The sequence below is a fragment of the Paraburkholderia sp. GAS199 genome, from assembly GCF_050436585.1.
Taxonomy (GTDB): domain Bacteria; phylum Pseudomonadota; class Gammaproteobacteria; order Burkholderiales; family Burkholderiaceae; genus Paraburkholderia.
Genome location: NZ_JBNDMM010000008.1, coordinates 286,129 through 343,799, shown reverse-complemented (window position 1 = coordinate 343,799; position 57,671 = coordinate 286,129). Strand labels below are relative to the sequence as shown.

Sequence of the window (57,671 nt, the reverse complement as noted above, 5' to 3'; positions counted from 1 at the left end):
ACCGCGCTCGAAGGCATCGAAAACACGGCCTTCTACCCAGCGTGGGGCAAGCAGCGCCTGTTCAGCATGATCGCGAATCGCCCGGACTGGACGCTTTCGCGTCAGCGCCAATGGGGCGTGCCGATGGCGTTCTTCGTGCACAAGGAAACCGGCGAACTGCATCCGCGTACGCTCGAGTTGCTCGAAGAAGTGGCGCAGCGCGTCGAGAAGGCCGGCATCGAGGCATGGCAATCGCTCGATCCGCGCGAACTGCTCGGCGACGACGCCAACATGTACGAAAAGAACCGCGACACGCTCGACGTGTGGTTCGATTCGGGCACCACGCACTGGCACGTGCTGCGCGGTTCGCACAAAGACGAACTGCAATTCCCGGCCGATCTGTATCTGGAAGGCTCGGACCAGCATCGCGGCTGGTTCCATTCGTCGCTGCTGACCGCCTCGATGATCGACGGCCGTCCGCCGTACAACGCGCTGCTCACGCACGGCTTCACCGTCGACGGCGAAGGCCGCAAGATGAGCAAGTCGCTCGGCAACGGCATCGACCCGCACGAAGTGGCGAACCGTCTCGGCGCGGAAATCATCCGTCTGTGGATCGCTTCGACCGACTACTCGGGCGAGCTGGCCATCTCCGAAGAAATTCTCAAGCGCGTCACGGAAGGCTATCGCCGTATCCGCAACACGCTGCGCTTCCTGCTCGCCAACCTGTCGGACTTCGACTTCGAGAAGCACGCACGGCCGGTCGAAGACTGGCTCGAAATCGATCGTTACGCGGTCGCGCTGTCGGCGAATCTGCAGAACGATATCCTCGCGCACTACGAGAAGTACGAGTTCCACCCGGTCGTCGCGAAGCTGCAAACGTACTGCTCGGAAGACCTCGGCGGCTTCTATCTCGACGTGCTGAAAGACCGTCTGTACACCACGGCGGCCGATTCGGTGGCGCGTCGTTCGGCACAAACCGCGCTGTATCACATCGCGCACGGCTTGCTGCGTCAGATGGCGCCGTTCCTCTCGTTCACCGCCGAAGAAGCGTGGAAAGTCTTCTCGCCGAACAGCGAAACGATTTTCACGGAAACCTATCACGCGTTCCCGCAAGTGCCGGACGCCGGCGCCCTGCTCGACAAATGGACGCTGTTGCGCGCCGCGCGCAGCGACGTGACCAAGGCGCTGGAAGAAGCACGCGTGGCGAACCTGATCGGTTCGTCGCTGCAGGCGGAAGTCGAGATCCGCGCGAGCGGCGCACGTTACGACGCGCTCACGAGCCTCGCCGACGACCTCAAATTCGTGCTGATCACGTCGGCGGCGAACGTCGTCGAAGTGGCAAGCGAAGCGGAGGAAGCGGTCGAAGTCGTCGCCTCGAAGTATCTGAAGTGCGAACGCTGCTGGCACTACCGCGCGGACGTCGGCGCGAACGCCGAACACCCCACGCTGTGCGGCCGCTGCTTCAGCAATCTGTTCGGCAACGGTGAAACGAGGAGCGCGGCATAATGGCGAGAACCATGTCGAAAACCGCATCGAAATCGCCCGTTGTCGGCGGCTCGCTGGCACCCTGGCTCGGCGTCGCACTGATCGTCATCCTGTTCGATCAGCTGACGAAAATCGCGGTCCAGAAAGTGTTCGCCTACGGTATCGCGCACGAGGTCACGTCGTTTTTCAACTTGATCCTCGTGTACAACCGCGGCGCGGCGTTCAGCTTCCTCGCGATGGCGGGCGGCTGGCAGCGTTGGGCGTTCACCGCGCTCGGCGTGGTGGCGGCGCTGGTGATCTGCTATCTGCTCAAGCGTCACGGCGGACAGAAAATGTTCTGCACGGCGCTTTCGCTGATCCTCGGCGGCGCGCTCGGCAATGTGATCGACCGGCTGGCCTATGGCCACGTGATCGACTTTCTCGATTTCCACGTGCGCACGTGGCACTGGCCGGCGTTCAATCTCGCCGACAGCGCGATCACCATCGGCGCGGTTCTGCTGGTGCTCGACGAACTGCGGCGCGTACGCGGCACGCGCTGATTCCATCGCGCACGAGCGCCGGTTCGCCTGACGCGCCGCGCGCGTGCCGATGGGCGGCCCGGTCGCTTTGAAAGTGAGCGGTAGCGCGGTACAGTGCCGCCGCTCACCACCACGCTTTGTCGGAGGCTTTCGTTGGCTACCGCAGAACTCGCAGGAAAACACCTCGTCCTCGGCATGACAGGCGGGATCGCCTGCTACAAGATCGCCGAACTCACGCGTCTGCTGACCAAAGCGGGCGCAACCGTGCAGGTTGTGATGACCGAAGCGGCCACCCAGTTCATCACTCCCGTCACCATGCAGGCGCTCTCGGGCCGTCCGGTCTACACGAGCCAGTGGGACGGGCGTGTGCCGAACAACATGGCGCACATCGATCTCTCGCGTGAAGCCGACGCGATCGTGATCGCGCCCGCCTCCACCGATTTCCTCGCCAGACTCGCGCACGGCATGGCCGACGACCTGCTCGCCACGCTCTGCGTCGCGCGCGATTGCCCGCTGCTCGTCGTGCCGGCCATGAACCGTCAGATGTGGCAAAACCCGGCCACGCAACGCAACGTCGCGCAATTGCGCGCGGACGGCGTCGAGGTGCTCGGCCCCGACTCGGGCCCGCAAGCGTGTGGCGAAATCGGCGACGGACGCATGCTCGAGGCAGCCGCCACCTACGAAGCCATCGCCTCGTTTTTCTCACCGAAGATTCTCGCCGGTCGGCGCGTGCTGCTGACCGCCGGTCCGACGTTCGAACCGCTGGACCCGGTGCGCGGCATCACCAACCGTTCCAGCGGCAAGATGGGTTTCGCGCTCGCGCGCGCGGCGCAGCAGGCCGGCGCAGACGTGCATCTGGTCGCCGGTCCGGTGTCGCTGGAAACGCCGTGGGGCGTGTTCCGCGAAGACGTGCAAACCGCCCAGCAAATGCATGATGCAGTGATGCGCTCGGTCACCGACGCCGACATCTTCATCGGCGTCGCGGCGGTGGCGGACTGGCGCGTCGATCACGTGAGCGAGCACAAGATCAAGAAGACCGCCGACCGCGCAATGCCGACGTTCAGCTTCGTCGAGAATCCGGACATTCTGGCCTCGGTGGCGAAGCTGCCGCATCCGCCGTTCGCGGTGGGCTTTGCGGCCGAGAGCGGCGACCTCGAAGTGCATGGCGAGGAAAAGCGCATCCGCAAGAACGTGCCTTTGCTGATCGGCAATCTCGGCCCGCTGACTTTCGGCATGGACGACAACGAAGTCATCCTGTTCGAAGCAAACGGGGCGACAAAGCTGCCGCGCGCCGACAAGCAGACGCTCGCGCGCGCGTTGATTGCCGAGATCGCGAAGCGTCTGCCCGACACAAGCCTGATCCGCTGACGCCGTACGCGCGTCCTCCGGTCCGCGCCACGAAGCCGGATCGCCGGACGCCCGCACGAGCGGATCTTCTGGAGCCGTACTGACATGACGCTACTTTCCGTGCTCGATCAAACGCCCGTGATCGACGGGCACTCGGTGGCGGACGCAATCGCCGCCACCGTCGAACTGGCGCAACTCGCCGACGACCTCGGCTACACGCGCTACTGGTGCGCCGAACATCACGGCCTGCGCGGCGTGTCGAATCCCTGCCCGGAAGTGATGCTGGCGCGACTCGGCAGCGTGACGAAACGCATCCGCCTCGGCTCCGGCGGCGTCATGCTGCCGTACTACAGCCCGTTCAAGGTAGCCGAGCAGTTCATGATGCTCGAGGCGCTCTTCCCGAACCGCATCGATCTCGGCGTAGGCCGCGCGCCCGGCGGCGACATGCATACCGCGCAAGCGGTGGCGGGCGGCGCCTACAATCGCGGCGACATTTTTCCGCAGCAAGTGGCCGATCTGATCGGATTGATGCACGGCACCTTGCCCGCCGACCATCTCGCGCACGGCGTGCTTCTGCAGCCGCAAGTCGCGACGCGGCCGCAATTGTGGATGCTGGGTTCGAGTGAATTCGGTGGTTTGCTCGCGGCGCAACTCGGCATCCGCTTCGCGTTCGCGCATTTCATCAACGCGCATTTCGGCCATCAGGTCGCACTCGCCTATCGCGACCGTTTCAAAGCCGACAACGAAGCCCAGCAACCGTATCTGGCCGCCGCGGTCTTCGTGATCTGCGCCGATACCGAACAGGAAGCCGCCGATCTCGCCAAAGCCGTCGACCTGCGCCGCGTGCAGATGGCCTACGGTCTGAACGAGCCGATTCCGACGATTGCGCAAGGCATCGCGCAGGAATACGGCGAGCGCGAGCGGCTGGTGATCGACCGCGAGCGGCCGCGCAGCATCATCGGCACGCCGGAAGTCGTCACCGAACGGTTGCATGCGCTGCAGGAACAGTTTCAGGCCGACGAACTGATCGTGCTCACCGTGTCGGGCAGCTACCGCGCGCGCCTACGCTCTTACGAACTTCTCGCCGACGCGTTCGAACTCGCACGCCCGGCGTCCCATCCCTGATTCAACCTTCTTTCAACTTTGCGACCTGCATGAAACTCGACCTGAAGATTCTCGATGCGCGGATGCGCGACCAGCTCCCGGCCTACGCAACCACCGGCAGCGCGGGACTCGACCTGCGCGCCTGCCTCGACGAACCGCTGACGCTCAAACCCGGCGAAACCGCGCTGGTGCCGACAGGCCTCGCGATTCACGTAGGCGATCCGGGTTACGCGGCGCTGATCCTGCCGCGTTCGGGTCTGGGCCACAAGCACGGCATCGTGCTGGGCAATCTGGTGGGACTGATCGACTCGGATTACCAGGGGCAACTGATGATCTCGACGTGGAACCGTGGCGAAACCACGTTCGTGCTGAATCCGATGGAGCGCCTCGCGCAACTGGTGATCGTGCCGGTGGTGCAGGCCGAATTCAATATCGTCGACGATTTCGCGCAGAGCGAGCGCGGCGCGGGCGGCTTCGGCAGCACCGGCAAGCACTAAACGCTTCGCCAAAAAGAAAAACGGCGCGGGTTCGAAACCCGCGCCGTTTTTTTGTGAGCCGAAAACCGAGGTTTTACTCGACTTCCACCGCTTCCGGATTCGGATTGCGCGGTGCCGGATGCTCGTCGAAGGTCAACTGCACCTTGTCTTCGGCATCCACGTCGACCGTCACGCGGCCGCCGTTCATCAGCTTGCCGAACAGCAACTCGTCGGCCAGCGCACGACGGATCGTGTCCTGGATCAGACGTTGCATCGGCCGCGCGCCCATCAGCGGATCGAAACCGTGCTTGGCGAGGTGCTTGCGCAGCGCGTCGGTGAAGAGCGCATCGACCTTCTTCTCGTGCAGCTGATCTTCCAGTTGCATGAGGAACTTGTCGACCACGCGCATGATGATTTCTTCATCCAGCGCACGGAAGCTGATCGTTGCATCCAGACGGTTACGGAACTCAGGCGTGAACATGCGCTTGATGTCGACCATTTCGTCGCCGGTTTCCCGACGATTCGTGAAGCCGATCACCGACTTGCCCATTGCCTCGGCGCCCGCATTCGTCGTCATGATGATGATGACGTTACGGAAATCCGCCTTGCGTCCGTTGTTGTCCGTCAGCGTGCCGTGGTCCATGACCTGCAGCAGCACGTTGTAGATGTCCGGATGCGCCTTCTCGATTTCGTCCAGCAGCAGCACGCAGTGCGGCTTCTTCGTGACGGCTTCGGTCAGCAGACCACCCTGATCGAACCCGACATAGCCCGGCGGCGCGCCGATCAGACGGCTGACCGCGTGACGTTCCATGTATTCCGACATGTCGAAGCGGATCAGCTCGATGCCCAGCGTGAACGCCAGCTGCTTCGCCACTTCCGTCTTGCCGACGCCCGTGGGGCCGGAGAACAGGAACGCGCCGATCGGCTTGTCCAGCTTGCCGAGGCCCGCACGCGCCATCTTGATCGCAGCCGAAAGGGCGTCGATAGCCGGGTCTTGCCCGAACACCACGCTCTTCAGATCGCGATCCAGCGTTTGCAGCTTGCTGCGGTCGTCTTGCGACACGCTTTGCGGCGGGACACGAGCGATCTTCGAGATGATTTCTTCGATCTCGTTCTTGCCGATGGTCTTCTTCTGCTTCGACTTCGGCAGGATGCGTTGCGCCGCGCCAGCCTCGTCGATCACGTCGATCGCCTTGTCCGGCAGATGACGATCCGTGATGAAGCGTGCCGACAGTTCAGCCGCAGCCGACAGCGCGCCCGACGAATATTTCACGCCGTGGTGCTCTTCGAAACGCGACTTCAGGCCACGCAGGATCGCCACCGTCTGCTCGACGGTCGGCTCGGTCACGTCGACCTTCTGGAAACGACGCGACAAGGCCGCGTCTTTTTCGAAGATGCCGCGATATTCCGTGAACGTGGTCGCGCCGATGCACTTGAGCGTGCCCGACGACAACGCCGGCTTCAGCAGATTCGATGCGTCCAGCGTACCGCCCGATGCGGCGCCCGCGCCGATCAGCGTGTGAATTTCGTCGATGAACAGGATGGCGTGCGGACGTTCCTTCAATTCCTTGAGGACCGTCTTCAGGCGTTGTTCGAAATCGCCGCGATACTTCGTGCCGGCCAGCAGCGCGCCCATGTCGAGCGAATACACCTGCGCGTCCGCCAGAATGTCCGGCACTTCGCCGCGCGTAATTCGCCACGCGAGGCCTTCGGCGATCGCGGTCTTACCCACACCGGCCTCACCGACCAGTAGCGGATTGTTCTTGCGGCGGCGGCACAGCACCTGCACGACGCGCTCGACTTCCGACTCGCGCCCGATCAGCGGATCGATGCGGCCGTCTTTCGCCATCTGGTTCAGGTTCTGCGTGAACTGGGCGAGCGGCGTTTCCTTCTGCGCGGCGGCTTCGTCGGACTCGGCATTCGCGTCGCTCGCTTTCGCGGCGTCCGTGCTGCTCGTCTTCGCGATGCCGTGCGAGATGAAGTTGACCACGTCCAGACGCGTCACGCCCTGCTGTTGCAGGTAGTACACCGCGTGCGAATCCTTCTCGCCGAAGATGGCGACCAGCACGTTCGCGCCGGTCACTTCCTTCTTGCCATTCGAGGTGGACTGAACATGCATGATGGCACGCTGGATCACGCGCTGGAAACCCAGCGTGGGCTGCGTGTCCACGTCGTCCGTGCCAGGCACGGTCGGCGTGTTGTCATGAATGAAGTTGCGCAGGTTCTGGCGCAGATCCTCGATATTGGCCGCGCATGCACGCAACACCTCCGCGGCCGTTGGATTGTCCAACAGTGCCAGCAAAAGATGTTCGACCGTTATGAACTCGTGCCGCGCCTGGCGTGCTTCCATGAACGCCATGTGCAGGCTGACTTCCAGTTCCTGGGCAATCATGCTTCCTCCATCACACACTGCAGCGGATGCCCGGCCTGCCGTGCGTGGGTAACGACTTGCTCGACTTTGGTCGACGCGATGTCCCGCGTATAGACCCCACAAACTCCCCTGCCCTCGCGATGCACCTTCAACATTACCTGTGTTGCGGTTTCACGATCTTTATTGAAGTATTCCTGCACGATCATCACGACGAATTCCATCGGCGTGAAGTCGTCATTCAACAGCACCACCTTGTACATGGCCGGCGGCTTGAGCTTCTTCTCCTGCCGCTCCAGTACGGTGCCGTCCTGCTTGTCCGGAATAATTGCCATACACCCATTCTAAACATCTAGGACAGGCCCGCAATCCTGTCAAAACCCGGCCATCCGGCCGGTTAGCCCGTTCGCAGCCGTTCCATGGGTAATTACCCCGAAACATTGCGTCATTCGACGAGCCGATTGCGGAGCCGGCCCCCTATCCTGTGATGCCTCGCGGCCGTGTTGCGCCGCAGTCGGATCGAGTATCGCACAACCTGCCGGGACTGGCTGGCAGGCGTTCGGCGCGCTGGCTGCCCGCCGTGCGACCCGCAGAACAGCATGTGAGTCGATTATGCGACTTTTCAAGACGGCCCGCTTGCGCAACCGCACATAACTGACAAAAGCCGTAAAAACCCTGGAACGCCCTGTTTGCAACGCGACAACGGCGTCTCAAAATTTTCTTGACACTCGAATTAAGAGCCTCAACAATCAAGCTGGCACTTTTTTCACTGAGCCATAATTCGAAAAAATGCCGATGGTGAGCTTGTGAGGAGGGAGCGGCTGCATCGCGCGGTCGTCGAGCTTTTCGAGGGCTCGTGGTAGTGACATGAGTTACAGGGGAAGTTGGAATGGCAACTGGTACGGTCAAATGGTTCAATGACGCAAAGGGTTTCGGATTCATCACGCCTGACGAAGGCGGCGAGGATCTGTTTGCACACTTCTCGGCCATCCAGATGAATGGGTTCAAGACCCTCAAGGAAGGTCAGAAGGTCACTTTCGAGGTCGTGCAAGGCCCGAAAGGCAAGCAGGCATCGAACATCCAGGCACCTGCCTGATACGGTTCGTTACCCGATCCTTGAAAACCCGGCTTCGCGCCGGGTTTTTTTTCGGGCGTTCCCTCTAATTTCTTCGGGTTCCGGAACGCGGATCCGTCTTGCGGACGGAATTGCGCGAAAAAAAACCCGGCCGTCTCGCGACGCCGGGTTTTTCACTGCGAGCTACTGCGAGCCACTACTAGCCGCGAAATCGCAAATCAGGCTTCCTGCATATTTTCGATCAGCACCTGACCGAAGCCCGAGCAGGAGACTTGCGTCGCGCCTTCCATCAGGCGCGCGAAGTCGTACGTGACGCGCTTCTGCAGAATCGAGGTTTCCATGGCCTTGATGATCAGATCGGCCGCCTCGGTCCAGCCGAGATGGCGCAGCATCATTTCCGCCGACAGAATTTCGGACCCCGGATTCACGTAGTCTTTGCCCGCATATTTCGGCGCGGTGCCGTGCGTCGCTTCGAACATCGCGACCGAATCCGACAGATTCGCGCCCGGTGCAATGCCGATTCCGCCAACCTGCGCCGCCAGCGCGTCCGACACGTAGTCGCCGTTCAGATTCAGCGTGGCGATCACGTCGTATTCGGCCGGACGCAGCAGGATCTGCTGAAGGAACGCGTCGGCAATCACGTCCTTCAGGACGATGTCGCCACCGGTTTTAGGATTCTTGATCTTCATCCACGGGCCGCCGTCGATCAGTTCCGCGGCGAACTCCTTCTGCGCAAGACCATAACCGTAATCACGGAACGCACCTTCCGTGAACTTCATGATGTTGCCCTTGTGCACCAGCGTGACCGAGCGGCGGTCGTTGTCGATCGCGTACTGGATCGCCTTGCGCACGAGCCGCTCGGTGCCTTCACGCGAGACCGGCTTGATGCCGATGCCCGACGTGTCAGGAAAGCGGATCTTCTTTACGCCCATCTCTTCCTGCAGGAACCGGATGACTTTCTTCGCCTGCTCGGATTCAGCGGGCCATTCGATGCCCGCATAGATGTCTTCGGAGTTCTCGCGGAAGATCACCATATTGGTTTTTTCCGGCTCGCGCACCGGTGACGGCACGCCCTTGAAATACTGTACCGGCCGCAGACACACATAAAGGTCGAGTTCCTGGCGCAGCGCGACGTTCAGCGAACGGATGCCGCCGCCCACCGGCGTGGTGAGCGGTCCTTTGATGGACACCACGAATTCCTTGAGCACCTGCAGCGTTTCTTCCGGCAGCCAGACGTCCGGGCCGTACACCTTGGTCGACTTCTCGCCCGCGTAGATTTCCATCCAGTGAATCTTCTTCTTGCCCGCGTACGCTTTTTCGACCGCCGCATCCACCACCTTCAACATCACCGGCGTGATGTCGACGCCCGTGCCGTCGCCTTCGATATACGGAATGATGGGCTGGTCGGAGACGTTGAGTGTGAAATCCGGATTGACGGTGATCTTGTCACCGCCGGTCGGAACCTTGATGTGCTGATACGGCATGGTCGGACTCCAGTGAAGGCTGTGCTGAAAGCTGATGGGAGACTGCGAAAACTGACGCTCCTCGCTACGCGCAATGCCGGACGTCTGCGAGCGGCTGGTCGCCCATTCTAGCCCACGCAGATGCAGCCACGAGGCACCGGCGGCTCGGGGTTTTCCAACATTGCAAAAAAGCTTATCTAAAGTCCAACTCTTATGTCTTATATAAGACAAAGAACGGTCAGCGTCGCGTTATGCATTATCATCGCGCCACTCTTCATTCGCTGGCGCAGCGCGCGCCGCGCGGCTGTCACCACGCTTTTCACCGATTCTCGCCATGCGTCTTCTCGCCCTGAACAAACCGTTCGGCACCATCTGCCAGTTTTCTCCGCACGAGACACGCGCCTCGCTGGCCGACTGGGTCAAGGTGCCGGGCGTCTATCCGGCGGGCCGGCTCGACTCCGATAGCGAAGGTCTGCTGCTGCTCACCGACGACGGCGCGCTCCAGGCACGCATTGCCGAGCCGCGTCACAAACTCGTCAAACGATATTGGGCGCAAGTGGAAGGCGCGGTCGACGAAGCCACGTTGAAGAAGCTCGCGCGCGGCGTCGATCTCGGCGATTACGTCACGCGTCCCTGCCGCGCCGACTTCGTCGAGCCCGGCGATGCCTTGTGGACGCGCACGCCACCGATCCGTCATCGCGCCGCGATTCCGACCAGCTGGATCGAACTCTCGATCACCGAGGGAAAAAATCGTCAGGTGCGTCGCATGACGGCGGCAGTCGGTTTTCCGACGCTGCGTCTGGTGCGTGTTGGCGTCGGTGCACTCGATATTTTTTCGCTCGGTCTTCTGCCCGGCGAGAGTCGCGATCTGCCTTCGAATGCTCCGTGGGACGGCATCGTATAACGCGTGCAATGCGCGTCTGGAAATGCCCGAATAAATCGCTAAGCCGTTGTATCCGCAAATGAATTGCGACGTGAAACACGAGTTAAAAATTCGTGAAACACAAGGCATGAGATAAGCCTCGCGATATCGTCAACACATCGTCGTAACGACGAATAAATTTTCCACGAAATTCGCGTCAACCGCTCTGCAAGCTCACGCGTTATTCGACGCAGATGCCGCCCAAAGCTGTCCGGCATTCAGCCTTAAGAGCCTTTGCACGAGCCGTTCTTGCGGTAGACGCAGGCAGTCTGAGCGCTAAGCAGACGCGTCGAAAAATTTGTTCGATGCGGCTGTCAACCGAAAGGTGGATGGCACGTTTACCGACATGACTCTACATATAACCGGGTCATTTGGTTAATTAACTAAAGCTGAGGATTCACAAAATGAACAAACTGATCGCCGCTCTGGTCGCTGGCCTCTTCGCAACGGCAGCATTCGCACAAGCTTCGGCACCGGTGGCAGCTTCGGCAGCTCCGGCAGCAGCTGCTTCGTCGGCAAAGAAGACCACGAAGAAGGCTCACAAGAAGTCGCACAAGAAGGCAGCAGCTGCTGCAGCTGCATCGGCAGCTTCGGAGTAAGTTTGTTGTAAAAACGCAGTCAAGAACTAGCTTCATTGCCGTTCTTACGGCGTTGAAAGGCAGATCACCGAAAGGCGATCTGCCTTTTTGTTTTTGACGTGCTCGCGTAACATTCGCGGGTTAATTTCCAGCAAGGAGTCATGCCGTGCGATTTCCCATGCGCTCGTTGATTGCGCGTTTCGCTGTTGCCGTTGCACTGCCGCTCGCCGCTCTGTCGTTCGTCGCCACGACCGCTGCTCCCGCTCACGCGCAGCAGATGCCGGCCGGCGCGAAACAGCCCAGCGAATTTCCGCGCGCGAAGCTCACCGCGGGCATGTTCGTGATCGACGCCGCCGTCGCCGCGAACGATGCGGATCGCGAGCAAGGTTTGATGTATCGCACGAATCTCGCGCCGAACGAAGGCATGCTGTTCGTCTTCAACGAGAACGCCGTGCATTGCTTCTGGATGAAGAACACGTTGATACCGCTGTCGATCGCATTCATGCGCGCCGACGGCACGGTCACGGACATCGACGAAATGCAGGCCGAGACCACCAACAATCATTGCCCGCGAAACAACGGCGTGTATGCGCTGGAAATGAGCAAAGGCTGGTTCACGTCGAAGGGCATCAAGCCGGGCATGAAGATTCAGGGCCTGCCGGCCGCGCAATAAGCCGGCCGCCTCGACATTCAGATATCACCTGATATCGCCGTTTCCCGGTAAGCCGGCGCCTTTTCGCAGGGCGCCGGCTTTTTTATTGGACGCGCGCCCCCATATCGGAGCCACGCGCGCAGCCGTCGTCAGCCGCCGCCTTGCCTGCCGGCCGTCGCGGACGTTCAGCGCTCAGGGCGGTGGCGAGATTCCTGCAAAAGACGGGCCGACGCGCTATCCTAGTATTCGTAGCACCGCAGCACCCAGGCTCCCCGGGCAGCACAGACTGCCGCCCGGCAAGCGTTTCAGGCGCGCCATTCCAAGGAGGTTCACGTGCCCCGCAAGACTCCCATCGAGCGCTACCGGAATATCGGCATCAGCGCTCACATCGACGCCGGCAAAACCACCACCACCGAACGCATCCTGTTCTACACAGGCGTGACCCACAAGATCGGCGAGGTTCACGACGGTGCGGCAACGATGGACTGGATGGAACAGGAGCAGGAGCGCGGCATCACCATCACGTCGGCGGCCACCACCGCCTTCTGGAAGGGCATGGCCGGCAACTATCCCGAACATCGCATTAACATCATCGACACACCGGGACACGTCGACTTCACGATCGAAGTGGAGCGTTCGATGCGCGTGCTCGACGGCGCGTGCATGGTGTACGACTCGGTCGGCGGCGTGCAGCCGCAATCGGAAACCGTGTGGCGTCAGGCGAACAAGTACAAGGTGCCGCGCATTGCGTTCGTCAACAAGATGGACCGCGTGGGCGCGGACTTTTTCCGCGTGCAGCGTCAGATCGGCGACCGCCTGAAGGGCAATGCCGTGCCGATCCAGATTCCGATCGGCGCCGAAGATCATTTCCAGGGCGTGGTCGATCTGGTCAAGATGAAGGCGATCTACTGGGACGAGGAGAACCAGGGCATCAAGTTCGAATACCGCGACATCCCGGCCGAACTCGCGGATACCGCGAAGGAATGGCACGACAAGATGGTCGAGGCGGCCGCTGAAGCCAACGAAGAACTGCTCGACAAATACCTCGGCGGCGACACGCTGAGCGAAGAGGAAATCAAGTACGGCATTCGCACGCGTTGCATCGCCAACGAGATCGTGCCGATGCTGTGCGGCAGCGCGTTCAAGAACAAGGGCGTGCAGGCCATGCTCGACGCCGTGATCGACTATCTGCCCTCGCCGATCGACGTGCCGGCCATTACCGGTCACGACGAGCACGACAAGGAAATCGAGCGTCATCCGAGCGACACCGATCCGTTCTCGGCACTCGCCTTCAAGATCATGACCGACCCGTTCGTCGGCCAGCTGATTTTCTTCCGCGTCTATTCGGGCGTGGTGAATTCCGGCGACACCGTCTACAACGCGGTGAAAGAGAAGAAAGAGCGTCTCGGCCGGATCCTGCAGATGCACGCCAACGAGCGCAAGGAAATCAAGGAAGTCTACGCAGGCGACATCGCCGCGGCAGTCGGCCTGAAAGAAGCGACCACGGGCGATACATTGTGCGATCCGAACAACGTCATCATCCTGGAGCGCATGATTTTCCCGGAACCGGTGATCTCGCAGGCCGTCGAGCCGAAGACCAAGGTCGACCAGGAAAAGATGGGCATCGCGCTCAATCGCCTCGCGCAGGAAGACCCGTCGTTCCGCGTGCAGACCGATGAAGAATCCGGCCAGACCATCATCTCCGGGATGGGCGAGCTGCACCTGGAAATTCTGGTCGACCGCATGAAGCGCGAATTCGGCGTGGAAGCCACGGTCGGCAAGCCGCAGGTGGCATATCGCGAAACCGTGCGCAACAAGGTCGAGGACGTCGAAGGCAAGTTCGTCAAGCAGTCGGGCGGCCGCGGCCAGTACGGTCACGCGGTGGTCACGCTCGAACCGGCAGCGCAAGGCAAGGGTTATGAATTCGTCGACGCCATCAAGGGCGGCGTGATTCCACGCGAATACATCCCGGCGGTCGACAAAGGCATTCAGGAAACGCTCAAGGCCGGTGTGCTGGCCGGCTATCCGGTGGTCGACGTGAAGGTGACGCTCACCTTCGGTTCGTACCACGATGTCGACTCGAACGAAAACGCGTTCCGCATGGCCGGTTCGATGGCCTTCAAGGAAGCGATGCGCAAGGCGAAGCCGGTCCTGCTCGAACCGATGATGGCCGTGGAAGTGGAAACGCCTGAAGACTTCATGGGCAACGTAATGGGCGATCTCTCCAGCCGCCGTGGGATGGTGCAAGGCATGGAAGACATCGCCGGCGGTGGCGGCAAGCTGGTGCGCGCCGAAGTGCCGCTCGCGGAAATGTTCGGCTACTCGACGTCGCTGCGCTCGGCCACGCAAGGCCGCGCAACCTACACGATGGAGTTCAAGCACTACGCCGAAACGCCGAACAACGTGGCGGAAGCCGTGATCAACGCGAAGCAGAAGTAAGCGTCCCGTTCATCGCAGGCGCAGCATCGAAGCCCGTCCTCTGGACGGGCTTTTTTTATGCCCTCGCCGCTTGCGCATCGCGGGACGACCGCTCGCCACACGCCGCTGCGCGAACGTGCAAGAATGCATAACAGCCACACAGTCCGGCGCCAGCGAGGAGACAGGTCATGAGCCACGATCACGAACATCCGCATTACAGGGACGAACAGCGGGACGAACACCGCGACGACAAGGCCGCCGCGCCGGTCGACTGGCGCGAGAACGGCGTCAAGGTCATCAAGGGCGATCAGCTGGACAGCAACACGGCCCAGACGCCGGGCATGAATCGCGCGGCGGCGATCAACGCGGCGCGCGTCGGCGCCCAGAAAATCTGGGCCGGCACCGTGACGATTCATCCGAATGCGAAGACCGGCGCGCATCATCATGGCGCGCTCGAAAGCGTGATCTACGTGGTGCGCGGACAGGCGCGCATGCGCTGGGGCGAGCATCTGGAATTCACGGCCGAGGCCGGTCCCGGCGACTTCATTTTCGTGCCGCCCTACGTGCCGCACCAGGAGATCAACGCGAGCACCGACGACCCGCTCGAATGCGTGCTGGTACGCAGCGACAACGAAGCCGTCGTGGTGAACCTGAACATCGACGCGGTCGAGCAACCCGAAACCGTGTTCTGGGTCGATCCGATCCACAAGCATCCGCACGATCACTGAAGGCGCGCCGCCCGGCCGGCGACGCGGTAAATGCAACGAGTCTCCGGTGCAGCGTCGGTAAAGATGTCATTGCGGCGCACAGACAGCCGGCAGGCGGCCGGCAAATGCGCGCTACGCCTGCGCCGGCGTTGTCACGACGACACACGCCGGCCGCTTTATCCGCCAAACGTGAAGCCGGCGTTGCGCGAGGCGCGCCGAATGAGCGAGCATCGCTTAAACTGAAGCCGCTTCAGGCAAGCCGCATCAGATCAGCCGCATTGCCCCGAAAAGAAACAGATCGCCTCGTCGCGCGAATCCGGCGCGGCCCTTCAGAACCCGACAGCAGAACGGACTGGACATTCCATCGATGAAGACTCCCGCGGACCGCATCTCCGACCTCGCACTCGACACGGCTCGCCTCACTGCCGACACCTACGGCAATCACGCCATCGACGAATTCTTCGCCGGCCGTATCTCGCGCCGCGAACTGCTGCGCTACGCAAGCGTGATCGGTCTGTCGCTGGTGGGCGGCGGGGTGCTGAACGCGCCCAGGGCGAATGCACAGGCAGCGGCAGCGGGCGCCGGACAAACCATCCGCGTCGCGCATCTGACACCCGCGGGCGCTGTCGATCCGCTCACCGTGACCGACGCGGCGAGTCTCGCGCTGCTCAACCAGACCGGCGAATTCCTGATCGACGACGACGGCGACAAGCTCGTGCTGAAACCCGCCCTCGCCTTGTCCTGGAAGCCGAACGACAAAGGCGACGTGTGGACCTTCAAGCTGCGTCCGAACGTCAAGTTCCACGACGGCCAGCTCTTCACCGCCAAAGACGTGGTCGCCACCTTCGACCGTCTCGCCGACCCGGCCAGCGGCTCGGCGGCACTCTCGGTCCTCAAGGGCGTGCTTTCGAAAGGCGGCGCGAAAGTCGTGGACGATCACACGGTGGCGTTCCATCTCGACGCACCGAACGGCAACTTCCCGTACTACGTTTCCTCGGACAATTACAACGGCGTGATCCTGCCCGCGAACTACGCGGGCGGCTATGAAAAGAGCTTCATCGGCACCGGTCCCTTCAAGCTCGAAAAGTATCAGGCGAAGGTCGGCGCGTCGTTCGTGCGCAATCCCGACTACTGGGGCGAGAAAGCGTTACCGCAACGCGTACAGTTTTCGTTCTACGCCGACGAGCAGGCACAACTGCTCGCGCTGCAAGGCCGCCAGGCGGATGTCATGGGCACCTTCACCGTGCAGGGCGGCGCCAGCATCCTGAACAATCCGGACTACAAGGCAGTCGGCGTGAAGTCGAGCGCGCATCGGCAGATTCACATGCGCAACGACAACCCGCTGTTCAAGGACAAACGCGTGCGCCAGGCGCTGGCCTTGTCGCTCGATCGCGACGTGCTGGTGCGCGGCCTGTTCAAAGGCCGTGCGCAACTCGGCAACGACAGCCCGTTCGCGCCGGTGTTTCCGTCCTCCGATGCCGGTGTGGCGCAACGCCGGATCGACGTCGCCAAGGCAAAGCAGTTGCTCGCACAAGCCGGCGTGCCGAACGGTTTCGACGTGACGCTCACCACCGAGAAGTACATGGAGATTCCCGACCTCGCCGTGGTCGTGCAGAACGCGGCGAAGGCGATCGGCGTGCGGATCAATCTGAAAGTGGAAAGCCAGTCGCTCTATTACGGCGCCGGCACGCCGGGTAAATCGGACTGGCTCGATTCGCCGCTCGGCATTACCGACTACGGTCATCGCGGTGTGCCGAACGTGTTCCTGAATGCGCCGCTCACCAGCAGCGGCACGTGGAACGCCGCGCACTTCAAGAACCCGCAATACGATCAACTGGTGGCGCAATTCGTGGCCGCCGTCGATCTCGGCACACAGAAGAAAATCTCCGGACAGATCCAGACGCTGTTGCTCGACGAAACGCCGGTCATCATTCCGTTCTTCTACGATCAGCTGATCGCCATGCGCAAGGGTGTGAACGGCGTGCGCTTCACGGCGCTCGCGCAGCTCTATTTCGATCGCGCGGTTCTGAGTGCCTGACACGCAGCGCATGAGCGCACGGCGCTTCTTTGGGAGGAGCTTGCCATGTCCACCACGGTAACCCCATCGACACCCACCGTGCCGCGCGGCAACGCGGGACGCGTCGTGCGTTTTCTGGCAACGCGCGTCGGCCTCTCGCTGGTCACGTTATGGCTGCTTTCGGTCATCGTGTTCGCGGGCGGCCAGTTGCTGCCGGGCGATATCGGCCGCGCCGTGCTCGGGCCGCTAGCCGACGCGCGTGCGGTGGCGGCGCTCAATCATCAACTCGGCGCGGACCGTCCGCTGATGACGCAATACGTCGACTGGATCACGCACTTCGTACGCGGCGACATGGGGCTCTCGTATGCCTACCGCGAACCGGTCGGGCCGTTCATTGCCGACGCGCTCGCGCATTCCGCGAAACTCGGTCTGCTGGCGTTCATCGTGGTCGTGCCGCTCGGCATCGCGGGCGGCGTGTGGTCGGCCATGCATGCGGGACGCTGGCTCGATCGCACCATCAGCATTGCCGGTTTGTCGGCGACCGTGGTGCCCGAATTCGTTTCGTCGATCGTGCTGATTCTGGTGTTCGGCGTGTGGCTGCGCTGGCTGCCGATCGAAGCGTCGTATCCGCCCGACGCGGGCGTGCTCGAACAGTTGCAGCATCTGGTTCTGCCCGTGCTGCCGCTCGTGCTGGTGTTCTTCGGCTACATCGCGCGAATGGCGCGGGCCGGCACGGTCGAAGCGCTCGACGCCGACTACACGCGCACCGCCATTCTCAAGGGCTTGCCGCGCCGCGTCGTGATCTTCCGTCACGTGCTGCGCAACGCCTTGCTGCCGACCATCACGGTCGCGGCCACCCAGCTCGGCTACATGATCGGCGGCCTCGTGGTCGTCGAGACGCTGTTCCACTATCAGGGCATCGGCTCGCTGATTTACAACGCGGCCAAAGCCAAAGACTTTCCCATGCTCGAAGCCGGTGTGCTGACCATCGGCGTGGTCTACACGGCGGCCAATCTCGTCGCCGACGCGCTGCACGTTCTGCTCAATCCGCGTCTGCGAGTCAGGAGCGCCGAATGAGCAGCATCGTTCCACCGACCTCGCCCGCTTCTTCGTCGCCTTCCGCGTCGCCGCCTTCCTCGCCCTCGCCCGCCGAACCGCGGTTCGAGCAGCTGCGCGTGCTGCTGCGCTCGCCCACTTTCGTAGTAGGCGCGCTGATCGTGCTGTGGTGGATCGTCTGCGCCATTGCCGGACCCTGGTTCGTGCGACTCGATCCCTACGCGTCCGACCCGCTCAATTCGCTGACGCCGCCGGACGCGACCCACTGGTTCGGCACCGACCAACTCGGACGCGACGTGTTTTCGCGCGTGATCGTCGGCGCGCGCGATATTCTCACCATTGCACCGCTTGCCACCCTGCTCGGCACCGTGGCGGGCACGGCGCTCGGTCTGATCGTCGGTTATTTCGAGGGCTGGGTGGACAACGTGGTCGGCCGCGCGATCGACGCCGTGCTGGCGCTGCCGCTCGTGATCGTCGCACTGCTCGCGCTGGCCGCCGTCGGCGCATCGAACCTCACGGTGATTCTCGTGATCGGTATCACCTTTACGCCGATTACCGCCCGCACCGTACGCGCCGCGGTTTTCGCCGAGCGCCATCTCGACTACGTGGCCGCTGCGCAACTGCGCGGCGAACGCGCGCCGTACATCATGTTCGCGGAAATCCTGCCGAACGTGCTGCCGCCGATCATCGTCGAGGCGACCGTGCGCCTCGGCTACGCGATCTTCGCGGTCGCCACGTTGTCCTTCCTCGGCTTCGGTATCCAGCCGCCGTCGGCCGACTGGGGACTCGCGCTCTCCGAGTCGTACACGTTGATGGCAGGCGGCGCATGGTGGACCGTCGTGTTCGCGGCAGGCGCGATTGCGTCGCTCGTGGTCGGCGTGAATCTGATTGCCGACAGCGTTCAGGGCGCGCTCGACCGATGACCGGCGCACCGCTCTCCTCGTTCCCCGCCTTCGACGTCTCGAAGAGCGACCGCACGGACGCGCTCACGCTCGTCGGCCTCACGGTCACGTACCGGATACGCGGACGCGACCGCGAAGTGCTGCAGGACGTGTCGCTGCGCATCCGGCGCGGCGAGGCGTATGGACTCGTCGGCGAATCGGGTTGCGGCAAATCGACGGTCGCGATGGCTGCACTGCGCTATCTGCCGCGCAACGGCAAGGTCAAGGCGGGCAAGATTCTGATTGCCGGCGAAGACGTGCAGAAGCTCGACGCCGATGCCTTGCGCGAGATGCGGGCCAACACCATCTCGATGGTTTATCAGGACCCTGGCCGCGCGCTGAATCCGTCGCTGACGATCGCGCGGCAAGTGAGCGAGGCATTCGAAGCCGCCGGTGCGTCGCACGACGAAGCGTTGCGACGCACACGCGAGATGCTGGAACGCGTGCGAATCGCCGCGCCCGAGCGCGTGATGGACAGCTACCCGCACCAGCTCTCGGGCGGCATGCAGCAGCGCGTCGTGATCGCCATGGCGCTCGCGTCGAATCCCGCCCTGCTGATTCTCGACGAGCCGACGACCGGGCTCGACGCCACCGTCGAAGCCGAAGTGCTCGATCTGGTCGCGCAGTTGCGCGAAGAACTCGGCACCGCCGTGCTGTTCATCAGCCACAACCTTGCCGTGATCGGACGCATGTGCGAACGGGTCGGCGTGCTGTATGCCGGCAAGCTCGTCGAAGAAGGCGCGACTCAGGACGTGTTCGCGCGGCCGCGTCACCCGTACACCGTGGGACTGCTGCGCTGCCTGCCGACCACCGGACGCAGCAAGGACACCGAACGGCTCGACACGATCGCGGGCAGTCTGCCCTCGCCCGGTTCGGTGACGCAGGGCTGCATCTACGCGGAACGTTGCCGTCTCGCCGACGACCGTTGCCGTCGCGACGCGCCGCCGCCGCATCGTGTGAGCGCCGCGCATGGCGATCAGATGTCGCGCTGTCACTATCACGAACGCGCCATCGAATTGCCGCGTGCGAACCCACACACGCCGCCCGAACTCGCCGCCGACGCACACCACGGCCGCTCCGTGGAACCGGTGCTGCGCGCGTCGAATCTGTCGAAGACTTTCCACGTGTCCGGCGCGCCGCTTCGCGCAGTCGACAACGTCTCGATCGATCTGGCCAGCGGCGAGACGCTCGGGCTGGTCGGCGAATCGGGCAGCGGCAAGACCACGCTCGCGAAGCTGATGCTCGGCCTGCTCACACCCGACGCAGGCAGCGTGCTCGAACTCGACGGCAAACCGCTCGCCGCGCGCGTCACGCGTCGCAACGACGACCAGGTGAAGTCACTGCAGATCGTGTTCCAGAATCCGGATTCGGCGCTCAACCGCGCGCATTCCGTCAAACGGCTGATCGGCCGCGCGCTGTCCCGCCTCACGCCGCTGCGCGGCGCGGCAATCGACCAACGGCTCGCCACGCTGAGCGCTGCCGTGCGTTTGCCGGAGCGTTATCTCGGTTCGCGCACGCGACAGTTGTCGGGCGGCCTCAAGCAACGTGTGGCGATCGCGCGCGCGTTTGCCGGCGAGCCGCGCGTGGTGGTTTGCGACGAGCCCACTTCGGCGCTCGACGTTTCCGTGCAGGCCGCGATCCTCAACCTGCTTGCCGATCTGCAACGTGAACGTGGCGTGAGCTACGTGTTCATCTCGCACGATCTGCATGTGGTGCGCTATCTGTCGGACCGGATCGCGGTGCTGTATCTCGGCAGGCTGCTGGAAACCGGTCCGGCTGCCGCCGTGTTCGAAGGACCGCATCATCCTTATACGGAAGCGTTGCTGTCCTCGGTGCCGACGCTCGATCCGCAGGCATCGCAACACGGCACGGCACGCATCCGCTTGTCCGGCGACCTGCCGAGCGCTGCGTCGCCGCCATCCGGCTGCGTGTTTCATACGCGCTGTCCGCGCAAGCTGGGCGCTATCTGCGAGCAGCAGGACCCGCCCTTCCTCGACGCCGCAAAACCCGAGGACGGTCCTCGCGCGATGCATCGTATCCGCTGCCATATCCCCGTCGACGAATTGCGCGTGCTGCAGGCGGGCACGCGTCGCACCGGCGCGCCTGACGCTTCTTCCCGCGCTTCTTCCAGCAGTGCTCACGGCGGCACCGGCAACGCATCGGCCAACGCCGCACGCGACGAGTAACGGCTAAACGCGCGGTCAATGCGCCGCGCGTTTCACCGCCGAAACGTTTTTGCGCGTTTTTTCGCACTGCGCGTCGCACATGCCGATTGCGTCCCCGTCGCCATAAGGCTTTGCGCCCAGTGGCATGCTTATCGCTAAGTAGTGTTCAGACATTCCGGAGCCATCGGACCGAAGCGCGGCAGACGCGCGACGCTCTCGACGGCGTTGCGCGCGATGCCCGCGCGTCGGAATGGATTCGCTGAGGCGCGAAGTCTGCGCCGGTCAGCGCACCGGCCGGCGAGCCGGAACGACAGCGATAGCGGTGCTTTTGCACACGCATGCGCAAGATAAAACTCGGGGGGCGACGAGGCCCGCGCGCAGACGGGCCCGCCGCCGACGAAACGTCGTGAGAGACGGTAGCGGCGAGGCGCCGGCGTCCCTCCGGGAGAGATGCAATGAGGACCAGAAAATTTGATAAGCACTGCTTCGGGACTTTGCGGTTTGCCGTCATCGTGGCAGGTGTCGCGTTGCTGACGACCGAGCTGGCGTACAGCGCTTCGACCGACGTCATCCCTCGATGGATGGTGCTCGCCGACGCCGCGCTGCCCGCCAGCGCGCCGCACGCTTCGATGCAGCTTGCTCAGGAAGAAGGCTCGGCGGCGGGTGGATCGTCGACGGGCACCGCAGCCGGCGAGACGACCGCCGCCGACGACGCCGCCTCGGTCTTTGCGCCGCATGCGTGCAGCGGTATCGGCGACATTGCATGCGGCCACCGCGGCGGCAGCGGCAGCAACGGTGCAGCGAGTTCGGGCAATAGCGGCGCGGGCAACAGCGGCGGCGGCGCGGGCGCAGCGGGATCGGCGGGATCGGCCGGCGGCAACGGCTCCGGAGCGGGCGCGGGCGCTGGAGGCAAGGGGAATAGCGGCGGTGGTAGCAGCGGAGGAGGCAGCAGTAGCGGTGGTAGCAGTAGCGGCGGTAGCAGCAGCGGTGGTAGCAGCAGCGGCGGTAGCAGCAGTGGCGGTAGCAGCAGCGGCGGTAGCAGCAGTGGCGGTAGCAGCAGTGGTGGCAGCAGCAGCGGTGGTGGCAGCAGCGGTGGTGGCAGCAGCAGTGGTGGTAGCAGCAGTGGTGGCAGCAGCAGCGGCGCAGGCTGCGGATGTGGTGGTTCCAGCGGCGGTCCCGGTGGTGGAAAGGGAGGCGGCCCTGGCGGCGGTAAAGGCGGTGGCTTTGGTGGTGGGTTTGGCGGCGGCTTCGGTGGCGGCTTCGGCGGCGGCTTTGGCGGAGGCTTCGGCGGCGGTCACGGAGGCAAGGGTGGCGGTGGTGGCAACGGTAACGGCGGAGGAAACGGGCACTAGCAGCCGCCCGCTTTTCGGACAGGGGGCCCCCGCGCCCTGCCCGGCTCCGGCCGACCGGGTTTCACTGACGGCCCGTCACCCGCCGGCATCGGCGGTGATGTCTCGATCCCCCGGTCGAGCGTCACCGCCCGAGGCCGGTTCACCTTCGACGCCGCGCGCGCTGTCCCGGCCGGCGCTCCTCGCATCACGCGAAGCTGGAACCAAAACGCCACGTGCGCCTCATATCAATTCAACGTTCGATATGAGGGCCCACAACATGCAACGAAATGTCCCCCGTCAGGCGGCGCGCGCCGCCACCAGCCTGCTGATGGTCGCCGCGCTCTCCCTCGCATCGCTCGCCCAGGCGCAAACGCCTGCTCCGGCTGCCGCGTCGGCCCAGCCTCAAATCATGTCGCAGGCCGCGCCGCCGGTCGATCCCACCTTCTCCGCGTATTCGCTCGCCCAGACCTGCAAGCAGAAGAGCGACAACGTCGCGCAAGGCCAGTGCGTCGGCGCGATTCGCGGCATCATCCACGGTTATCAGTACGGCGTGCTGTTCCTCGGCCAGCGCGCGTCGCTGCCGGCCAACGAAACCCAGCGCGTCTCGCTGTGTCTGCGCAACGTGCAGGTATCGTCGATCGTCGACGAATTCGTGGCCGACGCGGCTCAGGTCAACGAAGTTTCGCTGAAGCACACGCCCGCCGAAGTCGCAGTGCTGGGCTCCGTGCACATGCACCACAGCTGCAGCTAAGCCGGCCGGCGTGCAGTGAGGCGCGCATGGATTGACGTCATGCCAGGCGCCACACCATGCGCGCCACCTTCTTCACGTCACGTCACGTCACCTCGCGGCAAAGCTCGACTCGACGCGCAGTGCGATTCGGCGCCGCCGCGCTCACAGCATTTCGAGCGGCCGCTTGCTGCGCGGCGGCTTGAAATACGCGTCGATCGCGGCCAGTTCATCCGCGTCGAGTTCCAGTTGCGACGCGCGATGGTTGTCGCGCACATGCTCGACGCGGCCCGACTTCGGAATCGCGAACACGCCGGGCTGCCGCAGTACCCATGCGAGTGCGATCTGGAATACGGAGACACCGCGCGCGCTCGCCATATCGTCGAGCGGCGAGCGCTTCGGCAAACGGGCGTGATCGATCGGGCTGTAGGCCATGGTCGGCATGCCGCGCGCCGCCAGCCACGGCAGCAGATCGAATTCAGGACCGCGACGCGCCACGTTGTAGAGGATCTGGTTGGTCGCGCAGGCTTCGCCGCCGGGCGCCGCGACCAGTTCTTCCATATCGTCGGTGTCGAAGTTGCTGACGCCCCAGTGACGGATCTTGCCCGCGTCGCGCAGAGCCTCGAAGGCGCCGACCGTTTCTTCGAGCGGCACCGAACCACGCCAGTGCAGCAGATACAGATCGAGGCGGTCGGTCTTCAGGCGCTTCAGGCTCTGCTCGCAGGCAGCGATCACGCCACGCCGGCTGGCGTTATGCGGATACACCTTGCTGACCAGAAAAACCTGCTCGCGCAAGCCCGCGAGCGCTTCGCCGAGCAAGGTCTCGGTCGCGCCGTCGCCGTACATTTCGGCCGTGTCGATCAGCGTCATGCCGAGTTCCACGCCGCAACGCAACGCGGCAATTTCGGCGGCGCGCCGCGAGGGATGCTCGCCCATTTCCCACGTGCCCTGCCCCAGCTTCGGAATGCGTTCGCCGTTCGGCAAGGACACGGTGGCGATATCGGTCGTCATGCTTTCTCCTCGAAGTGGATGATGGGTCGCCAGCACGATCGATGCCGGTTCATTCACGTCGCATCGAAACGAAATCTGGGGACAAGAAAAGGTCGAATTAAGAACGAGTTTAGCGGCTGCGCGGCCATCGGATCGGCCACCAGGCAAAAGCCCGCTATAACGGAGCGCGCCGATGTCTTAGAATTGCCGCTTGCCCTTCTTGCGTGAGCCCCATGACCTCTGCCTCGGAAGACCGCTGGCGCGATCTGCGCCCGGACCCGGATAACGACACGCCGCTCTACCTGCAACTCGCGCGCAAGCTCGGCAATGCGATTCACGAAAACCGCTGGAACGCGGGCGAGGCGTTGCCCTCCGAACGCGTTCTCTCCGAAGCGCTGGGCGTGTCGCGGATCACATCGCGCAAGGCCATCGCTTTGCTGGTGGAACAGGGCTTGATCCGGCGCACGCAGGGCGCGGGCAGTTTCATCACGCCGCGCTACGAAGATCCGCTTTCGCGCCTGTCGAGCTTCAGCGAAATGCTGCGGCGCCGCGGTTTCACGCCGAGTTCGAAATGGCTGTCGCGTGAAATCTCGCCGGCCAATCGAGACGAAGTCATTCAACTCGGTCTCTCGCCGGCCGCCGCCGTGACCCGCTTGCGACGCTTGCGCCTCGCGGACGGCATCGTGATGGCTGTCGAGAACTCGACGTTTCCCGCGGCGATGATTCCCGATCCGCAGGCAATCGGCGACTCGCTGTACACGTATCTGGAGAATCGCGGCCTGTCGATCGTGCGCGCCTTGCAGCATTTCCGCGCGGTGAACGCGAGCGAGGAAATCGCGCAGCAGATGAGCATCGCGCCCAACGAGGCGCTGCTGCTGATCACGCGCGTGGGCTACACCGCCGACCAGCGCGCGATCGAATTGACCGACACGTATTGCCGCAACGACTACTACGATTTCGTCGCCGAGTTGAGGAAGTAGCGGCGCGCGCGCTGGTTGGGCCCGCTGGTTACTCTCGTTAAACCCAGCGCGCCTCGTGCGCGCCGATTTTCGAAGGCGGCAGCGCAAAGAACGCGGGCGTCTCGGACAGCACCTCGGCAGGCTGCACCGCCGTCACGCGGCCAAATTCGGAATCGACCTCGCTCAGACAGTCCTTGATGTCGTCGATCGACACATCGTCGGCTCGCCAGCCATCCGCCATCGTCCCGAACGACTGCAACCAGCGCCCCGTCTGCGCCAGCGACACCTTCACATGCCAGGAGCCGCCCTCGGTGGCCCGTCGCGCCAGCGCCGCCATCGCGCCGAAAGCCGCAAGGTATCCGGTGGCGTGATCGAGCGCCTGACACGGCAGATGCTTCGGCTCGTCCCATCCGGCGGCCTCGCGCTCGGTATGAGCAATCCCGCTTGCGGACTGCACGAGACTATCGAAACCGCGACGCTGCGCCCACGGTCCCTCATGGCTGTATGCACACACCGAGACATAGACGATCCCCGGCCGCAGTCGCGCCAGTTCGGCCGGTCCGAACCCGTGCGCCGCCAGCGCGCCCGGACGATACGCCTGCAGAAACACATCGGTGTCGCGCGCGAGGCCTTGCAACGTTTCGCGTCCCACGGCATCGCGCAGGTCGACCACGGCGGAGCGTTTGCCGCGGCTGTTATCGATGACGAGCGGCGCGATATTGGGCAGATGCGGCCCGTTGATCATCAGCACGTCGGCGCCGTGCTGCGCGAGCGCCCGTCCGCCTACCGGCCCCGCGATGATGCGCGACAAATCCAGCACGCGCACGCCGCCCAGCGGCCTCGGCGCACCGTCGTCTCGCGCCGCTGACGGCGGCGGCGCTTCCGCCGGTGCGTCGCCGATGCGCTCGATCTCGAACAGCGGCAACGCCGCGATCGCCTTTGCCTGTTCCTGCGCAGCCCACTCTTCGGGCGTACGGATCAGTGCTGCGCATAGACCGGCGTCGGCGAGCGTCTGGTCGAGCGTCGCGCCGTCCCACTGGCGAATGGCGTCGGCCACGGCCGCGCGATCGTTGGCGCAGCCGAGCACGTTCAACACACCCTGGAGATGGTGAGGAAAGTTGGTGTGCAACTGAATCCAGCGCCCGTCGCGTGTGGCGTAAAAGCCCATGACCGGATCGCGCAGCGCGGGCGGCGGCCCGTTGTCGATGCGCAGGTAACGCTCGCTGCGAAACGACGCCAATGCGCGGCGCATCTCCACCTCGACACTCTGCCGACGCCCCGTGCGCAACCGGAAGTATTCGGCCGCTGCGAGTGCGGACGCGGCGATCGTGGCCGACGCCAGCGTGCCGACCGGATAGACCGACGGCAGGCCGGGATCGTGACCGGTCAGCGACACCGATCTGAGCGCGGTCGGGTCGCAACCGGCGAGGGTCCAGATATGTTTCAGGGCGAGTTCGGGAGTCATGGCGTTCACGTCGAAACAGGAAGAAAGTGAACCGAGTCTAGAATCACGCCTTGCATCAATCAATCTTGATTATGATAATCAATATATATTGATTTCTTCTGCTTTTGCCCACTTCCATGCCGACCTCGAAATCCCTCACCGCCAGCGAGGCCGCCGCGACGCTCGGCATCAGCGTGTCCACGTTATATGCGTACGTGAGCCGGGGCATGCTCGGCTCGTCGCCGGATGCGCAAGGCAGGCACCGCGTCTACGACGCCGCCGAAGTGCGCCGGCTCGCCCGGCGCAAGGAAGACGGCAAACGCGCCGGCAAGGTGGCGCAGAAGGTGTTGGACTGGGGCGTGCCGGTGCTGGAATCGTCGATCACGCTAGTTGCCGACGGACGGCTGCTGTATCGCGGACACGACGCCATGGAACTGGCGCGCACGGCGTCGCTGGAAGAGGTGGCCGCATTGCTGTGGGAATGCGACGCAAGGCGTATCGCGGAGGCGCCCGCGCTGCCGCTGGCCGCGGCGCAATGGTCGGCGTGGCTCAAGTTGTGGAGCGACAGCACGCCGCTCGATCGCGCGCTGGTCCTCCTGCCGGCTGCCGCCGCGCAGTTGCCGCGCGTCTGGGCGCTCGGCCGCGACGCGCAACTCGACAACGCCTGTGCGGTGACGCGGCTGCTCGCGGCCGCGCTGATCTCCGCGGCGCCGTCGAACGATCCGTTGCACCGGCAACTCGCTTCCGCATGGCAGGTGCGCAACCGTCAGCAGGCTGCGTTGCTGCGCGCGGCGCTGGTGGCCTGCGCGGATCACGAGCTGAATGCGTCGACGTTCACGGTGCGCTGCATCACGTCGACCGGCACTCATCTGTTCGGCGCGGTAGCGGGCGGTCTGGCCGCGTTGGCGGGACCGCGACACGGCGGCGAAACCGCGCGCATTGCAGCCTTGCTCGACGAAGCCTCACGCGCGCCCGACCTCGATCACTATCTGGCCAACCGCCTTGCGCGGCACGAACACGGGCCCTACGGTCCGGTGCTGTCGGGATTCGGTCATCCGCTCTATCCGGAAGGCGACCCGCGCGCGCGTCTGCTGATGGACATGCTGGCCGACTGTGCGCCGAGCCGCTCGCCGCTCGGCGACGTGCAGGCGCTCGCGCGCGCCGTGCGCGACACCACGGGCGCCGAGCCAACTGTCGACTTCGCGCTGGCGTCGATCGAACGCGTACTGGCTTTGCCGGCCGGCGCCGCCTTCACGCTGTTTGCGGCGGGGCGCGTGGTCGGCTGGATTGCGCACGCCATGGAACAGGCGCGCGACGGCAGACTGATCCGCCCGCGCGCACGCTATATCGGCGACTACGAAGCGGCCGGTAACCACGTTAGTGCGGGCAACGGGCGCGACGCGCCTTGAGACTGCGACGTCGAGCGATGACGTCACACCATTGAGTCATGCCATTAAGCCGCGCCGAGCCAGCGCGGCAGCCAGCTGAACACCGGCAGGCCGCGCGTCGGCCGCGCCACCCGCTGCTCCGAGCCGCTCGCCAGCGCGAAGCGCGCGCCCGACTGACCGGCGCTGACCCAGGCCACGGCACGGCGCGGCAGTTCGATCGACTCGCCGGTTGCGAGCCAATGATCTTCGCTGTCGCCTTCGATGGTCAGCCAGATTTCACCCGAGATCACCTTGAAGATCGACGGACGCGCGACACGCCAGGCCGCGGCAGGCTCGCCATGTTCCAATTCGAAAATACGGACTTCACGCATCGCTGTTCTCCTTCAAAGAACTTTCCCTGTTGATCTCATTATTGGCGTGTGATCATCGAAGTCCCATGCACAGTTCCGAACAGTTCCATCGGAACTGTTCAGTCGAAAAACCGGACAGTTGGCGACCGTCGTATTGGGGCGTGCAAATCTCGCACTGGAGAAACAGCGCTGCAGCAGGTGTCCGGTGAAGGAAAGCACCGTATGAAACTGGAAATGCAACTCGATCGGGACAACGGCGTGCCGCTCACCGAGCAGATCGTGGCCGGCGTGACGGGCTGGATTCGCACGCGTATTGCGCACCCCGGCTCGAAGCTGCCGTCGATCCGTCAGTTCGCCGCCGATTACGGCGTTAGCCGCTTCCCCGTGATCGAAGCCTACGACCGGCTGGTCTCGCTCGGTTACGTGGACTCGCGGCACGGCTCGGGCTTCTACGTGGCCGACCGTCAGCCGACCGGCACGCACTCGAACGGCACGTCCGATCCGCGCCGCGCCGAGGGTGAGTCCGACCATCTGCTCCAGCAGTTCAACCATCCCGGTGAAACGCTCAAGCTCGGCAGCGGCTTCATTCCGGAGCCCTGGCGCGACACCGACAGCATCGCGCAGGCGATCCGCCACGTGTCGCGCACCGATCCCGCGAGCATGGTCGACTACGCCACGCCGCTCGGCAATCTGACCTTGCGTGAGCACTTGCAGGCGCGCATCGGCCAGTTGGGCATTCAGGCCGACCCTTCGCAGATCCTCATCACCAACGGTGCGAGCCAGGCGTTCGATCTGCTCCTGCGCTACATGCTCAAGGCAGGCGACACGATCTTCGTGGAAGATCCCGGCTACTACAACCTGAACGGCCTGCTGAAGCTGCACGGCGTGAATCTGATCGGCATTCCACGCACCCGCACCGGCCCCGACCTCGACGTCATGCAGGCGCAGTTGAAGTTGCATCGGCCGAAGCTACTGTTCATCAATACCGTTTTCCATAACCCGACCGGCACGACGGTCGCGCCGCAGATTGCGTTCCGGCTGCTGCAACTGGCGCGCGAACACAACTTCTCGATCATCGAGGACGACATCTACGCGGACTTTCAGACGGATATCACCGACCGCCTCGCCACGCTCGACCAGCTCGAACACGTGATTTACGTGGGCGGCTTGTCGAAGACGCTGTCCTCGTCGCTGCGGATTGGCTGCGTGGTGGCGAGCCACGCGATCATCAAGGATCTGGTGGACATCAAGATGCTGACGAGCATCGGCGGCTCGCGCTTTGCCGAGGCGGTGGCCGTGTCCTTGCTCGAACGCGGCGCTTACCGCAAGTATCTCGAACGGCTGCGCCGCCGCATGCGCGACGCGCTGGGCTCGACCATTCAGACGCTCGAAGATGCTGGCTGGGAATTGTTCGAGAAATCGGTTGGCGGCAAGTTCGTCTGGGCGCGCGTGCCGCATGTCGACAACGCCGAGAGGCTGGTGGAATGTGGCGCGCCACTCGGCGTCACGGTCGTGCCGGGCAGCTATTTCCGGCCGAACATGGAAGTCAGTCCGTATATCAGGATTCACACGGCGTTCGGCAACGATCCACGCGCGCTAGCCTTTTTCCATGCGGCCGCGGCGCTGCCGGGTTGAGCCCGACCCACTGCGCCGCCGCCTGCTTTTCCATAGAATAGCGACTCCTCATCCCCTCCTCGCGCGCCCTGCCGCCCTTCATGTCCACACCGCCGACCCTGCCCGCTTCAGCCCCCGCGACTCCTTCGGCACGCTCGCTGACCGTGATGCTGTGGATCGTGGCCACCGGTTTCTTCATGCAAACCCTGGACTCGACCATCGTCAACACGGCGCTGCCGGCAATGGCGACGAGCCTCGGCGAACTGCCGTTGCGGATGCAATCAGTGGTCATTGCCTATTCGCTGACCATGGCCGTGGCGATTCCCGTCTCCGGCTGGCTTGCGGACAAGCTCGGCACACGTCGCGTGTTTCTGAGCGCGATTCTCGTGTTTTCCATCGGGTCGCTGCTCTGCGCGAATGCGCACACCTTGAATCAATTGGTGGTCTACCGCATCGTGCAAGGCGTGGGCGGGGCGATGCTGTTGCCGGTCGGACGGCTCGCGGTGTTGCGTACTTTCCCGGCCGAGCGCTATTTGCCGGCACTTTCGTTCGTGGCGATTCCCGGTTTGATCGGACCGCTGATCGGGCCGACGCTCGGCGGCTGGCTCGTCAAGATCGCGTCATGGCATTGGATCTTCCTGATCAACGTGCCGGTGGGCATCATCGGCTGCATTGCGACGTTTATCTTCATGCCGGACAGCCGCAACGAGCACACCGGCAAGTTCGACATCAAAGGTTATCTGCTGCTGATTTTCGGCATGGTGGCCATTTCATTCGCACTGGACGGCCGCACCGAATTCGGCATTCAGCACGCCACCGTGCTCGTGCTGCTGATCCTGAGTCTCGCGTGTTTCGTTGCCTACGCGCTGCACGCCGTACGCGAGCCCTCACCGATTTTTTCCCTCGACCTGTTCAAGATTCACACTTTCAGCGTGGGACTGCTCGGCAACCTGTTCGCACGGATCGGCAGCGGCGCGATGCCTTATCTGATTCCTCTGCTATTGCAGGTGAGTCTCGGCTATAGCGCCTTCGAAGCCGGCATGATGATGTTGCCCGTTGCGGCCGCGGGCATGGCGGCCAAACGGCTCGTCACCAAACTCATCATCAAGTACAGCTACCGCAGCGTGCTGATCGTCAATACCGTGCTGGTTGGACTGACCATGGCAAGCTTCGCGCTGACCAGTGCGAGCCAACCGCTGTGGCTGCGCCTCGTGCAACTGGCATTTTTCGGCGGCGTAAATTCGATGCAGTTCACCGCAATGAACACGCTGACGCTCAAAGACCTCGGCACGGGCGGCGCAAGCAGCGGCAATAGCCTGTTTTCGCTCGTGCAAATGCTTTCGATGAGCCTCGGCGTGACAGTAGCGGGCGCCCTGCTCGCCACCTTCACCGGTTTGCTGCCGCGCGTAACCGCAGCCAACTCGTTGCCTGCGTTTCATGCCACGTTCCTGTGTGTCGGCATCATCACGGCGGGCTCGTCATGGATCTTTGCGCAGTTGTCGCCCGACATTCGCACGCCGGCGAAAAAGACCGATCCGTCGGAGCGGACTTGAGCCTGGTTTTCGACACGGCTTGCCGTGTCGAAACACGCTCGACGCCTTGGGTCGAACTCATACGCCGCACGACTGGCGCACGAGTGCCGCGCGATTTTGCCGACCCGCGACGGGGCGCGAACCGCACCAGCAAAGTGCGAATCTTCACGTGCAATCCCTCGCTGGCGCACAATCGTCTTAACTTCGGTCACAACGATGCCTCGGGCCGAGCTTTTCGCTCGCGCATAGTTCTTGCTCGCCTATCCTGTAAACTGACGTTTTGCGCGTGCGAAATTCTTGCCGCTTACGTTCTTGCCTGACAGGTGTTCAGGCAGGTGGCACTGGCAACGCGCTGACACATTCACACGACTGACATGATGAGCATGATCGAACTCGATCCTCCCGGCTTCCAGCCGCCTCGCCCGATGGCTGGCGACGAAGGCTCACGGCGCACCGTTCTGTACGGCGGGTACACCGTGTTCAGCGTGTTTCAGCCCGTTTTTTCCGTGTCGCACCGGCGCGCGATCGGCTACCACGCCTCGCTGCGCGCGCGCGACGAACACGGCCAGCAAGTGCCTTCGCACGAAGTATTCACGCAAGCAGCACGACGCGGCGATCTTCTCGAACTCGGCCGGCTTGCCGAATCACTGCACCTCGGCAACTTCAACGCATTCGACAGCCACGACGAATGGCTTTTCCTCAGCCTGCACCCCGCCGCGCTGATGGACACCAGTTACGGTGACGCACTGCTCGCCGGCCTCAAAGCCCTCGGCCTGCCGCCGCAACGCGTGGTGCTCGAGGTGTCCGAGCAGGCCGGCGGCGAGACCACCCGTTTTGCCGAGATCATCGACGCGCTGCGTAAATCAGGCTTCCTGATCGCGCTGGACGGCTTCGGCGCCAAGCACTCGAACATCGACCGCGTGTGGAACCTGCGGCCCGACATCGTGACGCTCGACCGCTGCATCCTTGCGCAAGCGAGCGAGCATTCCCACATTGAACGCGTGCTGCCAGGCCTAGTTTCGCTGCTGCACGAATCCGGTCAGCTCGTGCTGATGGGCGGACTCACCACCGAACGCGATGCGCTGATCGCCCTCGAATGCAACGTGGACTTTGTCCAGGGCGCATTCTTCGCAGGCCCGAGCGTCGATCCGGTGAAGCCGCAAGTTGCAGCCAGCCTGATGGACTCGCTCTCCGCCGCGCTGCGTGAACGCGTAGCAACACGTGAGCGCGCACAATCGACCCGCCTCGCACCGTACGTCAAAGCGTTGGAAACCGCAGCGGCACAACTCGTTGCCGGTGAATCGGTTTCGCAGGCAACCGCGCCCTTGCTTACGCTCGGCGAAACCGCTCGTTGCTTCGTGCTCGACGGTTCAGGCCGCCAGATCGGCGACAACGTGCTCCCACCCGGCCGAGCCTCGCAGCGCGCAAAACGCTTCCGCCCGCTGCTGCATTCCGAAGGCGCAAGCTGGGAACGACGGCCCTATTTCATCCAGGCGATGCGCGTGCCGGGCCAGGTCCATCTCACGCCGCCCTATCTCTCGATTAACGAAGCACACCTTTGTGTAACGGCCTCGATCGCCGCTCACACGCCGCACGGCACCCAGGTGCTCTGCGTGGACATCAACTGGGAAGTTGCGGCGCATCGTAGCTGAGGATTCGCGGACGCAGCCTGAGCGTATTGACCACGCGCTTGGCGCTACCGTGCCAGCCGTGTGAATCAGCGCGCTCGACCCGCATGGATCAGACCATGACCGCCAACTGCCCGAGCGCAACAGTGGCAGGTGCGGCAGCTGTAGTAGCGACGCAAGTCATGGCGGCGACGGAACCGGAATTCCGCTGAATTCGCTCCAGCAACTGCGTGACCGCCGCGCGACCGACCGCACGATTGGTTGCACGCAGACTGGCTGCATTGGTGACGGCCCGCAACTGCACGATTCTCGCAGCTTCGTCTGTGGACACGTCGATCACCCCGACCACCGAACCTTCGCAGAGCAAAGCGACGCACTTTGCTCCCTCGACGGACACCACCTCCACATAACTCACCTGCTCCGCAAGCGAGGTGACCGCTTCCACCCAGCCGGCAGACGTGGCCGCCTGCGCCGCTACCGGTGCGTCGCTGACGATTTGCGGCGTGTCGCTGAACAGCCTGAGCAAACCAGCGCGATCCTGCTCCTCCAGCGCCGTGCGAAGTCGTTCTACGATCCGCGCGTGGACAGCGGGGTCCGGGCGCTCCAATGGCGCACCCGCCCGCTGCAGACGCCCTTTGGCCCGATGCACGATCTGCCGGCATGCCGCCGGTGTGCGTTCGAGGATTGCCGCAATTTCCGCGTAATCGCAATCGAAAGCCTCGTGCAGCACGAATGCCGCGCGTTCGTCTGGTTTGAGCCGTTCGAGCAGCAGCATGACGCCGTAAGACATGTCGGCCGCCCGCAACGCCACCTCTTCCGCCGACGGTGCGACCTCGTCCACCCACGGCTCCGGCAGCCAGCCCGAAGCCTGCGACGCGCGTTCGCGCTGAACGTGCCGCAGGCGGTCTATCGCCGTGCGAGTGGTGAGTGTGGTGAGCCACGCCACCGGGGTCTGTACCGCGGCGGTGTCGGCGAAATGCCACTTGAGCCAGACGTCCTGCACCACGTCTTCTGCTTCTGCGCGGCTACCGAGCATGCGGTACGCGAGTGCAAGCAGCCGGGCGCGCACGCCCTCGAAACTGGATGCCTTGTTGTTTCCTTGTTCCCGCATGCGTGGTCCTCCAGTTCTTGCGTGGTGAAAGGCGCAAAGCTTAAAAAAGCTCGTACGCCGGTAAGCTCAGTATGCGCCTGCGCATTCAATTTGCGCGAGCCGGGCATCTTGTTCGTTTGACGCATCAGGGCCCGACGATGTGACAGCTTGCGAAAAAAATATTCGTGTCACGCAACCGCCTTTGCCGACGTCATAAGGGATGAAAACGGCGCAACGGCATGTCGACTCTGAACATGCGCGATGGGCCGGAAATTTCAGCAACCCTTTGGCTCAAAGGAAAAATATGCGCCTCTCCTATCCGTCAGTCACGGCCCTCGGGCTCGTGCCCACCGTGATCGAACAATCCGGCCGCGGCGAGCGCGCCTACGATATTTACTCCCGCTTGCTGCGCGAACGTATCGTGTTTCTGGTCGGCCCGGTCAATGACCAGTCTGCCAGTTTGATCGTTGCGCAATTGCTGTTTCTGGAGTCGGAGAATCCCGACAAAGACATTTCTTTCTATATCAATTCGCCGGGCGGCTCCGTGTACGACGGCCTCGCAATCTACGACACCATGCAGTTCATCAAACCGGAGGTGTCGACCTTGTGCACGGGATTCGCGGCGAGCATGGGCACGTTTCTGCTCACGGCAGGCCAGCGCGGCAAACGCTACGCACTGCCGAACGCGCGCATCATGATCCACCAACCCTCGGGCGGCAGTCAGGGCACGGCCGCGGACGTCGAGATACAGGCAAAAGAGGTCATCTATCTGCGTGGAAGGCTCAATGCCATGATGGCGGAACGCACCGGCCGCACGGTCGAGGAAATCGAGCGCGACACCGACCGTGACAACTTCATGTCCGCCCAGGCCGCGAAAGACTATGGGCTCGTTGACGAAGTGCTGGAAACACGCACGGCGCTCGGAGGGCTCACACGGCACAACGATATGTAGCGGCCCACACCGCAGCAACCTTGGCCGTTTGCCCGATCCGTCGGTCGATCCGTCGGTTGAGCCAGCGCGCCGAAAAATACGCCGAAGGCACAAAAGCTGATCCGCTTCGCAGGAATCGCTATCATGGTCGCGATTCGTCGAGTCCGACGATCGCTTCAATGGAGATAACCATGGCGTCATCCAACGAAACTGTCAGCATGGCGCTATTTTGCGACTTCGAGAACGTTGCGCTCGGTGTGCGCGATGCGAAGTACGACAAGTTCGATATCAAACTCGTCCTCGAAAGATTGCTGCTCAAAGGCAGCATCGTCGTGAAAAAGGCGTATTGCGACTGGGATCGCTACAAGAGTTTCAAAGGCGCGATGCACGAGGCCAATTTCGAATTGATCGAAATTCCGCACGTGCGCCAATCGGGCAAGAATTCGGCCGACATCCGGCTCGTGGTCGACGCGCTCGACCTCTGTTACACGAAATCGCACGTCAACACGTTCGTGATCATCAGCGGCGACTCGGATTTCTCGCCGCTCGTGTCGAAGCTGCGAGAAAACGCCAAGCAGGTGATCGGTGTCGGCGTGCAGCAATCCACGTCCGATCTCCTGATCGCGAATTGCGACGAGTTTTTCTTTTACGACGACCTGGTGCGCGAGAGCCAGCGCACGGTTGCCAAACGCGAAGCTGCGCGTCCGCAGCAGAACGCGCAGCCTGCCGCCAAACGCACGCCGGACGAAGAGAAATCGCGCAACAAGGAAGACCTCGAAAAACGTCGTACCAAGGCGGTAGAGATTGCCGTGCAAACGTTCGACGCCCTCGCCTCCGAGCGCGGCGATAGCGGCAAGATCTGGGCGTCAGTGCTGAAGAACGCCATCAAGCGCCGTAAGCCGGATTTCAACGAGACGTACTACGGCTTCCGCGCTTTCGGCAATCTGCTGGAAGAAGCGCAGGCTCGCGGTCTGCTGGAGTTCGGTCGCGACGAGAAGTCCGGTGCGTACGTGTACCGGAGCACCGGCGCGAACGTAGCGAGCGAAAGCGCGAACGAGCGGATCGACGCGTCCGAATCGGCGGAACAGACCTACGAGGCGCAAGTTGCCGAGACGGTCATCGCGGAATCGGGTGGCAAGCATGAATCGCGTCGCAACCGCGGACGTGGCAATCGCAAACCGGGTCGCGGCCAGCAGGAGCCGGCGGCGGAAGAACGCGCGGCGCCGGAGCAGACTGTTCAAGCCCAGCTTCACGGCAATGAAGAACAAACGTGGACCCACGACGTCCAGGAACACGTTTTTGCGCAACCTGACCCGGACTGGGCCGAACCGGAAACGGTCTTCGCGGAGCCGACGGTCACGCGGGAAGTCGAGCGTACCGTCGAGCCGGCCGTCGTGAACGACGAGCAGCCCAACGAGGCGAACGATAAACCGTCCAAGCGCAGCAAGGCTCGCACACCACGTAAGACGGCCGCGAAAAAAGCCAACAAGGTGAAAAAGTCGACGCCGCGAACGGCTGATGACGCTCCCGACATCGCTGCGCCAGCCGAAGGGTCATCGGCGTCTGTCAGCGAGGAAGGCGCGCCTGCTGCTGCGAAGAAAGCTGCGCGCAAGGCCGCACCGAGAAGCCGTCGTCCGCGCAAGGCAAGCCCAGCGGCCGCCTCGGGTGAGACCGAGTAAGCCTGATGCCTGGTGTTTCCGGATCGGCCAGGTCGGCTCGATCCGGAAACGCAGGACGATGTGTTTACCGCAGTCCGAAGACCGCGACGCCATTGGTCGCGCCAACATAGACCTTGCCGCGCGCGATCATCGGCGTGATGAACTTGTTGCCCGCGCCCCATTGATCGCGCGTGCCAGCCTGGTTGCTGTTGTAAAGCTCGCGGGACAGATTGCTCGCGTCATACGCGTGCAAGGCGCCGACCGTGCCGTTTTCGGCAGCCCAGACAATGCCGTTGCTCGTACCGTTGGCCGAGACGGCCGGCGTCGCGCCCGGATAGACGAAGGTGGTCGGGCTCTTGCTCGCGGCGGTGGTGGCGAACATCGCCGACGTCACCGGTAGCGCCTTCAGGTTGTCGTTGATACCGCCGTAGTAGACCGTGCCGTTGAAGTAAGCCGGCGATCCCCAGATGCCGCCTGCCAGCGTGCCGGTCAGCACCTGCCAGTTGTTGTTGGAAGTCGGGTTGAATTTGCCCATCGAATCGCGATCGACCACGTAGATGAGGTTGTCTTTACCGGCGGCAACGGCCAGATGCTTGACCGTACCGCTCGCCGTTGTCTGATCGGGCAGCAGCATGACGCCGCCCGAGCCGAAGTCGCCGTCCACGTTAGCTTCCTGCACGACGTTGTACATCGCGAAGTAGTCGGTCACCTGGAGGTTGCCGGTCGAAAGCTTCATCAGCGAATTGCCGAAGTCGCCGTCGACAGGAAAACCTTGCGCGTTCAGCGTCGTGCCGAACGTGCCGTTACCGTCGACCACGTAGAGCGACGTGCCGTCCGAGGCCATGCCCGAACCCGCCATCCAGATGGAGCCCTGGCTGCCATTGGGCGTGATATTGAGCACGCTGGTCTGCTTCAGCGTGTCCGCGCTGTAGGCCATCAGCCAGCCCGTGTATGCGCCCGACATGCAATGCGCGGTCCAGCCCATGTAGATGTTGCCGTTGACCAGCGTCAGCGCCGCGCGTTCGGTGTGTAAGGAGGGATTGAAGGTCTGAACGCCGTTCACGCTGCCCGAGCCATTGCCCGGAAAGGTGGCGGCAATCTCGGTCGGTCCGCCGAGCACCTCGGCGCCGGTCGCCAGATCGAGTGCGTGCAGCCGGTGATGGTAGCCGCCGCTGCTGTCCTTCGTCATCGCTACCGCGTACAGCACGCCGTTGGTGCCGCGATTGCGATCGATCACCGGCGTCGACGTAATGCCGATCTCGGGCATGATGTCCTGGCAACTATGCGGATCGCTCGTCGTCTCGCCGCTGCCGTTCAGGGAAACTTGCCACAAGGGCACGAAGGTCGAGGCGTCGTAGGCGTAGACGCTATTGTGTTCCGTGGCCACGTAGACCACGTCGTGAAGCGTGCCGCCTATCGAAAGACTGGTGACGAAGAGAGGCTGCGCGTCGACTTTGCCGTCGGCGGCAAGGAAGGCCAGTTTGCCGAAAGTCGTGGAGTTGACGTTGGCGAGCGTGAGCGACGTTTCGGCAAGCATCTGCCCGGTGCGGCCGAGGTCGTTGTGATGCATCAGAACGTCGGTGGCGAAAGCGATGGCCGGCGTGGTCGTGCTGCCCGAACCTGAGCCGCCGCTGGTCGTGCCCGTGGTCGTGCCACCCGACCCTGAACCGGAACCCGAGCCGGAACCGCTCGCACTGCCGCTGCCGGAGGTCGTCCCCGAAACGGTTCCGGACGCCCCGCCGGAGCCGCCGCCGCAAGACGCAAAACAGAATACGACCAGGCCAATCGCCACCGCTTCGCCCACGCGGGACCACTTGCTCTGCCCGGACGCGCCAGCGCCGCCTTGAGAGATCCGCATATCCGCCTCGCCTTGGTAACGATGCGACGCTCTTCTCAACGCACGTCGTGCGCTTCACGAAGTCACGTCGCGCCGCATGCGAGGAGTTCGCCAACGGCGTCCCCCGGATCGCGACACGCTCGATCCTGTTGCGGCAAACTAAACGTACGCTGTTTGTAACGTTATTTGCCGCCATCGTTTCGCGTCTCGCCGCCATATGTGAATGCTTCGTGACGGCGACGCCGATCCAGCGAATTTATTTCGCGGAACCGGCGAGGAAAACAGGTAAAAGGCTCGCTCAATAATACGGATACGGCGCATACATGACCGGCGGCGGCGCGACATAACGCGGCGGCGGGGCAACATAAACCGGCTGCGGCGCATAGACCGGCTGCGGGGCATAAACGGGCATTTGCGGCTGCGAAATGGTGTTGCCTTTCGATGTCATGCATTGCGCATAAGCAGCGTCGTAACGGCCTTGCAGGCTGTTCGCCGAGTATTGCGCGCCGTTCGCGCCCGCAGCGCCGCCGAGCAGCAAACCGCTGCCCGCGCCGATCGCCGCGCCAGCGCCGGGATTGCCGGCAGCCGCGCCGATCAATGCGCCGACGGCCGCGCCGCCGAGCGTGCCCACGGCCGCGCTGTTCACGCTGTTGTTCGTTGCGGCTTGCGAAGCACCCGCGACATCGCTGGAATGGAACGCGTAGTCGCGACAGGCGTAGTCGTCCTGCTGGAACTGATTGAGCGGTTCGCCGGCGCGCGGCAGTGCGACGATGCTTGGGCCGCTTGGCGGCATGACCGCGCAGCCGCCGAGTAGCGCCAGCGCCACGGCGCCGACAGGTATCGCGATCCGAACGGGGTTGATGCTTGAGATCATGTTGGCGCTGATTCGTTGATATTGGAACCCAACGTTAGGCCAATCCGCGCGACACCTGGTTACGACTTCGTTACCGGATGTTTTTCTCTTAATAATTGCGCCCCACGCACACGGCTTTCCGCGCAACGGCAGTATCCGCCGTTACTAACTGTGACAAACACATGGCACGGCGCTTTCGATCGGACACGATCTTACGGATCACGAACTGTCCTGAGCGTGGATGCAAAAAAGCCCTCCAAGGAGGGCTTTTCGACAAGCTTGCGTGATGCCGAGAATTACGCGAAGTTCTTCGACGCGAATTCCCAGTTGACGATGTTCCAGTACGCTTCGACGAACTTCGGACGCGCATTGCGGTAATCGATGTAGTACGCGTGTTCCCACACGTCGATCGTCAGCAGTGCTTTTGCGTCGGTGGTCAGCGGCGTTGCAGCGTTGCTCGTCGACACGAGGTCGAGCGAACCGTCGGCCTTCTTCACCAGCCATGCCCAACCCGAGCCGAACGTGCCGACTGCGGTCTTGGCGAATTCTTCCTTGAACTTGTCGAAAGAACCCCACTTGGCGTTGATTGCGTCTGCCAGTGCACCGGTCGGTGCACCGCCACCTTGCGGCGACAGGCTATTCCAGAAGAACGTGTGATTCCACACTTGTGCTGCGTTGTTGAAGACGCCGCCCGATGCCTTCTTGACGATTTCTTCGAGCGACAGGTTTTCGAACTCCGTGCCCTTGATCAGATTGTTCAGGTTGGTGACATAGGTCTGGTGGTGCTTGCCATAGTGATACTCGAGCGTCTCTTCCGACATGTTCGGAACGAGAGCGTTTTTCGCGAACGGCAGCGGCGGGAGCGTATGTTCCATGGTGCTTTCCTTCTATCTGTATCTGTTGTGGGGGAGTCTGCGGATAACGCTTTAGAGCACTCGATTGTAGGCGAGTTGGAATAACCCCGCAAACGAGCGGACTTTATGTCCGGCATGGCAAAAGCGCTACGCAGCGCGTGCGAAACAATCGTTCCGCACGCGCCGTGCCTGGTCGGCCGAGGCCGGCAAAGTATGTCGGTGAAGTGTCAGAAACCGTCGGTCAGACGCGCTTGCACGTCGGCCAGCGCGATGTCCGCGGCGCCGTCCGCGAGATGCACCGTCAGACGCTTGCCCGGTTTCAATGCAGACGGCGAACGCACGGCGCGGCCGTTTTGCGCGTCGAGCACGGCGGCATAGCCGCGCTCCAGCGTGCGCTGCGGACTCAACACTTCGAGCCTCGCATGCAGGTTCGCCATTCGTGCGCTCTGGCGCTCGTGCTGACGCAACAGTGCTGCGTCCAGACGTTGCGTCAGATTGTCGAGCTTCGTGCGATGCGCGGCGAGATCCGGATGCCACCGCTGCCAGCGCATCTGCAGCAGCGAAAAACGCGCTCGCGCGTCGCGCACCGGACGCGCACCGGCGGAGGCCAGTCGCACGTGCAACTGCTGCAAGTGCGTGCGTTGCCGCGCCAGGCGCTCGGCTGGCGACACGAGCCGCCGGGCCAGCCAGTCGAGTTGCTGTGCGCGCCGCTCCATCATGCGGTCAAAACCGCGGGCAAGCGTGGCGTGTCGTTGATCGAGTTCGCGCAGCAACAGCACGCGTTGCGGGCTGACGAGTTCGGCGGCACCTGTTGGCGTCGGGGCGCGCACGTCGGCGGCAAAGTCGGCGATCGTGAAATCGGTTTCGTGACCCACCCCGCTGACGACCGGCACAGCGCTCTCCGCGATCGCGCGCGCCAGGACCTCTTCGTTGAACGCCCACAGGTCTTCGATCGACCCGCCGCCGCGGCACACGATCAACACATCCACTTCACGCCGCGCGTTGGCGGCGTCGACCATGGCAGCGAGTTTCGCGCTGACGCCCACGCCCTGCACCGGCGCGGGATAGACGATCACGGGAATATGCGGCGCGCGGCGCGACAAGGTGGTCAGGACATCGCGCAAGGCCGCGGCCTGCAACGAAGTCACGATACCGATTGCGCGCGGATGAGCCGGCAAGGCCCGCTTGCGCTCGGCGGCGAACAGGCCTTCGGCTTCGAGTTGCGCCTTGAGTCGCAGAAAGGCTTCGTAAAGACGGCCCTGCCCGGTTCTGCGCACGGCTTCCACGTTCAGTTGCAGTTCGCCGCGCGGCTCGTACATCGTCACCAGCGCCCGCACTTCGATACGGTCGCCTTCGCGCGGCGTGAATTCGGCGTATTGCGCGCGACCCCGGAACATGACGCAGCGCATCTGCGCTTGCGCGTCCTTGATCGAAAAATACCAGTGACCGCTCGCGGCGCGCGTGAAGTTGGACACTTCCCCGGCCACCCAGACGAGAGGAAACGAGCGCTCGAGCATCGTGCCGATCGCGCGATTGAGCGCGGAAACCGGAACGACGACGTCGCCGCCGGCCGTGGCCGACGAAGCAAATGGACTATCGGGATTCATGCGAGGAATATCTGTGACTGGCCGGACAGACGATAGACCGACTGGCCATCGGCGTCCAGCGCGTCAGAGGAATTGTTAAAAGTGTCCACATGGCGGGACTCGCTAGACGAATACCGCCAGATCGTCCGCCAAACCACGAAAATTCGAAGCATGTCGTTGATTTATATGGAGTTTATATCTTGTTAAAAAGAACGATTGTCGATTGAAAGCGCATCGAACGGCCCTCTCGGGGCGTTGGAAGGCAGGTTCTCCACAAAGTTATCCACAGCTTGTTTTAATCGTCTGATCTGTTCTGGCGGAAGGCTGCCAAAGCCACGCGACTTGCCGGGCGCGACGCGTGCGCGCTAGAGTGGCGGGTTACACGCTGCGCCGGAAGTCACCGCGCGCGCCGTCGTTGCGGCACACTGCTCGACGGCGGCCGCGCCTTGCGCCGCTCGCTTCGCCTCACCTTTTCGATCGCCCGGAGAACCGCGTTGATGCTTGCCCCGCGTTTCGCGTCCCACGTTTTTTACCTCGCCGCTGCTGGCGTGCCACTCGTTGCGGCGGTCGGCGCATGAGTGAACTCAGCGACCGTATCGAAGCCCGCTTTACCCGCGAATGGCAGCAACGCGGCCCGCTTGCCTGGGCGCTCACGCCTTTCGCCTGCGTGTTCGGCGCGATTGCCGCCGCCCGCCGCACGGCGTTCGCGCTCGGCTGGATGAAGTCCGTGCGCGTCGGTGTGCCGGTGGTGGTGGTGGGCAACGTGACCGTCGGCGGCACCGGCAAGACGCCGACCGTCATTGCGCTAGTCGAAGCCTTGCGCGCGGCCGGTTTTACTCCCGGCATCGTGTCGCGCGGCTACGGCGCGCGCGTCAGAACGCCGACGCCGGTCACGCCCGGCTCCGCGGCCAGTGTCGGCGGCGACGAACCGCTGCTGATCGCGCGACGCACCGGCGCGCCGATCTGGGTGTGCCCGGACCGCGTCGCGGCGGCGCAGGCGCTGTGCGCCGCGCATCGTGACGTCGACGTGATCGTCAGCGACGACGGCTTGCAGCATTACCGGCTCGCGCGCGACGCCGAACTGGTGGTGTTCGATCACCGGCTCGGCGGCAATGGCTTCCTGCTGCCCGCCGGACCGCTGCGCGAGCCGCTATCGCGGCGTCGCGACGCAACGCTGATCAACGATCCTTACGCGCGCACCCTGCCCGCCTGGCCGAACACCTTCGCGCTGAAACTCGCGCCCGCCGACGCCTGGCATCTCGACAACCCCGGCCTGCGCCGCCCGCTCGCGCAGTTCAGCGGCGACCGCGTGCTCGCGGCAGCCGGCATCGGCGCGCCCGAACGCTTCTTCGCGACGCTGCGCGCGGCCGGTCTCACGCCCGCTACCCGCGCGTTGCCGGATCACTACGCGTACGAGCGCAATCCATTTACGGATGTCGACGCAGACGCGATCCTGATTACGGAAAAGGATGCGGTAAAATTAGGGTCCTGGCACGATGCGCGCATCTGGGTGGTCCCGGTCGAAGCCGCGCTCGATCATCGCCTCATTGCATTAGTTGTGGAGAAAGTACGTGGACGCTCGCCTGCTTGAAATTCTCGTCTGCCCGATCTGCAAGGGCCCGCTCAGCTACGACCGTTCCGCTCAGGAATTGATCTGCAACGCCGACAAACTCGCGTACCCGATTCGCGACGGCATTCCCGTCATGCTCGTGGACGAAGCGCGTCAAACGGTGGAAGGCACGCCGGTCGATCTGAATCCGGGTTCGGTTGCCTGAGTTCGCCGGGTCGGTGCGGCAGCGGTTGGTTCACTGCGCCTGATCCGCTGAAGATGGCCGGCCGGGTTTTTTCGGTCCCGTTTTCCAGCCGGTCTCCGGTCTTTCAAGCTTTCTGTCCGCGCTCGCATCGGCTTCGCAAGCGCCCTCTCCGGGTTCAGTCGCCGCCCGTTCTTCGCCCGTACTTCCGATGACTCACGCTCAAGCCACTTCTCCCTCGTTCGTCGCCGTCGTGCCGGCCCGGCTCGCTTCGACGCGTCTGCCCAACAAGCCGCTCGCGGACATCGGCGGCAAGCCGATGGTGGTGCGCGTCGCCGAGCGCGCGCGCGAATCGGGCGCGCAGCAGGTTCTCATCGCGTCCGACTCGCAGGCAGTGCTCGACGTGGCGCGCGATCATGGCTTCGAAGCCGTGCTGACTCGCGCCGATCATCCGTCGGGCACGGACCGTCTCGCCGAAGTGGCGGCACAGTTCGGCTGGAGCGACGATACGATCGTGGTCAACGTCCAGGGCGACGAACCGCTGATCGATCCGAAGCTCGTGTGCGGCGTTGCGTCGCACCTGGCGTCGAGCCATGGCTGCGCGATCGCGACCGCGGCGCATCCGATCACCGACCCGGCGGAAATCTTCAATCCGAACGTGGTGAAGGTCGTACTCGATGCGCGCAGCGTCGCGCTGTACTTTTCGCGCGCGCCGATTCCCTGGGCGCGCGACGCCTACCAGCCGCATTGGCCCAACGTCCCTGCAATGCCCGCGCCACCAGCGCCCGCCGTGGTCTACCGGCATATCGGGCTGTACGCGTATCGCGCGAAATTCCTGCGCTCGTATCCGGGTCTTGCCATTTCGCCGATCGAACAGGTCGAGGCGCTCGAACAGTTGCGCGCCATGTGGCATGGCGAGCGCATCGCCGTGCTCGTGACTCACGAGGCGCCGCTGCCGGGCGTCGACACACCCGCCGATCTGGCGCGCGTGCAGGCTTTATTCGGGTCTTGAGCGTAAAAACCCATGGCATAATCGGACGGTTGTGCGCGCCTCCCCTAGCAGGCGGGAGTCAGGGTTTGCACCCGGTCGCGTCGTCATCGTCTTGCAGCGCCGTCGGCATCGACGAGCAGCGCGAGATTCGAAACGACGGTCGATGCGGGTCCCTCGACGAATCGCGGGATGGCAGCAGCGCCACCAAAGAATTCACATAGATCTGGAGATATCACATGCGTTTGATCCTTTTGGGTGCGCCCGGCGCGGGTAAGGGCACTCAGGCAAACTTCATCAAGGAAAAGTTCGGCATTCCGCAAATTTCCACCGGTGACATGCTGCGCGCGGCCGTCAAGGCAGGCACGCCGCTCGGCATCGAAGCCAAGCGCTTCATGGACGCGGGCGAACTGGTCACGGACGAGCTGATCATCAACCTGGTTAAGGAACGTCTTCAACAGGCCGATTGCGCGAACGGTTATCTGTTCGACGGTTTTCCGCGCACCATTCCGCAAGCGGAAGCCATGAAGCAGGCCGGCGTCGCGATCGATTACGTGCTGGAAATCGACGTGCCGTTCGACGAGATCATCGTGCGTATGAGCGGCCGCCGCTCGCACGCAGCGTCGGGTCGCACGTACCACGTCAAGTTCAATCCGCCGAAAGTGGAAGGCGTTGACGACGTGACGGGCGAACCGCTGATCCAGCGCGACGACGACAAGGAAGAGACGGTCAAGAAGCGTCTGGAAGTGTACGAGGCGCAAACCAAGCCGCTGATCGAGTACTACAACACGTGGGCCACCAGCGGCGACGCATCGACTTCGCTGAAGGCGCCGCAATATCGCCGCATTTCGGGACTGGGCAGCGTCGACGAAATTCGCACGCGTGTGTTCGATGCGCTGAAGTAAGCGCGTCGCTTCGGCTCTGCTTCAGAAAACCCGCCCCTTCCGGCGGGTTTTTTATTGCGCGACCGGTATGCACGTCTCCCGGATTTCGCTTCCTTTCCGCATTGCAGCATAGCCGCTACAATCGATCATCGAAAAGATATTCGATCGAGACATTCCTGAATTGAAGTCAAGGAGAAGACATGGAGATTCGTGACAACATATTCCTGATCACCGGCGGTGCATCGGGACTCGGCGCGGCCACGGCGCGCCTGTTCGTGGAGAACGGCGGCAAGGTGGTACTGGCCGACCTGAATCAGGACGCGGGCGAAGCGCTGGCGAAAGAACTCGGCGGTGTGTTCGTCAAATGCGACGTTAGCCGCGAAGACGACGCCACGCAGGCAGTCGAAGCGGCCACGAAGCTCGGCACCTTGCGCGGCCTCGTCAATTGCGCGGGCGTCGCGCCCGCGGTGAAGACGGTCGGCAAAGACGGTCCGCATCCGCTCGACGCGTTCGCGCGCACCATCTCCATCAATCTGATCGGCACGTTCAACATGATCCGGCTGGCGGCTGCGGCGATGTCGAAGAACGAGCCGAACGGCTACGGCGAGCGCGGCGTGATCGTCAACACGGCGTCGGTCGCGGCCTACGACGGCCAGATCGGCCAGGCGGCTTACGCGGCATCGAAAGGCGGTGTGGTCGGCATGACGCTGCCGATCGCGCGCGACCTGTCGCGTAACGCGATTCGCGTGATGACCATTGCGCCCGGCATCTTCGAAACACCGATGTTGCTCGGCATGCCGCAAGAAGTGCAGGACGCGCTCGGCGCGATGGTGCCGTTCCCTCCGCGTCTCGGCAAACCCATCGAATACGCGATGCTGGCCAAGCAGATCTTCGACAATCCGATGCTCAATGGCGAAGTGATCCGTCTCGACGGCGCGATCCGCATGCAGCCGAAGTAACCTGCCGCATCTTTGCCAGCGCTCCGTACGGGCGCGCCAATAAAAAACGCCTGCGTGAAGTTCATCGCAGGCGTTTTCATTTTCAGTTTCAGCGCACTATTTCGTGGGCTCAGTCGTGGTCGTCGTGCTGGGTACGCTGACGCAACTCATGCAATTGCGACTCCACCACCGTTGCGTCTTCGGCATCCGGACGATCGCCGAGATAGCGTTCCAGATCTTCTAATGCGGGCCGCAGATAGTCGAGCCGCGCGTACGCAAAGCCGCGATCGCGCACTTCTTCGATGCTGTCGGGCAGCAAAATGACGAGCCGCTGCTGTACAGCGAGAAGCCGCTGCCAACGTTCTGTCTGAAGATACGTAGACTTTAGATTGCGCAACATGCGCGCGATAATTTCGCGCCGCGTGGCCGGTTGCAGCAGCATACGCAGCGCACGGCTGACGGAATCGCCCGCCGACGCCACGTACGGTTCCAGCATGTCCACCATTTCCGATTCCGACAGCGAATGGCCGCTGGTGGGATCGAGCATCACATCGCCGTCCGGCGTGGTGACGCGCAGCAGGAAGTGTCCGGGAAAGGACACGCCGCGCGCCGGCACGCCGATCTGCTCGGCCATTTCCAGGTACAGAACCGCCAGCGAAATCGGAATGCCGCGACGACGCTTGAGCACCGCGTTCAGGTGGCTGTTGTCGGGGTCGTAATAATCGTTGAGGTTGCTCGCAAAACCCAGTTCGCGGAAGAAGAACCGGTTCAGAATGCCGACCTTCTGCCGAATGTCGGCGTCGTCCGGCATGCGGCGCTGCAGACGCAAGACCAGTTCGTCGATCTCGGCCAGCGTAGCTTGCAGATCGAGGTCGGGGTAAGCGTCCTGCGCGAGCGAGAGCGCTGCTTCGGTGAGCGGCAGGCTGTCGTCTTCGGCGACGAGCGTGCTGAAATAGTCGAGAACTCTCGTCATCGTGATCACTTCACTCGCCTTTTGAAATACGCGTACTTGAAGCCCATCAGCCAAAGCATACCGAAATATAGCGCGGCGAACAGAACGAGGCACGCACCGAGCAATACGATGCGCTGCAAGGGCGCGTCGTGCATGCCGATCCAGTCGAAACTGATCGCCAGCCAGTGCATGACACCCGCCAGCACGAGACACGCGCCGAACAACTGTACGAAAAATTTGATCCAGCCTGCCGACGGCATATAGATGCCCCGCTTGCGCAAGCCGAGGAACAGCAACAGCGCGTTGACGCAAGCGCCGAGCCCGACGCTCAGCGTCAGACCGGCGTGCGCGAAGATCGGCACGAACACATAGTTGCTCAACTGCGTGACGACCAGCACGCCGATGCCGATCTTCACGGGCGTCTTGATGTCCTGTTTCGCGTAGAAACCGGGCGCAAGAATCTTGATGAGGATCAGGCCGATCAGCCCGATGCCGTACGCCGCGAGCGCCCGCCCCACCATCACCACCGAGTGAGCGTCGAACTTGCCGTAGTGGAACAGCGTGGCCGTGAGCGGCTCGGCGAAAAAGAACAGCGCAATCGCGCTCGGCGCGGCCAGCAGGAAAGTGACGCGCAGACCCCAGTCGAGCAGCGACGAATATTCGTGCGGATCGGCGTCGACGTGAGCCTTCGAGAGGCTCGGCAGCAGGATCGTGCCGAGCGCGACGCCGAGCAGCGCGGTCGGGAATTCCATCAGGCGGTCGGCGTAGTTGATCCACGAAACCGCGCCCGGCCCAATGCGCGACGCGATATTCGTGTTGATGATCAGGCTGATCTGCGCGACCGACACGGCGAACATGGCCGGCACCATTTTCGACAGCACGCGCTTCACGCCGCGATGCGCGAGCGCCTTGAGCGGATTCAGACCGATGCGCGGCAGCATGTCGATCTTTTTCAGGCCCGGCAACTGCACGATGAACTGCAGGACGCCACCGGCGATCACCGCCCACGCCAGCGCGTAGACAGGCGTCTGCAGGTGCGGCGCGACGAACACGGCCGCCGCGATGAACGACACGTTCAGCAGAACCGGCGCGAAGGCAGGCAGCGAGAAGTTCTTGTACGTGTTCAACACGCCGGACGCGAGCGACGTCAGCGAGATGAAGATGATGTACGGGAACATGATGCGCGTCATGGTGACCGCGAGCGCGTAGGCTTGTCCTTCGTGCGCCAGCCCCGACGCCACGATGAACACCACGCCGGACGCCCCGATCACGCCGATCACCGACAGGACGGCGAGCGCCCAGGCGAGCACGGTGGACGTGGCGTCGACGAGCGCCTTGGTGGCGTCGTGTCCTTGCTGGTTCTTGAACTCGGCGAGAATCGGCACGAAGGCCTGCGAGAACGCGCCTTCGGCGGAAATCCGGCGCAGCAGGTTGGGAATGCGGAAGGCGACGTAAAACGCGTCAGTGAATTGACTGGCACCGAACGCACGAGCGATCAGCGTTTCGCGGGCCAGTCCGGTCACGCGCGACAGCAGCGTGAAGCCGCTGACCGTCAGCAGGGCTCGGAATAGATTCATGGGGCGCTTATTATACGGGTGCCGCAAGTGCGGACGACGAGCCGGGACGCGAATCGGACCGATTTGCCGCGCAGACGTTCGATCCGATGCGAAGATCGACTGTCTTGCCGGCGCCATTTCCCATTTCTCGTTGCCACGTGCCTGATTTTGTTGCTATAATCGCCGGTTTCGAAGCTCGCTCAACTTTCGGACGGGATTCAGGTGCGGTTCAGGCTGGCGGCAAGCCACCTGCAAACACCCCCGAACAAGCCGGAATTCAGGCCCGCCTTCGCGTAGTTCGATCGATTATTTCGACACTTTTTGCGCTCTTGGGCAATCGCTTCCAAGAGTTCGATCTAAAGCAGCACCTCACCACTTGAAGGTCAGGTACTGGAAACAGGAACAGGATAAGGAACCGTCATGGCTAACTCCGCACAAGCACGTAAGCGCGCCCGCCAGGCCGCCAAGGCAAACTCGCACAACTCGGCACTGCGCTCGAAGTTCCGTACGGCTATCAAGGCTGTCCGCAAGGCGATCGACGCCGGCGACAAGGCTAAGGCCGCAGAAATCTTCCAGGCATCGTCGAAGACCATCGACATCATCGCCGACAAGAACATCGTTCACAAGAACAAGGCAGCTCGCCATAAGAGCCGTCTGGCTGCAGCCATCAAGGGTCTGCAAGCATCCGCAGCGCAGTAATTCCGGCGAGCCCGCTTCGGTGGGCTACCTCCTGTTTCCGCTGCATCAGAAAAGCTCGCTTCGGCGGGCTTTTTTGCTTGGATCAACAGGATCTGGACGCAGTCACAAAAAAACCCGCTTCGAGCGGGTTTTTCTTTGGTGGCCTGAACCGCCCCGACAACTCCGAACTACAAGATGTGACGCTTGGTTTGCAGCGGCGGAGCGTGCTCGAGTTGCAACTCACACGCTTCAGTGACGACGAGGTCGTTGTCTTTCGCGAAGTTGAGGACGAAATCGAAGGCCATCGGCTCGATGTCGCGCAAACGCGAATCGAGAATCACACACTTGAGATCGCCGATCATGGTGGGCCGCACATACAGCGAGTACTGCAGATACGCATTCGGCCCCTTGCCACCCGGACTGGGACCGAAACACGCCATCACGCCCGCGAGCCGCTCCGACCAGTCGCTCGGTCGAAATCTTTTTCCGCTCGACGTAATACCCTGAATGAAAAATTCGGTTGGAGCTGCTTCGGCCATGTAGAAATACCTGTGTGACTGCCCAACGGGGATGACGGCAAAGTCGACGGCAACGGGGCCTTGGGATGCCTGAACACGTGGATCATGCTCCCATGTCAGGCTGCGCCACCGAAACCGCGAGGGTGATGCGAACTGCCCCGGCGCTTACGGCGCTCGCATAACGGCGCACCGTGAAGATGCATTCAAGGTGCGCAAGCCATGTTCCGCAAGCGGAATACCGGCTTGCTGGGCTTTGGGATAACCCGTAGATTATAGCGCAGCGGACTTTTTTCCGCACTGCACACAAGCCTCCGTTGCACGTTGCGCAAGCCTTTCAGGCAGCTTGCCCGGCCTTTTGGCCGACTCGTCAAACGGGGCAAAATCCTTTATGCTGCATTGAGTTACCACAAACGACGGCGGCGCCGTCCGGCAATCCTGCCGGGTGAGACCGCCGTATTTGTTTCATGACCGCCAAGAAAATTCGCCACTATCTGCAGTTCAAGGATTTCTCGCTGGAAGATTACGAGTACGTACTGGAACGCGCGCGCATTCTGAAGCGCAAGTTCAAGAACTACGAGACCTACCATCCGCTGCACGACCGCACGCTCGCGATGATTTTCGAGAAAAACTCGACCCGCACGCGTCTGTCGTTCGAAGCCGGCATTTTCCAGCTGGGCGGCCATGCCGTATTCATGAGCACGCGCGACACGCAGCTCGGCCGCGGCGAACCGATCGAAGACGCAGCGCAAGTCATCTCGCGCATGGTCGACATCATCATGATCCGCACGTTCGGTCAGGACATCATCCAGCGCTTCGCCGAGAACTCGCGCGTGCCGGTGATCAACGGGCTGACCAACGAATATCACCCTTGCCAGGTGCTGGCGGACATTTTCACGTTCTTCGAGCACCGTGGCCCGATTCGCGACAAAACGGTCGCGTGGGTCGGCGACGCCAACAACATGCTCTACACGTGGATCGAAGCCGCGCAGATTCTCGGCTTCAAGCTGCGTCTGTCCACGCCGCCGGGATACAAGCTCGACCGCGCGATGGTCGCGGCCGAGAGCGCGCCCTTCTACGAAGAATTCGACGACCCGAACGAAGCCTGCGCCGGCGCCGACCTCGTCACCACCGACGTCTGGACGAGCATGGGCTTCGAGGCTGAAAACGAAGCGCGCAAGAAGGCCTTCGCCGACTGGTGCGTGGACGCCGACATGATGGCGCGCGCCAATCCGGACGCGCTCTTCATGCACTGCCTGCCGGCCCACCGCGGCGAAGAAGTCAGCGCCGAAGTGATCGACGGGCCGCAAAGCGTCGTGTGGGACGAAGCGGAAAACCGCCTGCACGTGCAGAAAGCGTTGATGGAGTATTTGCTGCTCGGCAAGCTGAATCACTGAGCAAGCCGCTGCGCAAGAGTTTTTGCAGCACTGCGTGAAGCGCGACGGGGCCTTGAATACGAGGCAAGGCATCCACGTTTAGCGCCGCGCAGCCGGCCGCGGTCCATGGTAGCGCCCGCGCTCGAAACGGACCCGGCTGTTCCGCCCGAAAGTCATCGCCCTCATCCCAAAAACGGGGGCGTCCGGCGGTTTAGTGTCAAAATAGTGGTTTTTCCGCGCCCGGAAGTGCCGGTGCGCCCTGTTTTCCCGCTTTTTCCAGCTACGAGTTCACCATGAGCGATATCAAGAAAGTCGTGCTCGCCTATTCGGGCGGCCTCGACACCTCCGTCATCCTGAAGTGGTTGCAGGACAACTACGACGCCGAAGTCGTCACGTTCACGGCCGACATCGGCCAGGGCGAAGAGCTGGAACCGGCGCGCAAGAAAGCCCTGCAACTCGGCATCAAGCAGGAAAACATCTTCATCGAAGACCTGCGTGAAGAATTCGTGCGCGACTACGTGTTCCCGATGTTCCGCGCCAACACGATCTACGAAGGCGAGTACCTGCTGGGCACGTCGATCGCCCGTCCGCTGATCGCCAAGCGTCAGATCGAAATCGCTCGCGCAACCGGCGCGCAAGCGGTCTCGCACGGCGCAACCGGCAAGGGCAACGATCAGGTTCGCTTCGAGCTCGGCTACTACGCACTGGAACCGGGCATCAAGGTGATCGCACCGTGGCGCGAATGGGACCTGCTGTCGCGTGAAAAGCTGCTCGCGTACGCGGAAAAGGCCGGCATTCCTATCGAAATGAAGCACAAGCAAGGCGGCGCGCCGTATTCGATGGACGCGAACCTGCTGCACATCTCGTTCGAAGGCCGTCACCTGGAAGACCCGAAAGCCGAAGCCGAAGCCGATATGTGGCGTTGGACGGTGTCGCCGGAAGCCGCGCCCGACCAGCCCGAATACCTGGACATCGAGTACGAACACGGCGATCCGGTTGCCATCAACGGCAAGCGCCTCTCGCCTGCTGAAATGCTGACCGAACTGAACCGCCTGGGCGGCAAGCACGGCATCGGCCGTCTGGATCTGGTGGAAAACCGCTACGTCGGCATGAAGTCGCGTGGCTGCTATGAAACGCCGGGCGGCACGATCATGCTGAAGGCGCACCGCGGCATCGAGTCGATCACGCTCGACCGTGAAGTGGCTCACCTGAAAGACGACCTGATGGCCCGTTACGCTTCGCTGATTTACAACGGCTACTGGTGGAGCCCGGAGCGTCGCGCAATCCAGGTGCTGATCGACCACACGCAGGAAAAGGTCAACGGCTGGGTGCGCGTGAAGCTCTACAAGGGCAGCGTCTCGGTGGTCGCACGCGATTCGAAGGAAACGCTGTTCGACAAGACCATCGCTACGTTCGACGACGACGGCGGCGCCTACAACCAGGCTGACGCTGGCGGCTTCATCAAGCTGAACGCACTGCGTATGCGGATCGCGGAAAACGCACGTCGCCAACGCGGCTAAGCGTTTTCGTCGATTCAGACGTAAAAAAGGCGCCGGGAGATTACTCCCGGCGCCTTTTTCATTGCGCGAATCAGGAACTCAAACCCGTCTCACAGACAAACGGGCTCCGCTTCCAGTTCTACGCCAAAGCGCGTCAGCACGTCCTGCTGAATGGCTCCGGCGAGCGCCAGAACGTCGCCGCCGCTTGCGCCGCCACGATTCACGAGCACCAGCGCCTGCCGCTCGTGCACCGCCGCCGCGCCGATCGAACGTCCCTTCCAGCCACACCGGTCGATCAGCCAGCCGGCCGCGAGCTTCACCCGTCCATCCTGCTGGACATACGAGACCAGCTCGGGCTCCTTCGCTTTCAGCGCCTCGAACTGGACCGCCTCCACCACCGGATTCTTGAAAAAACTGCCGGCGTTGCCCAACACCGCCGGATCGGGCAGCTTGGCGCGCCGCACCGCCACCACGGCGTCGAAGATGGCCTGCGCGTCCGGCTGCTGCGCGTGCGCTTCGCCGCGCGCGGCCAGCTCGCGCGCCAGGTCCGCGTAACCCGCTCGCGGCGTCCAGGCTTTAGGCAGACGGAAGGTCACGGACGTAATCACGTAACGGTCACGCCCTGCCCGCTTGAAAAAGCTGTCGCGGTAGCCGAACTGACAGGCCTCGGCGTCGAGTTCGACGACGGCGCCCGTCGCCAGCTCCACTGCACGCAGCGAGGCAAAGCGCTCGCACATTTCGAGTCCGTACGCGCCGATGTTCTGGATCGGCGCCGCGCCGACGGTGCCCGGAATGAGCGCAAGGTTCTCGAGACCAGGCAGCCCTTGCGACAAAGTCCACGCGACGAACTCATGCCACGGCTCGCCCGCCGCCGCTTCGACGTACCATGACTCGTCGTCTTCGCGCACGAGCTGGCGGCCGCGCAAGGCGACCAGCAGCACGAGTCCCGGGAAATCTCCGGTGAGTACGACGTTGCTGCCGCCGCCCAGCACGAGACGCGGCAGCGCCGCTGCACGCGGATCGCGCACGGCGGCCATGAGTTGCGCTTCATGCTCGACCCGGCACGCAAACTGCGCGCGAACGTCGAAGCCAAAGGTGTTGTGCGCCTTCAGCGGATAGCCGGCAATCAGGGCGGCAGATTCGGATTGGGACATCGGATTGAGAAAAATGAACAGGGCGAATGGATTCGCGAACGGACCGGCGCGAGGTACTCCGCGCCGGCGCCAGGCGACAATGCGCGGCAGCCTTGGGCAAATGGGAGTGGCGTCGGTAAAATGACGTCCGGTCCGTGATTATAGCGAGTGCCCCGCGAGCGGCCGACCGGCCGCGTCGCGCACCGCAGCACTATTGGGAGAAAGCAATGCCATCGTTCGACGTAGTCTGCGAAGCGAACATGATCGAAGTCAAGAACGCGATCGAGCAGTCCAACAAGGAAATTTCAACCCGCTTCGACTTCAAGGGGTCGGACGCGCGCGTCGAGCACAAGGAGAACGACATCACCGCCTACGCGGACGACGACTTCAAGCTCGGTCAGGTGAAAGACGTGCTGGTGTCCAAGCTGGCCAAGCGCAATGTAGACGTGCGCTTTCTCGACTACGGCAAGGTCGAGAAAATCGGCGGCGATAAGGTCAAGCAGGTCATCAAGATCAAGAAGGGCGTGTCCGGCGACCTGTCGAAGAAAATCGTGCGCCTCGTGAAGGACAGCAAGATCAAGGTCCAGGTCAGCATTCAGGGCGACGCGGTGCGGATCACGGGCGGCAAGCGCGACGATCTGCAGAGCGTGATTGCGATGCTGCGCAAGGACGTGACCGACACGCCGCTCGACTTCAACAACTTCCGCGACTGAACTCGCTGCGGCGCGGCGTCTGACCTGGCGGCACGGCCGCCAACAACGCCGCCGGCGATCAGGATTTGTCGCCGCTCGCCGTACCCGCTGCCGCGGCGGCTTTCTTGCTGTCGCCAATCCGGCTTTCCTGCCCGCGCATCAGCTTGGCGATGTTGGCGCGATGGCGCCAAACAAGCAGCGTACTCATCACCACGATGGCCAGTGCAATGACGTGCGGCCCGAACAGAAAGCCGTCGAAAAGCGGCGCGAACACGGCTGCGGCGAGCGCCGCCAGCGACGAATAGCGCGTAAAGAACGCCACGATCAGCCAGGTGGCCAAAGTAGCCAGGCCGAGAATCGGATTGATCGCGAGCAGCACGCCCGCCGCGGTCGCCACACCCTTGCCGCCCTTGAAGCGGAAGAAGATCGGGTACAGGTGGCCGAGAAACACGGCAACCGCCGCAATGGCCACCGAGGTATCGTCCAGACCGTAGCGTGCGCCGAAGTGCACGACGAACCACACCGGCAGCCACCCTTTGAAGGCATCGCCGATCAGCGTGAGAATCGCGGCTTTCTTGCTGCCGCTGCGCAGCACGTTGGTCGCGCCCGGATTGCCGGATCCGTAAGAACGCGGGTCGTCCAGACCCATCGCGGCGCTCACGATCACGGCAAACGACACCGAGCCGATCAGGTAGGCAACGACAGCAACGATCAGGTTTTGCATCTGGGGACTCTTATAAGGATCGGCGGCCGGAAAACGCGAGACCCGACCGCAACACAGCGCGCCAAGCGCGCTACTCGCAAAGAAACGGCGCACATTCTACCGAACCCGCCGGCCCGGAAAACATTCAGGCAAACGTCAATCGACGCTTAATCGACGCTCGCGCACTGCACCGGCTTCGCAGCCAGCAAATCGGTCAGCACCTTCGGCGCGATGCTGACCAGAAAGCCGCGCCGCCCGCCGTTCAGCCAGATCTGCTCCATATCCAGAATCGTGGACTCCACATACACCGGCATCTGCTTGCGCGTGCCGAACGGCGACGTGCCGCCGATCAGATAACCCGAATGACGATTCGCCACCTCGGGCTTGCACGGTTCGACCCGTTTGGCGCCGATCTGCCGCGCCAGATTCTTGGTGCTGACGGTACGATCGCCGTGCATCAGCACGATCAGCGGCTTGGCGTGCTCGTCTTCCATCACCAGCGTCTTCACGACGTGATGCTCGTCCACGCCGAGCTGGCGCGCCGATTCGCCGGTGCCGCCGTGCTCGACATAATCGTAAGGATGTTCGCCGAACGTGACGCCGTGACGGCGCAAAAACTGCGTCGCGGGCGTTTCGGAAACGTGTCTGGATTTGCTCATCGGCGCATTGTAATGGCGAGTCCGCGCAACGGCTATTTGCCGAACGGCCAATTGTTCGCGTCAGTCGATTGTGGCACGATCGTTTGGCACAATTCCAACGCCACGACCGGTTGCCGCGGCCATTCTGGCCGCATGCAGCGCATGGAGACAGTATTGAGTTTTGATTCGAGCACCCGCCACGCCATCGACATTCCCAGGCTGCTGGCCGCCCTACCCGCGCGTATCGCCGAGATTCCCGTGCTCGCCGCCGCGCGCGATCCGCACCACGTCGCGCTGATCGAAGACGCGCGCCAGTTCACCAGCGCGCAGTTGTTGCAGGCGGTCGAGGCCACCGCAGGGTTGCTGCGCGAATGGGGCGTGCGCGGCGGCGACCGGGTCATGATCGTGGCGGAAAACAGCATCGCGCAAATCGTGCTGCTGTTCGCCATCGCGAAGCTCGACGCATGGGCGCTCGTGTCGAACGCACGGCTTTCCGCGGCCGAACTCGATGCGATCCGCGACCATGCGCGCCCGCGCGTCGTCGCCTATGCGGTGGAAAGCTCGCCGGACGCGCAACAACACGCACTGCGTCACCACGCGAGCGACGCGCCAGCCACCACGCCCGACATCGGCCGCTGGTCTTACACCGTAGACGACACGGCGCAAAGCGAGCCGGTCGAGGCCGCGAGCGAGCGCCAATGCGCCGCGCTGATCTACACCACGGGCACCACCGGCGCGCCGAAGGGCGTGATGCTCTCGCATCGCAACCTGCTGTTTATCGCGGCCGTATCGAGCCGTTTGCGCAAGGTCGGTCCCGACGACGTGGTGTACGCCGTGCTGCCCATCTCGCACGTCTACGGTTTCGCGTCGGTGTGTCTCGGCAGCCTGCATGCCGGCGCAACGCTACGTCTTGCACCGCGCTTCGCGCCCGAAGCCGTGCGTCGCGCGCTGGCCGACGAGCGCGTATCGATTTTCCAGGGCGTGCCGGCCATGCACGCCAAACTGCTCGAACATCTGCAGACCCATCGGCACCCCTGGTCGGCGCCGCACCTGCGTTTCGCGTATTCCGGCGGCTCGCCGCTCGACGCCGCATTGAAGGCGCAGGTCGAACGCGTCTACGGCATTGCGCTGCACAACGGCTACGGCATGACCGAAAGCAGCCCGACCGTTTCGCACACCATGCTCGACGCGCCGCGCAACGACTGCTCGGTCGGCGAAGTGATTCCCGGCGTCGAAGTGCGCTTCGCCGGGCGCGACGGTGTCGACGTGGCGGCAGGGGAAATCGGCGAACTCTGGGTGCGCGGTCCGAACGTGATGCTGGGTTA

51 protein-coding genes (2 of these 51 only partly in view) are annotated in these 57,671 nt (G+C 63.2%); 34 read left to right on the top strand and 17 right to left on the bottom strand.

Annotation, left to right across the window (positions count from 1 at the left end):
* The 5 genes from ileS to dut form a co-directional block, all read left to right on the top strand.
* Positions 1–1,485, top strand: the 3' portion of a protein-coding gene (gene ileS / locus P3T18_RS28430) for an isoleucine--tRNA ligase (RefSeq protein WP_429303282.1). 1,353 nt of this gene lie to the left of the window's left edge; 1,485 of the gene's 2,838 nt are visible here — the last part of the coding sequence; its start codon lies beyond the left edge, outside the window; it ends in the stop codon at positions 1,483–1,485.
* Positions 1,485–2,003, top strand: coding sequence for a signal peptidase II (gene lspA / locus P3T18_RS28425; RefSeq protein ID WP_429303281.1), 519 nt, complete (start codon positions 1,485–1,487; stop codon positions 2,001–2,003). Before ileS ends, lspA begins: the two co-directional genes overlap by 1 nt.
* A 132-nt stretch (positions 2,004–2,135) precedes the next feature.
* On the top strand, positions 2,136–3,350 hold the full coding sequence (gene coaBC / locus P3T18_RS28420) for a bifunctional phosphopantothenoylcysteine decarboxylase/phosphopantothenate--cysteine ligase CoaBC (RefSeq protein WP_429303280.1): 1,215 nt from the start codon (positions 2,136–2,138) through the stop codon (positions 3,348–3,350).
* A gap of 84 nt (positions 3,351–3,434) precedes the next feature.
* On the top strand, positions 3,435–4,454 hold the full coding sequence (locus tag P3T18_RS28415; RefSeq protein ID WP_429303279.1) for an LLM class flavin-dependent oxidoreductase: 1,020 nt from the start codon (positions 3,435–3,437) through the stop codon (positions 4,452–4,454).
* A gap of 29 nt (positions 4,455–4,483) precedes the next feature.
* Entirely contained in the window at positions 4,484–4,930 is a 447-nt protein-coding gene (gene dut / locus P3T18_RS28410; RefSeq protein ID WP_429303278.1) for a dUTP diphosphatase, read from the top strand.
* Positions 4,931–5,003: 73 nt separating this feature from the next.
* On the opposite strand, the gene clpA is transcribed toward dut, so the two are convergent.
* The gene (clpA, locus tag P3T18_RS28405) at positions 5,004–7,301 is read right to left on the bottom strand and encodes an ATP-dependent Clp protease ATP-binding subunit ClpA (protein WP_007180615.1); all 2,298 of its coding nucleotides are present in this window, start codon (positions 7,299–7,301) and stop codon (positions 5,004–5,006) included.
* Positions 7,298–7,612, bottom strand: a complete 315-nt coding sequence (gene clpS / locus P3T18_RS28400) for an ATP-dependent Clp protease adapter ClpS (RefSeq protein WP_074765375.1) — start codon at positions 7,610–7,612, stop codon at positions 7,298–7,300. Before clpS ends, clpA begins: the two co-directional genes overlap by 4 nt.
* 554 nt (positions 7,613–8,166) lie before the next feature.
* On the opposite strand from clpS, the gene P3T18_RS28395 reads away from it, so the two are divergent.
* Entirely contained in the window at positions 8,167–8,373 is a 207-nt protein-coding gene (locus P3T18_RS28395) for a cold-shock protein (RefSeq protein WP_007180614.1), read from the top strand.
* A gap of 197 nt (positions 8,374–8,570) precedes the next feature.
* On the opposite strand, the gene icd is transcribed toward P3T18_RS28395, so the two are convergent.
* Positions 8,571–9,836 carry an NADP-dependent isocitrate dehydrogenase gene (icd, locus tag P3T18_RS28390; protein WP_429303277.1) on the bottom strand — a complete coding sequence of 422 codons (1,266 nt, stop codon included), beginning with the start codon at positions 9,834–9,836 and terminating at the stop codon, positions 8,571–8,573.
* 313 nt (positions 9,837–10,149) lie between these two features.
* Here icd and P3T18_RS28385 point away from each other — a divergent pair, with 313 nt between their 5' ends.
* The 11 genes from P3T18_RS28385 (at position 10,150) to P3T18_RS28335 (ending at position 23,353) form a co-directional block, all read left to right on the top strand.
* Complete coding sequence (locus tag P3T18_RS28385; RefSeq protein WP_429303276.1) at positions 10,150–10,719, top strand: pseudouridine synthase; 570 nt, start codon at positions 10,150–10,152, stop codon at positions 10,717–10,719.
* Positions 10,720–11,141: 422 nt separating this feature from the next.
* A complete protein-coding gene (locus P3T18_RS28380; RefSeq protein ID WP_408206563.1) occupies positions 11,142–11,336 on the top strand; it encodes a hypothetical protein in 195 nt (64 codons plus the stop codon).
* A gap of 145 nt (positions 11,337–11,481) precedes the next feature.
* Positions 11,482–11,988, top strand: coding sequence for a DUF192 domain-containing protein (locus P3T18_RS28375; protein WP_429303275.1), 507 nt, complete (start codon positions 11,482–11,484; stop codon positions 11,986–11,988).
* A gap of 312 nt (positions 11,989–12,300) precedes the next feature.
* On the top strand, positions 12,301–14,406 hold the full coding sequence (fusA, locus tag P3T18_RS28370) for an elongation factor G (protein ID WP_429303274.1): 2,106 nt from the start codon (positions 12,301–12,303) through the stop codon (positions 14,404–14,406).
* 167 nt (positions 14,407–14,573) lie between these two features.
* Positions 14,574–15,113 carry a cupin domain-containing protein gene (locus P3T18_RS28365; protein ID WP_429303273.1) on the top strand — a complete coding sequence of 180 codons (540 nt, stop codon included), beginning with the start codon at positions 14,574–14,576 and terminating at the stop codon, positions 15,111–15,113.
* Positions 15,114–15,459: 346 nt separating this feature from the next.
* The gene (locus tag P3T18_RS28360) at positions 15,460–17,130 is read left to right on the top strand and encodes an ABC transporter substrate-binding protein (protein WP_429303272.1); all 1,671 of its coding nucleotides are present in this window, start codon (positions 15,460–15,462) and stop codon (positions 17,128–17,130) included.
* 45 nt (positions 17,131–17,175) lie between these two features.
* On the top strand, positions 17,176–18,186 hold the full coding sequence (locus P3T18_RS28355) for an ABC transporter permease (protein ID WP_429303271.1): 1,011 nt from the start codon (positions 17,176–17,178) through the stop codon (positions 18,184–18,186).
* Positions 18,183–19,088 (top strand): ABC transporter permease, encoded by a 906-nt coding sequence (locus P3T18_RS28350; protein WP_429303270.1) that lies wholly within the window; start codon positions 18,183–18,185, stop codon positions 19,086–19,088. Before P3T18_RS28355 ends, P3T18_RS28350 begins: the two co-directional genes overlap by 4 nt.
* The gene (locus P3T18_RS28345) at positions 19,085–21,292 is read left to right on the top strand and encodes an ABC transporter ATP-binding protein (RefSeq protein WP_429303269.1); all 2,208 of its coding nucleotides are present in this window, start codon (positions 19,085–19,087) and stop codon (positions 21,290–21,292) included. Before P3T18_RS28350 ends, P3T18_RS28345 begins: the two co-directional genes overlap by 4 nt.
* Before the next feature lie 434 nt (positions 21,293–21,726).
* Positions 21,727–22,623, top strand: coding sequence for a hypothetical protein (locus P3T18_RS28340; protein ID WP_429303268.1), 897 nt, complete (start codon positions 21,727–21,729; stop codon positions 22,621–22,623).
* A 256-nt stretch (positions 22,624–22,879) separates the two neighbouring features.
* Positions 22,880–23,353: a hypothetical protein gene (locus tag P3T18_RS28335; RefSeq protein ID WP_429303267.1), complete on the top strand. Its 474-nt coding sequence runs from the start codon at positions 22,880–22,882 to the stop codon at positions 23,351–23,353.
* A 141-nt stretch (positions 23,354–23,494) separates the two neighbouring features.
* Here the strand turns inward: P3T18_RS28335 and P3T18_RS28330 are convergent, their stop codons facing one another.
* Positions 23,495–24,340: an aldo/keto reductase gene (locus P3T18_RS28330; RefSeq protein ID WP_429303266.1), complete on the bottom strand. Its 846-nt coding sequence runs from the start codon at positions 24,338–24,340 to the stop codon at positions 23,495–23,497.
* 212 nt (positions 24,341–24,552) lie between these two features.
* Here P3T18_RS28330 and P3T18_RS28325 point away from each other — a divergent pair, with 212 nt between their 5' ends.
* A complete protein-coding gene (locus tag P3T18_RS28325) occupies positions 24,553–25,299 on the top strand; it encodes a GntR family transcriptional regulator (protein ID WP_429303265.1) in 747 nt (248 codons plus the stop codon).
* Positions 25,300–25,336: 37 nt separating this feature from the next.
* Here P3T18_RS28325 and P3T18_RS28320 read toward each other — a convergent pair whose 3' ends face one another.
* Entirely contained in the window at positions 25,337–26,743 is a 1,407-nt protein-coding gene (locus P3T18_RS28320; RefSeq protein WP_429303264.1) for a CoA transferase, read from the bottom strand.
* Positions 26,744–26,859: 116 nt separating this feature from the next.
* On the opposite strand from P3T18_RS28320, the gene P3T18_RS28315 reads away from it, so the two are divergent.
* On the top strand, positions 26,860–28,131 hold the full coding sequence (locus P3T18_RS28315) for a citrate/2-methylcitrate synthase (RefSeq protein WP_429303263.1): 1,272 nt from the start codon (positions 26,860–26,862) through the stop codon (positions 28,129–28,131).
* Between the two features lie 44 nt (positions 28,132–28,175).
* Here P3T18_RS28315 and P3T18_RS28310 read toward each other — a convergent pair whose 3' ends face one another.
* The gene (locus P3T18_RS28310) at positions 28,176–28,481 is read right to left on the bottom strand and encodes a DUF2917 domain-containing protein (RefSeq protein WP_429303262.1); all 306 of its coding nucleotides are present in this window, start codon (positions 28,479–28,481) and stop codon (positions 28,176–28,178) included.
* A gap of 201 nt (positions 28,482–28,682) precedes the next feature.
* Between P3T18_RS28310 and P3T18_RS28305 the strand changes: the two genes are divergently transcribed.
* The 3 genes from P3T18_RS28305 to P3T18_RS28295 all read left to right on the top strand — a co-directional run bounded on the left by P3T18_RS28305 (position 28,683) and on the right by P3T18_RS28295 (position 33,258).
* On the top strand, positions 28,683–30,095 hold the full coding sequence (locus P3T18_RS28305) for a PLP-dependent aminotransferase family protein (protein WP_429303261.1): 1,413 nt from the start codon (positions 28,683–28,685) through the stop codon (positions 30,093–30,095).
* A gap of 80 nt (positions 30,096–30,175) precedes the next feature.
* Complete coding sequence (mdtD, locus tag P3T18_RS28300) at positions 30,176–31,627, top strand: multidrug transporter subunit MdtD (RefSeq protein ID WP_429303260.1); 1,452 nt, start codon at positions 30,176–30,178, stop codon at positions 31,625–31,627.
* A gap of 356 nt (positions 31,628–31,983) precedes the next feature.
* Positions 31,984–33,258, top strand: a complete 1,275-nt coding sequence (locus P3T18_RS28295; RefSeq protein WP_429303418.1) for an EAL domain-containing protein — start codon at positions 31,984–31,986, stop codon at positions 33,256–33,258.
* Between the two features lie 88 nt (positions 33,259–33,346).
* Here the strand turns inward: P3T18_RS28295 and P3T18_RS28290 are convergent, their stop codons facing one another.
* Positions 33,347–34,345, bottom strand: a complete 999-nt coding sequence (locus tag P3T18_RS28290) for a sigma-70 family RNA polymerase sigma factor (RefSeq protein ID WP_429303259.1) — start codon at positions 34,343–34,345, stop codon at positions 33,347–33,349.
* A gap of 283 nt (positions 34,346–34,628) precedes the next feature.
* On the opposite strand from P3T18_RS28290, the gene clpP reads away from it, so the two are divergent.
* The gene (gene clpP / locus P3T18_RS28285) at positions 34,629–35,276 is read left to right on the top strand and encodes an ATP-dependent Clp endopeptidase proteolytic subunit ClpP (protein WP_429303258.1); all 648 of its coding nucleotides are present in this window, start codon (positions 34,629–34,631) and stop codon (positions 35,274–35,276) included.
* Positions 35,277–35,446: 170 nt separating this feature from the next.
* Positions 35,447–36,934: an NYN domain-containing protein gene (locus tag P3T18_RS28280; RefSeq protein ID WP_429303257.1), complete on the top strand. Its 1,488-nt coding sequence runs from the start codon at positions 35,447–35,449 to the stop codon at positions 36,932–36,934.
* A gap of 64 nt (positions 36,935–36,998) precedes the next feature.
* Here the strand turns inward: P3T18_RS28280 and P3T18_RS28275 are convergent, their stop codons facing one another.
* The 4 genes from P3T18_RS28275 to xseA form a co-directional block, all read right to left on the bottom strand.
* On the bottom strand, positions 36,999–38,771 hold the full coding sequence (locus P3T18_RS28275; protein WP_429303256.1) for a pyrrolo-quinoline quinone: 1,773 nt from the start codon (positions 38,769–38,771) through the stop codon (positions 36,999–37,001).
* 277 nt (positions 38,772–39,048) lie between these two features.
* Positions 39,049–39,624, bottom strand: a complete 576-nt coding sequence (locus P3T18_RS28270) for a glycine zipper family protein (protein ID WP_429303255.1) — start codon at positions 39,622–39,624, stop codon at positions 39,049–39,051.
* Between the two features lie 275 nt (positions 39,625–39,899).
* Positions 39,900–40,478 (bottom strand): superoxide dismutase [Fe], encoded by a 579-nt coding sequence (gene sodB / locus P3T18_RS28265; protein ID WP_132373360.1) that lies wholly within the window; start codon positions 40,476–40,478, stop codon positions 39,900–39,902.
* Positions 40,479–40,684: 206 nt separating this feature from the next.
* Positions 40,685–42,064 carry an exodeoxyribonuclease VII large subunit gene (gene xseA, locus P3T18_RS28260; RefSeq protein ID WP_429303254.1) on the bottom strand — a complete coding sequence of 460 codons (1,380 nt, stop codon included), beginning with the start codon at positions 42,062–42,064 and terminating at the stop codon, positions 40,685–40,687.
* A gap of 553 nt (positions 42,065–42,617) precedes the next feature.
* Here xseA and lpxK point away from each other — a divergent pair.
* The 5 genes from lpxK (at position 42,618) to P3T18_RS28235 (ending at position 46,625) form a co-directional block, all read left to right on the top strand.
* On the top strand, positions 42,618–43,634 hold the full coding sequence (lpxK, locus tag P3T18_RS28255; protein WP_429303253.1) for a tetraacyldisaccharide 4'-kinase: 1,017 nt from the start codon (positions 42,618–42,620) through the stop codon (positions 43,632–43,634).
* Positions 43,615–43,818: a Trm112 family protein gene (locus P3T18_RS28250; RefSeq protein ID WP_006050060.1), complete on the top strand. Its 204-nt coding sequence runs from the start codon at positions 43,615–43,617 to the stop codon at positions 43,816–43,818. The genes lpxK and P3T18_RS28250 overlap by 20 nt, the downstream gene beginning before the upstream one ends.
* Before the next feature lie 187 nt (positions 43,819–44,005).
* Positions 44,006–44,806, top strand: a complete 801-nt coding sequence (gene kdsB, locus P3T18_RS28245; protein ID WP_429303252.1) for a 3-deoxy-manno-octulosonate cytidylyltransferase — start codon at positions 44,006–44,008, stop codon at positions 44,804–44,806.
* A gap of 215 nt (positions 44,807–45,021) precedes the next feature.
* A complete protein-coding gene (gene adk, locus P3T18_RS28240) occupies positions 45,022–45,687 on the top strand; it encodes an adenylate kinase (protein WP_429303251.1) in 666 nt (221 codons plus the stop codon).
* A 179-nt stretch (positions 45,688–45,866) separates the two neighbouring features.
* Entirely contained in the window at positions 45,867–46,625 is a 759-nt protein-coding gene (locus tag P3T18_RS28235) for a 3-hydroxyacyl-CoA dehydrogenase (protein WP_429303250.1), read from the top strand.
* Between the two features lie 109 nt (positions 46,626–46,734).
* Here the strand turns inward: P3T18_RS28235 and P3T18_RS28230 are convergent, their stop codons facing one another.
* Together P3T18_RS28230 and murJ are read right to left on the bottom strand one after the other, a co-directional pair.
* Positions 46,735–47,577, bottom strand: coding sequence for a SirB1 family protein (locus P3T18_RS28230; protein WP_429303249.1), 843 nt, complete (start codon positions 47,575–47,577; stop codon positions 46,735–46,737).
* A 5-nt stretch (positions 47,578–47,582) separates the two neighbouring features.
* Positions 47,583–49,133 (bottom strand): murein biosynthesis integral membrane protein MurJ, encoded by a 1,551-nt coding sequence (gene murJ / locus P3T18_RS28225; RefSeq protein ID WP_429303248.1) that lies wholly within the window; start codon positions 49,131–49,133, stop codon positions 47,583–47,585.
* A gap of 399 nt (positions 49,134–49,532) precedes the next feature.
* On the opposite strand from murJ, the gene rpsT reads away from it, so the two are divergent.
* Complete coding sequence (gene rpsT, locus P3T18_RS28220; protein ID WP_012434165.1) at positions 49,533–49,811, top strand: 30S ribosomal protein S20; 279 nt, start codon at positions 49,533–49,535, stop codon at positions 49,809–49,811.
* 167 nt (positions 49,812–49,978) lie between these two features.
* Here the strand turns inward: rpsT and P3T18_RS28215 are convergent, their stop codons facing one another.
* A complete protein-coding gene (locus P3T18_RS28215) occupies positions 49,979–50,329 on the bottom strand; it encodes a DUF3579 domain-containing protein (protein ID WP_429303247.1) in 351 nt (116 codons plus the stop codon).
* Positions 50,330–50,772: 443 nt separating this feature from the next.
* On the opposite strand from P3T18_RS28215, the gene argF reads away from it, so the two are divergent.
* Positions 50,773–51,702 carry an ornithine carbamoyltransferase gene (gene argF, locus P3T18_RS28210; RefSeq protein WP_429303246.1) on the top strand — a complete coding sequence of 310 codons (930 nt, stop codon included), beginning with the start codon at positions 50,773–50,775 and terminating at the stop codon, positions 51,700–51,702.
* Positions 51,703–51,974: 272 nt separating this feature from the next.
* Positions 51,975–53,201, top strand: a complete 1,227-nt coding sequence (locus tag P3T18_RS28205) for an argininosuccinate synthase (protein ID WP_429303245.1) — start codon at positions 51,975–51,977, stop codon at positions 53,199–53,201.
* 89 nt (positions 53,202–53,290) lie between these two features.
* Here P3T18_RS28205 and murB read toward each other — a convergent pair whose 3' ends face one another.
* Positions 53,291–54,334, bottom strand: a complete 1,044-nt coding sequence (gene murB, locus P3T18_RS28200; RefSeq protein ID WP_429303244.1) for a UDP-N-acetylmuramate dehydrogenase — start codon at positions 54,332–54,334, stop codon at positions 53,291–53,293.
* A 206-nt stretch (positions 54,335–54,540) separates the two neighbouring features.
* On the opposite strand from murB, the gene P3T18_RS28195 reads away from it, so the two are divergent.
* Positions 54,541–55,026: a YajQ family cyclic di-GMP-binding protein gene (locus P3T18_RS28195; protein WP_429303243.1), complete on the top strand. Its 486-nt coding sequence runs from the start codon at positions 54,541–54,543 to the stop codon at positions 55,024–55,026.
* Positions 55,027–55,084: 58 nt separating this feature from the next.
* Here the strand turns inward: P3T18_RS28195 and plsY are convergent, their stop codons facing one another.
* On the bottom strand, positions 55,085–55,729 hold the full coding sequence (gene plsY / locus P3T18_RS28190; RefSeq protein WP_429303242.1) for a glycerol-3-phosphate 1-O-acyltransferase PlsY: 645 nt from the start codon (positions 55,727–55,729) through the stop codon (positions 55,085–55,087).
* Between the two features lie 146 nt (positions 55,730–55,875).
* Positions 55,876–56,367, bottom strand: a complete 492-nt coding sequence (gene ybaK / locus P3T18_RS28185; RefSeq protein WP_429303241.1) for a Cys-tRNA(Pro) deacylase — start codon at positions 56,365–56,367, stop codon at positions 55,876–55,878.
* 141 nt (positions 56,368–56,508) lie between these two features.
* Between ybaK and P3T18_RS28180 the strand changes: the two genes are divergently transcribed.
* Positions 56,509–57,671, top strand: partial view of a class I adenylate-forming enzyme family protein gene (locus tag P3T18_RS28180; RefSeq protein WP_429303240.1) — the 5' portion only. The gene runs 412 nt beyond the window's last position; 1,163 of the gene's 1,575 nt are visible here — the first part of the coding sequence; its start codon is at positions 56,509–56,511; its stop codon lies beyond the right edge, outside the window.

Coding starts and splice junctions, on each gene's coding strand:
- icd (WP_429303277.1), bottom strand. CDS start 9,836: ATGCCGTATCAGCACATCAAGGTTCCGACCGGCGGTGACAAGATCACC.
- xseA (WP_429303254.1), bottom strand. CDS start 42,064: ATGAATCCCGATAGTCCATTTGCTTCGTCGGCCACGGCCGGCGGCGAC.
- rpsT (WP_012434165.1), top strand. CDS start 49,533: ATGGCTAACTCCGCACAAGCACGTAAGCGCGCCCGCCAGGCCGCCAAG.
- P3T18_RS28280 (WP_429303257.1), top strand. CDS start 35,447: ATGGCGTCATCCAACGAAACTGTCAGCATGGCGCTATTTTGCGACTTC.
- P3T18_RS28305 (WP_429303261.1), top strand. CDS start 28,683: ATGAAACTGGAAATGCAACTCGATCGGGACAACGGCGTGCCGCTCACC.
- P3T18_RS28270 (WP_429303255.1), bottom strand. CDS start 39,624: ATGATCTCAAGCATCAACCCCGTTCGGATCGCGATACCTGTCGGCGCC.
- P3T18_RS28350 (WP_429303270.1), top strand. CDS start 18,183: ATGAGCAGCATCGTTCCACCGACCTCGCCCGCTTCTTCGTCGCCTTCC.
- lspA (WP_429303281.1), top strand. CDS start 1,485: ATGGCGAGAACCATGTCGAAAACCGCATCGAAATCGCCCGTTGTCGGC.
- P3T18_RS28360 (WP_429303272.1), top strand. CDS start 15,460: ATGAAGACTCCCGCGGACCGCATCTCCGACCTCGCACTCGACACGGCT.
- adk (WP_429303251.1), top strand. CDS start 45,022: ATGCGTTTGATCCTTTTGGGTGCGCCCGGCGCGGGTAAGGGCACTCAG.
- P3T18_RS28325 (WP_429303265.1), top strand. CDS start 24,553: ATGACCTCTGCCTCGGAAGACCGCTGGCGCGATCTGCGCCCGGACCCG.
- P3T18_RS28320 (WP_429303264.1), bottom strand. CDS start 26,743: ATGACTCCCGAACTCGCCCTGAAACATATCTGGACCCTCGCCGGTTGC.
- murJ (WP_429303248.1), bottom strand. CDS start 49,133: ATGAATCTATTCCGAGCCCTGCTGACGGTCAGCGGCTTCACGCTGCTG.
- P3T18_RS28385 (WP_429303276.1), top strand. CDS start 10,150: ATGCGTCTTCTCGCCCTGAACAAACCGTTCGGCACCATCTGCCAGTTT.
- murB (WP_429303244.1), bottom strand. CDS start 54,334: ATGTCCCAATCCGAATCTGCCGCCCTGATTGCCGGCTATCCGCTGAAG.
- P3T18_RS28335 (WP_429303267.1), top strand. CDS start 22,880: ATGCAACGAAATGTCCCCCGTCAGGCGGCGCGCGCCGCCACCAGCCTG.
- P3T18_RS28290 (WP_429303259.1), bottom strand. CDS start 34,345: ATGCGGGAACAAGGAAACAACAAGGCATCCAGTTTCGAGGGCGTGCGC.
- clpP (WP_429303258.1), top strand. CDS start 34,629: ATGCGCCTCTCCTATCCGTCAGTCACGGCCCTCGGGCTCGTGCCCACC.
- clpA (WP_007180615.1), bottom strand. CDS start 7,301: ATGATTGCCCAGGAACTGGAAGTCAGCCTGCACATGGCGTTCATGGAA.
- mdtD (WP_429303260.1), top strand. CDS start 30,176: ATGTCCACACCGCCGACCCTGCCCGCTTCAGCCCCCGCGACTCCTTCG.
- P3T18_RS28310 (WP_429303262.1), bottom strand. CDS start 28,481: ATGCGTGAAGTCCGTATTTTCGAATTGGAACATGGCGAGCCTGCCGCG.
- P3T18_RS28230 (WP_429303249.1), bottom strand. CDS start 47,577: ATGACGAGAGTTCTCGACTATTTCAGCACGCTCGTCGCCGAAGACGAC.
- argF (WP_429303246.1), top strand. CDS start 50,773: ATGACCGCCAAGAAAATTCGCCACTATCTGCAGTTCAAGGATTTCTCG.
- P3T18_RS28275 (WP_429303256.1), bottom strand. CDS start 38,771: ATGCGGATCTCTCAAGGCGGCGCTGGCGCGTCCGGGCAGAGCAAGTGG.
- P3T18_RS28355 (WP_429303271.1), top strand. CDS start 17,176: ATGTCCACCACGGTAACCCCATCGACACCCACCGTGCCGCGCGGCAAC.
- P3T18_RS28340 (WP_429303268.1), top strand. CDS start 21,727: ATGAGGACCAGAAAATTTGATAAGCACTGCTTCGGGACTTTGCGGTTT.
- P3T18_RS28205 (WP_429303245.1), top strand. CDS start 51,975: ATGAGCGATATCAAGAAAGTCGTGCTCGCCTATTCGGGCGGCCTCGAC.
- P3T18_RS28345 (WP_429303269.1), top strand. CDS start 19,085: ATGACCGGCGCACCGCTCTCCTCGTTCCCCGCCTTCGACGTCTCGAAG.
- P3T18_RS28365 (WP_429303273.1), top strand. CDS start 14,574: ATGAGCCACGATCACGAACATCCGCATTACAGGGACGAACAGCGGGAC.
- sodB (WP_132373360.1), bottom strand. CDS start 40,478: ATGGAACATACGCTCCCGCCGCTGCCGTTCGCGAAAAACGCTCTCGTT.
- P3T18_RS28380 (WP_408206563.1), top strand. CDS start 11,142: ATGAACAAACTGATCGCCGCTCTGGTCGCTGGCCTCTTCGCAACGGCA.
- lpxK (WP_429303253.1), top strand. CDS start 42,618: ATGAGTGAACTCAGCGACCGTATCGAAGCCCGCTTTACCCGCGAATGG.
- kdsB (WP_429303252.1), top strand. CDS start 44,006: ATGACTCACGCTCAAGCCACTTCTCCCTCGTTCGTCGCCGTCGTGCCG.
- P3T18_RS28195 (WP_429303243.1), top strand. CDS start 54,541: ATGCCATCGTTCGACGTAGTCTGCGAAGCGAACATGATCGAAGTCAAG.
- P3T18_RS28395 (WP_007180614.1), top strand. CDS start 8,167: ATGGCAACTGGTACGGTCAAATGGTTCAATGACGCAAAGGGTTTCGGA.
- P3T18_RS28315 (WP_429303263.1), top strand. CDS start 26,860: ATGCCGACCTCGAAATCCCTCACCGCCAGCGAGGCCGCCGCGACGCTC.
- P3T18_RS28415 (WP_429303279.1), top strand. CDS start 3,435: ATGACGCTACTTTCCGTGCTCGATCAAACGCCCGTGATCGACGGGCAC.
- plsY (WP_429303242.1), bottom strand. CDS start 55,729: ATGCAAAACCTGATCGTTGCTGTCGTTGCCTACCTGATCGGCTCGGTG.
- P3T18_RS28295 (WP_429303418.1), top strand. CDS start 31,984: ATGAGCATGATCGAACTCGATCCTCCCGGCTTCCAGCCGCCTCGCCCG.
- P3T18_RS28330 (WP_429303266.1), bottom strand. CDS start 24,340: ATGACGACCGATATCGCCACCGTGTCCTTGCCGAACGGCGAACGCATT.
- clpS (WP_074765375.1), bottom strand. CDS start 7,612: ATGGCAATTATTCCGGACAAGCAGGACGGCACCGTACTGGAGCGGCAG.
- ybaK (WP_429303241.1), bottom strand. CDS start 56,367: ATGAGCAAATCCAGACACGTTTCCGAAACGCCCGCGACGCAGTTTTTG.
- P3T18_RS28235 (WP_429303250.1), top strand. CDS start 45,867: ATGGAGATTCGTGACAACATATTCCTGATCACCGGCGGTGCATCGGGA.
- P3T18_RS28215 (WP_429303247.1), bottom strand. CDS start 50,329: ATGGCCGAAGCAGCTCCAACCGAATTTTTCATTCAGGGTATTACGTCG.
- dut (WP_429303278.1), top strand. CDS start 4,484: ATGAAACTCGACCTGAAGATTCTCGATGCGCGGATGCGCGACCAGCTC.